38 protein-coding genes and 1 pseudogene (2 of these 39 running past the window's edge) are annotated in these 57,671 nt (G+C 63.6%); 23 read left to right on the plus strand and 16 right to left on the minus strand.

Annotated features, from left to right (window positions below; all coding sequences use genetic code 11):
- Nucleotides 1–361 carry the 3' portion of a hypothetical protein gene (locus ACFVWT_RS13960; protein WP_390248683.1) on the plus strand. It extends 266 nt beyond the left edge of the window, so 361 of the gene's 627 nt are visible here — the last part of the coding sequence; the start codon falls outside the window, past its left edge; it ends in the stop codon at nt 359–361.
- Between the two features lie 208 nt (nt 362–569).
- Nucleotides 570–836 (plus strand): hypothetical protein, encoded by a 267-nt coding sequence (locus tag ACFVWT_RS13965; protein ID WP_390248685.1) that lies wholly within the window; start codon nt 570–572, stop codon nt 834–836.
- Between the two features lie 3 nt (nt 837–839).
- On the opposite strand, the gene ACFVWT_RS13970 is transcribed toward ACFVWT_RS13965, so the two are convergent.
- The 7 genes from ACFVWT_RS13970 to ACFVWT_RS14000 all read right to left on the minus strand — a co-directional run bounded on the left by ACFVWT_RS13970 (nt 840) and on the right by ACFVWT_RS14000 (nt 12,743).
- Nucleotides 840–3,989, minus strand: a complete 3,150-nt coding sequence (locus ACFVWT_RS13970) for a UvrD-helicase domain-containing protein (protein ID WP_390248687.1) — start codon at nt 3,987–3,989, stop codon at nt 840–842.
- A complete protein-coding gene (locus ACFVWT_RS13975) occupies nt 3,986–6,664 on the minus strand; it encodes a RecB family exonuclease (RefSeq protein WP_390248689.1) in 2,679 nt (892 codons plus the stop codon). The genes ACFVWT_RS13970 and ACFVWT_RS13975 overlap by 4 nt, the downstream gene beginning before the upstream one ends.
- Before the next feature lie 246 nt (nt 6,665–6,910).
- Complete coding sequence (locus ACFVWT_RS13980) at nt 6,911–8,599, minus strand: NERD domain-containing protein (RefSeq protein ID WP_390248691.1); 1,689 nt, start codon at nt 8,597–8,599, stop codon at nt 6,911–6,913.
- A gap of 145 nt (nt 8,600–8,744) precedes the next feature.
- A complete protein-coding gene (locus ACFVWT_RS13985) occupies nt 8,745–9,047 on the minus strand; it encodes a hypothetical protein (RefSeq protein WP_390248693.1) in 303 nt (100 codons plus the stop codon).
- A 404-nt stretch (nt 9,048–9,451) separates the two neighbouring features.
- Nucleotides 9,452–10,147, minus strand: a complete 696-nt coding sequence (locus ACFVWT_RS13990; RefSeq protein WP_390248695.1) for a hypothetical protein — start codon at nt 10,145–10,147, stop codon at nt 9,452–9,454.
- A 152-nt stretch (nt 10,148–10,299) separates the two neighbouring features.
- On the minus strand, nt 10,300–11,781 hold the full coding sequence (locus ACFVWT_RS13995; RefSeq protein WP_390248697.1) for an ADP-ribosylglycohydrolase family protein: 1,482 nt from the start codon (nt 11,779–11,781) through the stop codon (nt 10,300–10,302).
- Entirely contained in the window at nt 11,778–12,743 is a 966-nt protein-coding gene (locus tag ACFVWT_RS14000; protein WP_390248699.1) for an ARPP-1 family domain-containing protein, read from the minus strand. The genes ACFVWT_RS13995 and ACFVWT_RS14000 overlap by 4 nt, the downstream gene beginning before the upstream one ends.
- A 93-nt stretch (nt 12,744–12,836) precedes the next feature.
- Between ACFVWT_RS14000 and ACFVWT_RS14005 the strand changes: the two genes are divergently transcribed.
- Both ACFVWT_RS14005 and ACFVWT_RS14010 read left to right on the plus strand, forming a co-directional pair.
- A complete protein-coding gene (locus ACFVWT_RS14005) occupies nt 12,837–13,511 on the plus strand; it encodes an NUDIX domain-containing protein (protein WP_390248701.1) in 675 nt (224 codons plus the stop codon).
- A gap of 109 nt (nt 13,512–13,620) precedes the next feature.
- Nucleotides 13,621–14,496, plus strand: a complete 876-nt coding sequence (locus ACFVWT_RS14010) for a DUF3883 domain-containing protein (RefSeq protein WP_390248703.1) — start codon at nt 13,621–13,623, stop codon at nt 14,494–14,496.
- A gap of 143 nt (nt 14,497–14,639) precedes the next feature.
- Here the strand turns inward: ACFVWT_RS14010 and drmC are convergent, their stop codons facing one another.
- The 6 genes from drmC to ACFVWT_RS14040 are packed head-to-tail and all read right to left on the minus strand — an operon-like array spanning nt 14,640 to nt 29,653.
- On the minus strand, nt 14,640–15,365 hold the full coding sequence (gene drmC, locus ACFVWT_RS14015; protein WP_390248705.1) for a DISARM system phospholipase D-like protein DrmC: 726 nt from the start codon (nt 15,363–15,365) through the stop codon (nt 14,640–14,642).
- A 5-nt stretch (nt 15,366–15,370) separates the two neighbouring features.
- Entirely contained in the window at nt 15,371–17,446 is a 2,076-nt protein-coding gene (gene drmB / locus ACFVWT_RS14020) for a DrmB family protein (protein ID WP_390248707.1), read from the minus strand.
- A complete protein-coding gene (drmA, locus tag ACFVWT_RS14025) occupies nt 17,443–21,180 on the minus strand; it encodes a DISARM system helicase DrmA (RefSeq protein WP_390248709.1) in 3,738 nt (1,245 codons plus the stop codon). Before drmA ends, drmB begins: the two co-directional genes overlap by 4 nt.
- Nucleotides 21,181–25,239, minus strand: a complete 4,059-nt coding sequence (locus ACFVWT_RS14030) for a DNA methyltransferase (protein ID WP_390248711.1) — start codon at nt 25,237–25,239, stop codon at nt 21,181–21,183.
- Nucleotides 25,229–28,435 carry a DISARM system SNF2-like helicase DrmD gene (gene drmD, locus ACFVWT_RS14035; RefSeq protein ID WP_390248713.1) on the minus strand — a complete coding sequence of 1,069 codons (3,207 nt, stop codon included), beginning with the start codon at nt 28,433–28,435 and terminating at the stop codon, nt 25,229–25,231. Before drmD ends, ACFVWT_RS14030 begins: the two co-directional genes overlap by 11 nt.
- A 57-nt stretch (nt 28,436–28,492) precedes the next feature.
- Nucleotides 28,493–29,653, minus strand: coding sequence for a DNA cytosine methyltransferase (locus ACFVWT_RS14040; RefSeq protein ID WP_390248715.1), 1,161 nt, complete (start codon nt 29,651–29,653; stop codon nt 28,493–28,495).
- 675 nt (nt 29,654–30,328) lie between these two features.
- On the opposite strand from ACFVWT_RS14040, the gene ACFVWT_RS14045 reads away from it, so the two are divergent.
- The 4 genes from ACFVWT_RS14045 (at nt 30,329) to ACFVWT_RS14060 (ending at nt 37,061) form a co-directional block, all read left to right on the plus strand.
- The gene (locus tag ACFVWT_RS14045) at nt 30,329–31,372 is read left to right on the plus strand and encodes a reverse transcriptase family protein (protein WP_390248799.1); all 1,044 of its coding nucleotides are present in this window, start codon (nt 30,329–30,331) and stop codon (nt 31,370–31,372) included.
- An 85-nt stretch (nt 31,373–31,457) separates the two neighbouring features.
- Nucleotides 31,458–31,934: a very short patch repair endonuclease gene (locus ACFVWT_RS14050; protein WP_390248717.1), complete on the plus strand. Its 477-nt coding sequence runs from the start codon at nt 31,458–31,460 to the stop codon at nt 31,932–31,934.
- Between the two features lie 901 nt (nt 31,935–32,835).
- Complete coding sequence (locus tag ACFVWT_RS14055; protein WP_390248719.1) at nt 32,836–35,823, plus strand: McrB family protein; 2,988 nt, start codon at nt 32,836–32,838, stop codon at nt 35,821–35,823.
- Nucleotides 35,823–37,061: an McrC family protein gene (locus ACFVWT_RS14060; RefSeq protein ID WP_390248721.1), complete on the plus strand. Its 1,239-nt coding sequence runs from the start codon at nt 35,823–35,825 to the stop codon at nt 37,059–37,061. Before ACFVWT_RS14055 ends, ACFVWT_RS14060 begins: the two co-directional genes overlap by 1 nt.
- A 1,385-nt stretch (nt 37,062–38,446) precedes the next feature.
- On the opposite strand, the pseudogene ACFVWT_RS14065 reads toward ACFVWT_RS14060, so the two are convergent.
- Nucleotides 38,447–39,001, minus strand: a pseudogene (locus tag ACFVWT_RS14065) (DeoR/GlpR family DNA-binding transcription regulator); the annotation flags it as partial.
- Between the two features lie 435 nt (nt 39,002–39,436).
- Between ACFVWT_RS14065 and ACFVWT_RS14070 the strand changes: the two are divergent.
- A complete protein-coding gene (locus ACFVWT_RS14070; RefSeq protein WP_390248723.1) occupies nt 39,437–40,729 on the plus strand; it encodes a DGQHR domain-containing protein in 1,293 nt (430 codons plus the stop codon).
- Between the two features lie 180 nt (nt 40,730–40,909).
- Here the strand turns inward: ACFVWT_RS14070 and ACFVWT_RS14075 are convergent, their stop codons facing one another.
- Entirely contained in the window at nt 40,910–41,689 is a 780-nt protein-coding gene (locus tag ACFVWT_RS14075) for a DeoR/GlpR family DNA-binding transcription regulator (protein ID WP_390248725.1), read from the minus strand.
- Nucleotides 41,690–41,753: 64 nt separating this feature from the next.
- Nucleotides 41,754–44,135, minus strand: a complete 2,382-nt coding sequence (pdxA, locus tag ACFVWT_RS14080; protein WP_390248801.1) for a 4-hydroxythreonine-4-phosphate dehydrogenase PdxA — start codon at nt 44,133–44,135, stop codon at nt 41,754–41,756.
- A gap of 185 nt (nt 44,136–44,320) precedes the next feature.
- Between pdxA and ACFVWT_RS14085 the strand changes: the two genes are divergently transcribed.
- From ACFVWT_RS14085 to ACFVWT_RS14150, 14 genes are all read left to right on the plus strand, one after another.
- On the plus strand, nt 44,321–45,895 hold the full coding sequence (locus tag ACFVWT_RS14085; RefSeq protein ID WP_390248727.1) for an ABC transporter substrate-binding protein: 1,575 nt from the start codon (nt 44,321–44,323) through the stop codon (nt 45,893–45,895).
- Nucleotides 45,896–45,898: 3 nt separating this feature from the next.
- Complete coding sequence (locus ACFVWT_RS14090; RefSeq protein WP_390248729.1) at nt 45,899–46,834, plus strand: ABC transporter permease; 936 nt, start codon at nt 45,899–45,901, stop codon at nt 46,832–46,834.
- A complete protein-coding gene (locus tag ACFVWT_RS14095) occupies nt 46,831–47,757 on the plus strand; it encodes an ABC transporter permease (RefSeq protein ID WP_390248731.1) in 927 nt (308 codons plus the stop codon). Before ACFVWT_RS14090 ends, ACFVWT_RS14095 begins: the two co-directional genes overlap by 4 nt.
- Before the next feature lies 1 nt (nt 47,758).
- The gene (locus ACFVWT_RS14100; RefSeq protein WP_390248732.1) at nt 47,759–48,691 is read left to right on the plus strand and encodes an ABC transporter ATP-binding protein; all 933 of its coding nucleotides are present in this window, start codon (nt 47,759–47,761) and stop codon (nt 48,689–48,691) included.
- Nucleotides 48,688–49,521 (plus strand): ATP-binding cassette domain-containing protein, encoded by an 834-nt coding sequence (locus tag ACFVWT_RS14105; RefSeq protein ID WP_390248733.1) that lies wholly within the window; start codon nt 48,688–48,690, stop codon nt 49,519–49,521. Before ACFVWT_RS14100 ends, ACFVWT_RS14105 begins: the two co-directional genes overlap by 4 nt.
- Nucleotides 49,522–49,565: 44 nt before the next feature.
- Nucleotides 49,566–50,555, plus strand: coding sequence for an aldo/keto reductase (locus tag ACFVWT_RS14110; protein ID WP_390248735.1), 990 nt, complete (start codon nt 49,566–49,568; stop codon nt 50,553–50,555).
- A 45-nt stretch (nt 50,556–50,600) separates the two neighbouring features.
- Nucleotides 50,601–51,392, plus strand: coding sequence for an HpcH/HpaI aldolase/citrate lyase family protein (locus ACFVWT_RS14115; protein ID WP_390248737.1), 792 nt, complete (start codon nt 50,601–50,603; stop codon nt 51,390–51,392).
- Nucleotides 51,393–51,397: 5 nt separating this feature from the next.
- Nucleotides 51,398–52,642, plus strand: a complete 1,245-nt coding sequence (locus ACFVWT_RS14120; RefSeq protein ID WP_390248738.1) for an exo-alpha-sialidase — start codon at nt 51,398–51,400, stop codon at nt 52,640–52,642.
- Complete coding sequence (locus ACFVWT_RS14125) at nt 52,639–53,313, plus strand: SDR family NAD(P)-dependent oxidoreductase (RefSeq protein WP_390248740.1); 675 nt, start codon at nt 52,639–52,641, stop codon at nt 53,311–53,313. The genes ACFVWT_RS14120 and ACFVWT_RS14125 overlap by 4 nt, the downstream gene beginning before the upstream one ends.
- Before the next feature lie 222 nt (nt 53,314–53,535).
- Nucleotides 53,536–53,868, plus strand: coding sequence for a hypothetical protein (locus tag ACFVWT_RS14130; protein ID WP_390248742.1), 333 nt, complete (start codon nt 53,536–53,538; stop codon nt 53,866–53,868).
- 132 nt (nt 53,869–54,000) lie between these two features.
- Complete coding sequence (locus ACFVWT_RS14135) at nt 54,001–54,702, plus strand: hypothetical protein (RefSeq protein ID WP_390248744.1); 702 nt, start codon at nt 54,001–54,003, stop codon at nt 54,700–54,702.
- 128 nt (nt 54,703–54,830) lie between these two features.
- Nucleotides 54,831–55,736: an alpha/beta fold hydrolase gene (locus tag ACFVWT_RS14140; protein WP_390248746.1), complete on the plus strand. Its 906-nt coding sequence runs from the start codon at nt 54,831–54,833 to the stop codon at nt 55,734–55,736.
- Between the two features lie 124 nt (nt 55,737–55,860).
- Nucleotides 55,861–57,102: a S8 family serine peptidase gene (locus tag ACFVWT_RS14145; protein WP_390248748.1), complete on the plus strand. Its 1,242-nt coding sequence runs from the start codon at nt 55,861–55,863 to the stop codon at nt 57,100–57,102.
- Between the two features lie 300 nt (nt 57,103–57,402).
- A protein-coding gene (locus ACFVWT_RS14150) for an esterase/lipase family protein (RefSeq protein ID WP_390248750.1) crosses the window boundary here: on the plus strand, nt 57,403–57,671 show its 5' end (the start). 580 nt of this gene lie beyond the right edge of the window; the window shows 269 of its 849 coding nt (coding positions 1–269); it begins with the start codon at nt 57,403–57,405; its stop codon lies beyond the right edge, outside the window.

The raw sequence follows: 57,671 nt of genomic DNA on the forward strand, positions 1-57,671 counted from the left end.
GACCGAGAAAACCACTCTGCTCCAGTACAAGTTTGACGCGAAATTAGGCGTCGACGGGTCACGGGTAAAGATCGAATCCACAGGTCCGAAGTCGTTTCGTGTGACCATGCCAAAGTTCACCGGCATAGGCTTTGACAATCCCCACTTCGAAGACCCCCTTGAGAGCGGCAACCCTCTCAGTTGGCTGTCTGAACCGGCCGCCCAAACGCGGATGGTCAACAAAATTCTCAGCGATGAGAACAAGCAAATGTACATCTCCCAAAATGAAGAAGCCTTGAAAGATCAAGCCAAGGTGTTCTACCGGGGAATAATTGCCGGCGTCGCTCCCGAAGTTACCCTCGACTTTGAGTTCGCAGGGTAGATGCCCGCAGCGTCGCCGCTTCGCCTCATGAAATGCTCGCGGAGGAGCTGACGGTAGCTCTAGACGACCCCATGACCCTCCCAACGAACGGTCAAAGCCACCCTTGAAGGGCACCCGAGGTAACTTACAAAAAATCCTTGGCCCTAAGAACTTTTTGTAATCCGCCCTAGATGCGCTCTTTGTCAGGACGCGGGCCTACAGTGCTCCCATGACTCCCGACGAAACGGCCCCAAGCCCGGAACCGAAGAAGAAGCGCGCCGTCTCGCGGAAGTGCCCGGTGTGTGGCAGCGAGGCCTGGCGGATTGCCTATGGAATGATCATGCCGTCGGCGCGCGAAGCAATGCCAGAGAACACCGAGTTCGCCGGATGTTGCATCGACATGGAAATCCGCGAGTACCCCGCCACCGGTAAGACGGAGATGGGCATACCCAAATGGGCCTGCCAGAACCCGGAGTGCCGTCACCGCTGGTGGTGAGCCCTAGCTGATCCGGAACACCTTCCCAAGTGCCGGCATGTGGATCAGGGTTTCGACAACGGGCCGCCCCGTGATGGACTCAATCGCTTCGGCATACCCCCGCATCTGGCCGATGTATTTGTCCTTGATGTGACCGACAGGATCCTTGCCGGGGTAGGACTTGTGGTCCACGAGGACATAGCCGGCTGTCGTCTCCAGCAGGAGGTCGATCCACCCCTCCATGAGCTGGTTGTCAGCATTCCGCCAGGCAACCGACTGCTCGGTTGTGAGCTTCGCGCCCGGGTAGTGCTGGTGCAGGAAGGCGAGCATCCGTTCACCGGCCTCCACCACGACACCCGGCTCGACGGCGGCGGACGCGCCCCAGCGGTCCAGGAGCCGCTGCGCGGCGCTGAGTCGTACGGAGGCATCCATGTCGCCGAGAGGCAGAGCAAAGTATCCGTGAATGGCGGAGCCCACGTGATCCCAGTTGGAGGCGCCGTGGGGGATCAGCTGCGGGCCAAGGGCGGCCGCCTCGGTGACGTCGGCTGCGAAGCCGAAGCTCGCCAGGGAACTGGCGGTTACCCTGGCAGGTTTATACGAAGCCCGCGCGTCGACGGCGAAGCCGTCCTCGTGCTCGACCTTGGCGTCGTCACCGGCATCGGCTGGTCCATCCGCGGGCTCGTAGCTGAACGCCTCCACGGTGAGAGTGTGCTCGCCGTAGCGCCCTTGGACGGTCAAGGTTCCTTGGTTCCCGGCTCCCTCAGTCCACTCCACAATCGGGCCGGTTCCGAGCGAGTTCAGCGAAGCCGGCGCGGCTTTGGCGGCCGCCAGGCAGGTCACGCTGACGGAGCGCGTGAGGCCCACGTACAGCACCCGCGCCGAGTCGGCCTGGCGCCGTGCCAGGACCCGCTGCGCGACAGCCGAGGAGTCGGCCACTCCGGACAGCGGCTTGAACCCCTTTTTACCGAAGGGCCACGGCCAGAATCGAATCCAACGTCCTGCGAGAGGGTTGCTGACGTCGATCTCATCGACTCCCTCGACAGCCACGTCCCACAGCTTCGCGGTGATATCGGTGTCGAGGCTCGCCAGCACGACGGCCGGCCACTCCAGCCCCTTGGCCTTGTGGTAGGTCAGTACGTTCACGACGTCGTCGCCGAAGTTCTCGCTGCCGGTGCTGTCGGCGTCTGCGAGGAAATTGAGCGAGCCGCTCAGCGTCACGGGCTTGCTGAGTGCGGCACACGATTCGTAGTACTGCTCCAGCAGCGAGCGCAGCGCGTCCAGATTCTTGAGCCGGGTTCCGGGGTTGCTCCACGTCTTGATGAGGCGGGCCAGCCCGAGGCGCGCTGTGACCTCTTCCATGATCTCGGTCGGCGTGCACAGCTTGGCCAAGTGGCGGAGCTCTACCAAGCCGGACACCAGCGGGTCGCTTGCCCAGCGCTGGAGCTCTGCTGTCGGCTCCTCGGCGTCGAACAGGGCCGGGACCCACCGGCCGAACTGGGGATGATCAGGATGCAGGTGTGCCAGCTCAGCCAGGGCCACGGTGTCGTCGTCGGACGCGACGAAGGCCATCCCGGCGCGGACCAGCTGGATTTCTCGTGCGGCGAACAACGAGGAGGTGTTGGTGGTTGCCTTAACACCTAGCGCCGCCAGTTCTCCGGCGATGGCAGCCACGTCTACATTCGTCCGCGCGAGGACCGCGACGTCGGACCCCTTGAATCCCCGGCGCTGGATGAGATCCACGACGCCGGCGGCGACGGCCCGCCGCTGCTCCAGTACGGTTTTCGCTGCTAGGGTCCACGCCTCCCGGGCGCCGCCCAGGGCGTTCTTGGGATGGGACTCATCGCGGCGGGCTTCGGGGACCGTCAGACGGACTTCGTCCTCGCCGAGCTCCGGGAACATGGCGAGGCTGATCGCGTTGGAGAGGTCGATGACGGCTTCCTTGGACCGCCAGGAATCATGAAGCTGGGTCTTGCTCTCAACCCGGGCGGCCACGGCTTTCATCAGCTCCGGATCAGTGCCCCGAAATTCGTAGATGGCCTGCTTCGAGTCGCCTACCCAGACCACCTTGTGCACCAGCTCGGCGAACTTGGTGAACAGCTGGAGCTGCAGCGGGCTCGTGTCCTGGAACTCATCCACCACCATGAACTTGATGCGTCCGGTGATGGAGTCGCGGAAACCTTGGTTGTTCTCCAGCAGGTCCAGCACCAGCGTTTCCTGGTCGACAAAGTCGATGAGTCCGTACTGCCGCTTGAAGTCCGCGAACCGGTCCAGGCAGGCAGCGGCGCAGGCAAACACCAATTCGGTGAACTCCCGCAGCTCGGTCTGGAAGGCCGGGTTGGGGGCCAGATCGACGTCGACCGCAGAAATGTAGCTCTCCAGGTGCCGTTTGGCCTGTGCGTTGGGGACGCCGGCCGCCTCGATCCAGAAACGCCAAGGAGCATCCTCTGGCGAGGCATGGGTCAGGACCGGCTCCAGCAGGGCGATCGAGGCCAGGAGGTTCTTTGGTGGAGTCTTGCCGGATTCGGCGATCTCCGCAGCCAGCCCGCGAAGGCTCATGAGCCCCTGGAGGAGCTGGTTGAACCAAATTGCGCGGTCGTCGAGACCGGCCGGACCCAAGACCTGATGTAGTCCCTGCCATGACGCCGCGGCGGAGTGCGTCAGCGCCGAGGGGGCAATCCTGTTGCTGCGGGCGGCATCCGTGATGTCCCGGACGACCTTGCGCCAGTCGGGGTCGGTGCCCCGGATGTCGGCTTCGCCGTCGTGTCCCAGCCGGCGGGCGAGAGGCTGGATCCGCGGAGTGAACTCTGCGAACACGGCGTCCGTGGCGAGCTGGAAGATCCGGAACTGTTCGTCTTCGGCGATAACCTGCAGGGCCGGCGACAGCCTGGCGTCGACCGCGTATTCCCGGAGCAGCCGGCCGCAGACGCTGTTGACGGTGCCCACCATGCTGACGGACATTTGGCGTGCGGCGTAGGGGCGTTCCTGGCCGAAGAGTTCGGCTTGGACCCGGTCGATCAGTTCGGCGGCGGCCTTCTTAGTGAAGGTGGTGGCCAGGATCTGGCTGGGCTTCGTCCCGTTGTTGATGGCCCGGGCAATCTCGCCCATCAGGCTGTGGGTCTTGCCGGTGCCGGCGCTGGCCGTGATCATGCTGACGTTGTTCAGGGCGTGGTTCATGACAGGTCCCCCTTGAGGCCGCAGAGTGCGGAGAAGTCGCAGAAGTTGCAGGGCGGCTTCTGGTAAAGCCGGTCGTCTGCCGTTGCCGTGTCCCGTTGCTCGGCGGACGAGCCCAGTTCCTGACGTCCGGCCGCCAGGACGCGGCCGCCGACCACTTCCGAGATGGAGAATTCGGCGGCGCGGACCGAACGCCGCCAGGTGCTCCGGCTGGATGCGGGGCTGGCCAGGGCCGGGCCGAAGAGGGTGCTGGTCGAGGCGAACTCGCCCTGCTTGAGCATGTAGTAGGACATCGCCGCGTCTTCGGCGACGGTGGACATGGGGTCGGGACCGTCGTCCAGGGCCCAGTGGTAGAGGGCAAGCTGCATGGCGTCCCCCTGGGTGATTTCTTCGCGGCGGTACTTCGAACGGTTGGTCCACTTGAGGTCGATCACGACGGGTTCGGCTTGCTGGTCCGCGGCCAGGACATCGATGTAGCCGGAGACCTTGACTTCGATCCGCGTCCCGTTGACGTTGAACAGGGCCGGCTTGCTGAACTCGTGCTCAGTGGCGCGGATGTAGACCCCTTGCGTCTGCAGGGTCTGGAAAAGCTTGATGACCGAGTTCTCGATGACGGGCCGGAGGCCGGCGAGTTTGCTGCCGTGGCCGGGCAGGAGTAGCTCCGAGGCGTAGTGCGGCACGAGTTGGTCCAGTTTGGCCTGGACTTCCGCCGGCTGGGGCACGGCGCGGTTCGCGGCGTAGAGGTCGCCGAAGAGTTCTTCGACGACTCGGTGGACCAGGGTGCCGATCATGGTGTTACCGGTGGGCACGGACTGCGCGTCGCCTACCTTCAGCCGGCCCTTCTTCTCCAGAACCCACTTCATCGAGCAGCCAATCAACGTGCTGAGCTGCGAGTAGGAGAGCTTGTCCGGCATGAACTCCGGCCGGGGACCCAGCTCATGGGATGCCGGCACCGGCCTAGTCTTGGCGGGCTGCACTGGTGTCAACGCGGCGGTTCGGCCCGCGAGGCGCCAGACACCGTCGCGCACCAGCTCGGCTGGGGTGGTGCTGAAGGCCGAAATGGCGTGTTCCACCGCCTTCTTGTTCTCCTCCGGGGTTCCCGGTAGAGGCGTCGGGAGGGTGCTGAAGGCCAGTGAGGACAGCACCGGGTGGGCCTTGGTGGGCTCCCCGCTGATCTCCGCGGCGCGCACCAGCAGCAGCCGCCGGCAGTGCCGTGCGGCGTTCACCGCCACTGAGAGTTCCAGCTCTGCCAGGGCAGCAGGATCAGGCAGGACGACGCCGGCGCCGAGCAGGGCCTGGCGTTCGGCGTCGTCCCAGTGACGGGACCGGGCCTGGCCGTCATCCTGGCACCCCCACCAGACGAGCGTGTCGACGTCGTCGCACAGTTCACCGAGGCTGCGTAAGGTGACCCACGGCGCCGCCTCGCCGCCGGCCAGGGGGCTGGCCCTGGCGGGAATGACGGATTCCAGGATCCGTGCGATGGTTTTGCGGGTTACCGGTTCCGGACCGTCGATCAGGGCCGTGAATTCATTGAGCTGGCTGAGGACGGATTCGAGTTGCGGGTAGAGCTGCACGCGGCGGCTGAGCTGGGTGCGCAGCCACTGTGCGCGTTCGACGACGGCGGCGCCGGTGACAGTTCCGTCGTCGGTCAACAGCCCGGTGCCAAGAAGCTGGTCCAGCTCTGCCGCTACGAGGGGGCCGAGGGTCTCGTCGTCGCTGATCTTTTGGATCGCCGCGAGCCATTCGTCACCGCCGGTCCCCGGCTGCTGGGACAGCGCGTGCAGCAGGTGCCTGGCCGCTGCCCGCCGGACGGGGCTGACGGGGAGGTTGAGGAACTCGCCCAGCAGTTGAACGTCCACTGGTCCCCAGATGACGGTGAAGAAGAGGGGAATGATCTGGTCCATGGCCCGCCACCGGGAACGGCTGCTGACACCGATCCGTGGCAGTCGGCGGCGCTGCAGCTCCTGGTCCAGCAGCGCGGTGCTCGTGGAGGCGACGACGGCGGAGCGATCCGTCGCGTGTTCGCCTTCGGTGGTACCGGCGGACGCGAGCCAACGGGCCGTGTGCTCCGCTGCTTCCCATTCGGTCCTGGCGACAAGAGCGGTCACTTCGCCCACGGGTTCCGTCGGGACGGACGGCTCCAGGACCGTCACGCCGCGGCGCTCCAGCGCGCCGATGAGGCGGTTCCAGATTGCGGGGAACGAGCCACGGGGGTGCTGGAGCTCAAACTGCGAGATTCCGAGCGGCCAGTGGGCTGTGGCTTCGCTCTCGAGCTCATGGATGAGCTCAAGCGGGAAGTCGGCGAACGCCCGGTCGAGGGGGAGTCTGCTCTGTTCCAAGGCAGAGAGGGCCTTCAGCGTGGGGGTGGACCCTTCAGGGGCGAGGCCCGACCATCCGTTGACGACAAGTTCGTCGCGCATGTTCAACAGGTCGATGGCCGTGGACCACGGATCGACAGAGAAGGAACCGTGGAACCAGGCCTCCGGGCTGTCCTGCTCCGCGAGCCGAGCCATGTACTGCCTGATCCTAGTGGAATGCCGCGCGTCGGGTCCGGTGAGTCCGAGGCGGGTCTGCAGGAGCTGCGCCAACCCCAGGGGACCGAGCCGGACCGTGCCGAGTGCGAAATCACGATAGGTCCATGGAGCGCGGTCCAAGTACAGGCCAAACAAAACGTTCACATCATCCCCCGGGACGTGTTGGAGCGACAGTTCCTAGATCATATGGGCAGGGTCTGACAAAGAACGGTGTGACGCGTTTGCTGCCACGGAGCAGCGACTGGTCAATGAACGTTGCAGAGTTCTCCATGGGCGTCGGGCCGTTGTTCCTGCTTGTTTGAACTGCTAGGACTGGCGTTAGCTGCCTCGCCGACAAATAGGGCCCGGCCTCTCTCCGGTCTGACGTTATCGCCCGGTCAGGACCGGCTTTCACCCTAAAACGAGGTTCGGTGGATTCCACGCCTGCGCACGTGACAACGCCACCTTCAGCTCCCGGCCGCCGGCCTCCTCAAGCAAGCCCGAGTCGCCGACGACCACCAGCAGGCTCCTTGCCCGGGACAGCCCGACGTAGAGCTGTTCGGCGGCCCGGTCCATGTCCTTGAAGCCGTTGACGCACAGCACCACCACGGACCGTTCCAGCCCCTTGAAGCCCAGAACGTGGCCGTAGAATTCGGCTTCACCGGCGTGGAATTCGCGCCAGTAGTCCTCGGTGGCGCCGCGCTCGAAGAAGTCCAGATGGACTGGGTGCCGCTCCTTGGTGGTGAGGAGGGCAATCTGGTTGTTGGCCCAGCCTTCGGCGATGAGGGCGTCCACGCAGTCTCCGGCGACGTCGAGGGCATCGTCGGTAGGGCAGTCCACGAAACGCACCGGCAAACCTGTGCTGCCGCGGGGAGTGAAGTGCTCGCCGGCAAAGGGTCTGAACGTTTCGGCGATCTTTCGGGTGTTGCGGAGGTTCTCATCAATGTGGATGGGCACCAAGGCGGCCATCGGGCCGGAGGTGCGATCCGCCGTCGCGCCGCCCCACCGGCGGTAGACGTCCTGGCGGTCGTCCATGAAGGCGTACACCTGGCCGCCGTCGGGGTCCTTTGTGCAGGCGAGCAGCGCGTCCCACCACAGCGGGGCGAAGTCCTGGGCTTCGTCGACGACGACGGCATCCAGCCGCTCGTGCGGCTCCATGGTTGCCGCCAGCTCCTTCAGCAAGCGGGGCATCTCCACATCGAAGTACTCCTGCCCTGATCCGTCCGGAACCCCCAGCCCGCGCACGTATTCGTGGAACTCGCCGGTGAACACGGGCTTGGCCTGGCGCCAAGTGGAAACACGGTCCTGCAGGTACTGCCCGAGCCCCTTGTTGTAGCAGAAGAGGCCGACGCGTTTGCCCTGCCTGCTGAGCAGGCGCGCCTTCTCCACGGCCAGCCAGGTCTTCCCGCTGCCGGCACCGCCGGTGAACCGGATCCGGGGGAGTGAACGGGTTGCTTGCAGCAGGACGGCCTGACGCTCCGTGAGGTGGTCCTGGGCGTCTTCATCCTCCTGGGGATTGCCGGAGGGCCCGACGGCGGCGTCCAGGTTTCCGCTCAGCTTGCGGACGATGCGCTCACGGAAGACCGAAGCCAGTGGGGAGGCCCCGCCACCTTCGTTTTCTATCGCCCGGCGGACAAGCTCGGCGGGGGACTGGCTGTCGGTCTGGTCCAGGATGAGCGAGCGGGGGCAACCGGCCATGGCCCAGTCACCCGGCACACTGGTGTAGGGCAGGCCGACCATGTAGGCGCAGCGGCTGCTGAGGCGCGAACCGAGCTGGTCCTCGAGCCAGTTCTTGAGAGCATGCAGCGAGCTTTGCGACTGCGCCACCGGGCTCAGTATCTTGCGCTTGTTGTTCCGGTCCGATTGGTACCACTGGCCGTCGGCGATGGTGACCTGGCCGCCTTTGACCTCGATGGCCGCCATGCCCACTCCGGGCCAGAGGACGAGGACGTCGATTTCGTATTCTTTCCGGCCGTCGCGTATTTGTACGGAATGGGCCAAGACAACGTCATCAGGAAGGCTTTTCTTCAGTGCGTCCCAGACGGCCTTTTCTGCCAACTGCCCCTCGCCGAATTCCGGTTCCTCCGGTATGCACCTCATTGTTGCCCCCACACTGTTGAACCGGCTGTCCGGTTTGCGCTGTTCCAACGTTAGCGGGAAGCGCTGCTGGCCTTGCCGTGGCGACACGAAAACGGGGTTGTTTCCTGTCTGTGGTTAGGCCTTCTGACGCCAGAACCTCGATGTTTCAGATGGCCGGATCAAAGAGTTCTCGGATGTCATGACTCATCTCGCTTTGACGAATACTTCCGATCAGACGGCGAGTTTGATCGGCGCCGGGGATATGGAGTTCGTCGCCTTTTCGGAAGGCCTCGGCGCAGTATTCAAGCATTGCCCGGTCCTGATTATTCACATTCGGCTCGGGCCTGACGTCGACGCAATTTCGTCGGAATATGTACTCCCAAGCGCTCTGAACATGCTCGTCCGTCTCGTACGGCAGAGCGAGAGCCGATTGACGCGTACTGATGGCATCGATGTTCAGGATCTTCATGCTTCGCGTGCTGACGACCCTGCGCCCTCGCTGCTCTCCCGGCACAGCAGGGACAGTGGCATCGACAAGAAGCAAGATCGCTGATGCCAAGGCGGGCCACTGCCTGAATAGGAGAGTCCTTGCGCTCGGTCCCCCTGGTTCGACCTCGTGGTCATCCCTCCATGCCTCCGCAAGTGGACGGATCAAAGCCGTTCGCGGGTCTGCGGGCGGTTTGGGAGGACATACGTGGTCCGCACGCCAACGGTCGAATAGCCAACTCGCAGAAGGCTTGGTTCCGACGGTCTGAGTGCTCGCGCCGCAGGAGCAGCGCTCCTCGATGACGGGGTAATTGAACACAGCTCAGCTTTCTATTTGATGAGGTGAGGGTGAGTATCAGTGGCGGTTTTCATTTAATCTTCAGCAGCCTAAGCGGTGTAGCCCAAGGTGAATCCGTACATGTCGATGATCTTGGCACGGGTGAGCGGTCGGTCGGTGAGCTGGCCTGTTGCGAAGTCCAGAGTCTTGTAGTGCAGGGCCAAATTGTCGATCTCCATTTTGTTTTGCCCGTAGAAATCCTCAAGCAATGAGAGTGAACGGCTTTCAATTTTGTTGAAAGCCGTCTTTTCCGTCCCCTCAGCAAGTGACCGGAAGCCTTTGATGAAGTAGGTGTCAAAAGACGGAACCGCCCCCCAAACGCCCATCATGATCTTGGTGACAAGGGTCAGGGAGGTTCCGCCTTTTGGCAGTATGGTCTTTCGCAGATCGGCATAAGCGGCAAGAATCAGCTTTTGGGCGAGAGGCTCGAACAACGGTTGGTCGTTCAGCTCGCGCATCTCCGGGTTGTACGCTTCAATGACCTCTACGGTCGCCTGATAATGGCGGGCGTTGGTTTCGCGAAATAGGTAAGACGAACCTCGCAGCATGCCCCAACTCGCGAGGTAGTAGCCAAGCTGGAGGCAGCTAAGCTCCATGCTTCGTGTGGGTGCGGAGTTGTCTTGGAAGTAGTTGAAACAAAAGTCCCAGCTCCGTTCGCGGCGATACTCCCCAGCTGACAGTCCATTGGATGTGCGCAGGAATGCCTCTACCGAGGATGTGATTTTTCCAGGTTCCATTGCACGCATACTGCGAGACTAACCGTCTGCCTCAAGCATTTAGGTGAGGCTCGATGACCCTGATGTGAAGACTTCCCATAACTCTTATGGGGCTCAAAGATATGGGAAGTTGACACCCGCAGAAGGCTAATCGTACGGCCGGACAACATCCGCCCGGGCCTTCAACTGTCCCCGAGCACCCCCAAAAACAGAGGATTTGGCCGCGCCTCGGGCAGCACCCGTCGCGCATCCTCCAGCGCCTCCATAGGAGACACTCCGGCAACCGAAGCCCCGTAAAGCGCAGCCACGGTGGGTGTCCGGGACTCCGCCCGCACGCAGTGCAGCAGCACCGTTTTCCCCTCCAAGCGGTAACGCTCGGCGGCGGCCGCCGCCTCCCGGAGCACGAAGCCGGCATGCGCGTTGTCACCTTCCACAGGAGAATCGACCGCCCAGAACGTGGCGTGGTTTTCCGCCGCTACGGCAGGAACATCCATCGTCCCCAGCCGGCACAATGACACCACCGCATCGATCCCCAGCTCACGCACCCGCGCAAGGGAGCCGACCCCGCCCAGCCACACGCCGTCATCGTGCGGGTGCCGGACCAGCGCATCGGTGCGGCTCCACATGCTGTAGTCGTGGCGCTCGGCGCGCGGCCAGGACCCGGGCCGGCGGCCCTCGCCGCGGCCCAGCTCCATGCCGAGGGTCATCAGGTCGCGGGCACGCAAACCCGGCCAGCCGTGCAGGCGCCGCCGCCATTCGCACGGTACCGCGGTGAAGCCGTAGGCGGCGCCCAGCAGTCCGCCGGCGATCGCGGCCACGGTGTCGGTGTCCCGGCCGCCGCGCACGGCCTCCTCCAAGGCTGCCCGCAGGTGGGCCGGACCGGACGCCGACAGGCCCGCGCAATGGATGGCGCTCCACGCCCCCTGGAACGCCTCCACCACCCAGCCGTTGCGGGTGAAGTCGCGGGGACGGGAACGCTCCGCAACATCGATCCGCTCCAGCCACACCGAAGCCCGCTCGGCGGGCAGCAGTGGGAGGCCCGCCCGGACATCGAGGTTGCCAGTCAAAATCGCGTCCCGGATTGCAACGCACCAGAGGCCGCAGGCTTCCTGCGCGTCGGGGTCGGCGTGGGTCAGGGCGCTCATCACGCCCGCGGCGGCCATCAGTTCGGACGGATCCCGGTCCAGGTATGCGAGGGCCAGCGGGGCCGTGCGCATCAGCGAGCCGTTGCCGGCGCTGCGGCCGGTGCGGGCGTGGAAGTCCGCGGCGGCGGCGCTGAAGTCGACCGCGTGAACCTTGCTCCGCCCCGCAGCGGAAGCCAGCCGGCGGGCCGCCGCAATGACTGAGATGGTCTGCGCGCCCACGTCCTTCGCCTCCGTCGCCCAGGAAGTCCAGGCCCGGACCACCATGGTCAGCGCCGCGGGGGAGGAAGTCCCGGCGCCGGAGGCGGACTCCAGCAGCGCCTGGGCGATCGGGATGGCCATGGACGTGTCGTCCGTCCACTCGGCCGGCGCGAACCCGAACGGGCCGCCGCCCTTCATGGTCACTTCGGCGCCGTCCGGCAGCGGCGCGCCGAACTCGTAGCCGGCTCCGAGGGCGTCGCCCGCGGCCAGGGCGACGAGGACGCCGGCCGCCCGGTCATTCTGCAGGGGGTTCAGTTTCATGCCATCTCCATCAGGGGGTGTTGGGTGTTCCAGCCGGTCAGGTGGGCCAGCTGGGGGCGGCGCTGGGGGAGCGCGACGGCGATGCCGGCGGCGGTGACGGCTCCGGCGGCACGTGAGACGTTGCGGCTGCGGAGTGCGCCGTGGTCGCGGACCTCCACGGCCGCGGTGCCGTCGTCGAACGTTCCGAATTCCATGGCCTGGACGTGGGCGGCGAAGTCGCGGGCGCGCTGGCCGGGCATCGGTCCGGAGGCCAGCGCCTTGGGCGGCAGGAGCTCGAGGTCCAGTAGGGCCGCCTCGATCAGCTGGCGGTAGTGGCGGAGGAAAAGCGTGCTGGTGCCGAAGACCTCCAGGAGCAGCGGCTGCTGGCCGAGCCCGATCACCACGCCGCGCTGGCCTTCCAGCGGTTTCGGTGCGTCCGCGGCGCTGAAGCGGTTCCGCTCCTCCTTGTCGTCCTTGAACCAGTCCATGTGCTGGAGGAGGGAGCTGGTGACGGAGGCGCCCCGGGCGTTGTCGAAGCGGCTGACCCGCTCCCAGATGCGGCCCTGGCGGTTGCCCCCGCGCTGCCCGCCGGGGCCGTTGGCCAGCTCGGACCAGACGTTGAGCGGGGCACGCCGGGCCTGCCGGCGGTGGCTGCTTTCACCTGCTTCCCAGCGGCCGGCTTCGACACAGAAGGTGTCGATGTCCCGCGTTTCGCCCGGTCCGAGGACGACGTCGCGGGCACAGGTCCGGTGCTGCTGTCCACCTTCCAGCAGCTCGCCTTCCAGCAGCAGCGCGGGGTGCGGGCCGTTGTTGGTGACGGTGAGGCGGGCCACCTGGGCGCCGCCGGCGAGTTCTGTCACGGCGACGTCGGCGTGGGTGCCGGTGCTGATGCCGAGGCTGCCGGAGCCCGAGGTCCAGACGGGGAAGACGCCGAGGGGGCCGAGCCTGCTGCCGGCGCCGACGTGGAGCTGTGGGACTTTCATGGTAACCTCCGGTTGATTTAATGCATTTCTGCGCTAATTGATCTCAGTATGCACCGCTTGCGTCTTTAGCGCAATACTGCGATAAATGATGGTGTGAAGGATTCCAAGAACAGCACTGCGCCGTCCCTGCTCGACTACCCGCGGCCGTCTGTGGCGGTGGATACGGCGGTGCTGACTGTTGCGGACGGGAGCGTGTGCGTGCTGCTGGTGCGCCGCGCGGAGGATCATCAGCACGGAAAGTGGGCCCTGCCGGGAACGTTCCTGCGCGAGCGTGAGACCCTGGCGGACGCGGTGCTGCGCTGCCTGCGCCAGAAGGCGGGTATTTCGGGGCGGGTGCCGCGGCAGCTGCAGGTGTTTGACGAGCCGGGGCGCGATGACCGCGGCTGGGTGTTGTCGGTGGCGCACGTGGACGTGGTGCCGCTGGCGGCATTGGAGGAGGCGTTAAGGTCCGACGGCGTCAGGCTGGCTTCCGTTACCGCGGAACCGGAGCTGATCGCCGGACTGCCGTACGGCCATGCGGACATCGTGGCGAAGGCGGTGGAGTGGCTGCGGGCCGCTTATGCGGAGGCACCGGATCCAGGCGCGCTGCTGGATGAGCCGTTCACGCTGAAGGACCTTCGGGAGTTGCATGAGGCGGTGGCTGGGCAACCGCTCATGCGGGACACGTTCAGGCGGTTTATGGAGCCGAAGTTGGTTGGGACAGGGCATATGTCCGACGGGGCGCGGGGGAGGCCTTCGAGGTTGTGGGTGCGGACACGTGCTGATTAGGCCGTATGCCCAACCGGCCCCTTGAGAATCCACTCAATTGCATGGGAAGCGCGAAGCATAATGTTGTCCATTCCGGTTGGTGAGAACGTGTCTGCTATATCCTGGCCACATGATGATGGGGGAGACTGGAAAACCGTGGACGGTGGATGAAGTTGATGCATCTGTCACGAAGTATTTCGACATGCTAGAGATGGACGTTCAGGGAAAGGCTTTCGTCAAGGCAGCAATTTATCGAGAGCTGTCGGCGCGCTTTACGTCGCGAAATGTAAATTCCATTGAACGCAAGATGAGCAATATCAGTGCCGTCTTGGTTGGACTGGGGTACCCACATCTGCGTGGTTTGTCTCCGCTGGCTAACTATCAGCGCAGCTTGGTGGAATCTGTGTTTGGCGAATTGACCCGCCGCAAGTCACTGGATGCAGTTCTTGAAGCTGCACTTTCGGACAGTGTTCCGCTGGGACCTGTAGACATCGTGCGGGAGGCCGGCGCGCCGCCTCAGATCATCACGGATCTCCTGCACGGCCAGAGTGTGGCGCGCCCCTTCAGGCGCAACTACCTTGCATTGGAAGCAGCCAACAGAGCGCTCGGCCTGGCGGGCGAGTTGGCTGTGGCAAGGCGCGAGCAGTCATATCTCCACAGTATTGGTCGGACAAAGTTAGCGGACCGAGTTGATCACGTCGCCCAGACGAAGGGGGATGGCCTTGGATACGACGTGCTTTCCTTCGACCCGGCGGGCCGAGAAAAGTGGATCGAGGTTAAGACCACCAAGTACGCAATTGATGTGCCCTTCTTTGTCACGCGAGGTGAGGTACGGGTCTCCAACTCATCTCCAGAGCTCTATCACCTCTACCGGCTTTACGGATTCGGATCGCCAAAAGGGACTGGGCTTTACCGACTCCAAGGAGACCTCGAAAAGTCCTGCAAGCTTGACGCTCTTACTTTTGAAGCGGCACCAATGACGCAGCTGAATGGCACGTTGCTCTGAGTGGAAGATCGAATCGGTCCCCGGGTGCCTTATTCGAACTTGGTAGCACTTCGATTGCCAGAAAGTTTGTATCCGCCGGCGGCATATCGCAAAATTTACGGCGACGACTTGCCTTCAGACATTGCTGCTCGCCGCGGCACCCGTCAAACTTTGGAAGGGCTTGACGAAAAATGAACCAGCGACCCTGAGTTAGCTAGCGAGGCGAAGCGCTGTCTGAGCTTCGAAGCAAAAAGGGGGTCACGGATGAGCACGCCAGTTTCAAGATTTCCGTGAGCGGCTGCACTGCTGAAGTTTGCGCTCGTCACTAGAGCAAGGGCAGAGTCTACGATCACGACTTTTGAGTGCTGAAGTCCGTATTGCCCACTTGGTGGTACATACTTCAGGAAGCGCGCGCCCTGGAGCTTGTCTTGGAGCTTGATGGCTGTTTCGGCCATCTTTGACCCCTCAAGAACAAGCGTTACGGACACGCCCCTGGCGATTGCCCGCCATAGGGCCTCGACGAACGGCGAGCCGATCGACGCTGAGTAAGTCGAGGCGAGAACGTCTTCCTTCGCTTCGTCGACCAGGTGCGCGACAGCTGCCGTCGTGTGGTCGCCGTCGCCGGCGAAGCTCGGACCACTCCACACTGCTTGAGGCGGGGCGGGCGCCCGATCCGCTGCCGCTGCGTATCCGCGAAGCACCGATGCCAACAATGTTGGTTCACCGAGCAACGAAAGCGCTCTTCCGAGCAGCTCGACCGCGGCATGCGAGGAGACCGGCAAGAATGATACTGCTCGGTCCAGCCGCCCGTCGATTTCCAATGATGCGGCGATGCTCGTCGCCTGTGAGGCAGTCAGGGCACGCGCCAACTGAAGCAATGCATCTGCCACGACGCCTAATCTCCGAAAGTCTCAAGCACCGGTTGGAGCAGACCTTCGACCGCGTGCTCAGGCCCAGCATTTAGTTTCAATGCGAAGCGACGGTCAAGGAAGCGATTGGCCTTCTCACAGGACGTCTCCGACACGAACAGGCAGAAGTGGCAGGCCGCACCGTGTAGGAAGTCTTCCTGACCGCTGGGCACGCGATGCGCACAAATCGGATCCGATGAGCACCGCTCCGCCCGGCGCAGCGCATCCCGGAATACCCCTTCCAGCCGCTCCGTTCTGGCCAGATCAACTAAGCCTCCGAGAGTTCCCTCGCTATCGGGGGAGGTCGTGGCGATCAGAATGCCTGCAGCAGCCTCCCGATCGTCCGTTTCCCGCCATGCGTAAAGACGCTCGGACAGTGATGCCGAGCCGTAGCCGCTGGACATTGCCATCTCACGGATGAGTAAATGCGACATCGTGTGCAGCGCCCAGTATCGCGGCGGCGGCATTCGGTCTGCCGGATCGATCGCCACCGCGGTGCGACTCTGGCGCCTTTTGACGTTGCGCTCGTGAGCGGCCACATGGGACTGCCACACCTTGGATTCGAGTACGCCGTCCTCCCAGGCGCGAATCACGTCCTCATCGAAGCGCAGAAATACTCCTTCGCCGCGGTCCTCCGTTGCGGGAACCCACTTCGGCTTCCCTGACTGGACGAGCGGAGCGATCCGGTTGGGAGCGTCGCCTACACGGTCCAAGGCATCGATGCGCGTAAAACCGATGAACGCGTTGGCCTTCTTGACCCTCTCCACCGCGACGACGTGGGACAGAACCGGCCGCAGGGCCGATGCCACCTCCACCGGCCGCACGCGGAAGCCAGCCTTTCGGTCTTCGCGCTCGAAATCCTCGGGGTGAACGAGGGTGTCCCACTCTGGTTCCAGCAGGCTGATCGGATCGAAACCCGAAGGTGAGGACTCGGGTTCAGCGACTGCCTGGCCTCGAGCGACCTGAATTCCGTTCCACAGAGCGCCATCTGCGATTCCGTCAAAGATCGTGCGGACATCCTTCGGGCCGTACTTCCGCCACCCGACTAAGTCATCGAGCGTGTGCACATCTGCGAAGGTGACGGCCGGCAGTCCCTTCACTGTCTCTGCCACGTCCGCGGTCGTAATGTTCTTGCGCGCAGGCAGTACAAGCACGCTCACCGACGCTGGGAACCACTGGTTCGCAGCGCCCAGCAGCATCAGCCTAACGTCCGCTTGACACGGATTGTCGGCCGGCGCGTAAGTGGGAAGGTGTGGGTGCCGTCCGCGGCAGTCGGGAAGCATCTCTTCCCCGCCGGCCCGCGTGAGCTCAGCGATATTTCGTGAGGCGTCGCAGGCCACGCAAGAGATCTTCACCTGCGGTCCGAGGTTAGAGCGCCATTCCATCATTCGCATCTCAGGCTTGGCGACCTTGCACTTCACGGGGTCGCCGTCGGCGCCGTGCACCCACTCGACATAAGGGAACTCGTCGAGGTGCCCGTCGGTACAGGCGATCAAGTAACGGGCAGGCACGGCCAGGCGCGGCCGCGCTTCCAAAGTGCCCTGCTTCTGGCCCTTCTTTGGGCGGCCCTTGCACGACTTGTGCACGAACTGCGCCTTGTCGGGCCGGTGCTTGCTCGTGTTCACGAACTCGAACTTGGTCGACTCCGAGATAGGCGCCAACAGGTCACAGCCGGTGCAGCGCAGCCACTGGGGGAATACGCGGGTCGGGATTCCGATCGGAGTGCCGCCTTCATGGGCCTTCTCCGGCACCCAGGGGGGTTGCCGCAGCTCTTCGACACGAGGCAACATCTTGCGGACCGCGGTGAGCAGACGCGGCACCAAGACCAGCTGCGGGCCGCCCTGCTTCGAGTAAGCGATCTCCCAGGCGTCAAGGCCTTGGGGCATCACCGCTATGTGAGGCATGTCCACCGTGGCCCCAATGCCCGAGGTGTACAGCAGGGCGCTGGGTCGCACTGAGCCTACGCGGCTGTGGTTCTTCGCGCCGACGGCTTCCAGCTCCCCAAACGGGTTGGCCACCACTCCGGCGACGCTGGATGCTTCGTCCTCTACGACTTGACTCATTTCGCATCCTTCTTCGAGAAGACCCATTTCGGCGCAGCTGCACTTAGCGGCTCCGCTAGTCTGCCAACGATCGGTGTCACAAGGAGATTGATCTCGGGCTGAACTTCGCGCATCGAGTTGGCCACTTGAAACAGACGGCTGTCTTCGTCGGGAACCACTGTCTCCGGGCTCACCAGCAGGGGTGACACGATCTGCCCACCGCCCAGGGAGTCCTTTTGATAAGTCAAGGCGCCTGACCACTTGTCCGACTCGTCCGTCCACTTGTCGAGGCGCAGGATGAGCTTGCTTTTGGCGGCGTCCGCTGCCGCGTCGTCCCCGCCGCTGGCAATTCTGATCCGTGTGACGAGCCGGTCGACAAGGGTGTCGACGAACGTTCGCCGCTGCACGATCGTCCCAGCCCCGATTTCGGGCGAGAGTGAGGGCTCATTCCGTTGGTCGGCGACGCGGGCCGCCGACACTAGCACGCCAGTCAGGCCTCGCTCCAAAGCGGCGTCGGAGAACGGGGTCACGGACAGTGCTTCGACGTGCGCATAAAACGTGTCATGGTAGTGCTCGAACTGTTCATAGTGCGCCATGTCCCGCGGCCGGGACCGGTTGGCGAGCGTCACCACGAGGCCGGGTTTGGAGGCTTCACGACCTACGCGCGAAGACGCCTGAATATACTCCGCAGTGTTCTTCGGTTGGCCAACCACCAGCATCAACCCAAGCCGCGGCACGTCTACACCTACCTGGAGCATGGAGGTAGCGAGGACCACGTCATACGGCATGTCCCGCGGCGGAAGCTTCCGGCCGGCCTTCTTGGCGGCTGCGGCCCGCACACCGTATTCCCGTTTAGCCTCAGTCGTATCCCGGTCCGGGTCAAACGGAACACCCAGGGTGGTGAGCGTCTTCGAAATATCCGCTGACGAGATGCGGGACGTCAACTCGCCGATCCGCAGCCCGCTGGACCCCCGCCGGGGGTAACCAGAGTCTTTGTCGGGGTTGCTGGTTCGGGTGACGATGTCGTCTTCGAGATAACGGCGCATGCCGGCCAGCTCCCGGGTGGCGGAGAAGTAATCAACCAGCGTCACGTAAGGCTCGGCCGCCGCACCATGGGCGTCGAACAACTTCTGACCGGCGAGGAGCAGAATTTCGCTGACCCGGATCTCCGCGAGGGTCAGGCGGGCCCCGTGGGCGCAAACCCCGACGTAACGCCGGCCGGGGTCCTTCTCACTGATCGTGACTTCCTTCGAGAAGAAGGTGTCTGTCACTGATAGGACCTGGGGTGGGAAGATCTGCACCTGGCGTGCATAGAGCTTCATCACCTGATCGCGGGCGTTCCTCACGGTCGCGGTGGAGGCGATAACCAGGGGCTTCACTAACGCGGGGCTGTCGGCAGTGCCGTACTCCCACGTCGAAAGCGTGTCTATTGCTCCTTCGAACAATCCCACTGCAGTGCCGAGCGCGCCGGTGATGAGGTGGAGTTCGTCCTGGATGATGAGGTCCGGCGGACGCAGCCGGTCCACATCCTTCACGATGGCCTTCGGATAGGTTCTCCCGCCCTCCGATTTTGCGGTGTGACCGCTAGCTCCGCATACAGAGGTCACGGTGTCCGGGTGCTTGTAGCCGTGCCGTTCGCACCGTTGAGACACGTAGCCAAACAGGCTCGCCGCCTCACCCTCGCGGGCCAGTCTCGCGAACTTGTCGACGGTCGCCAGTAGGAAGGTCGGTGGATTGCGGTAGATCTCGTCGTCCACGGTGAGCACAGGAAGACCGTCGATTGCACTGCCTCCGGCTGAGAACGGGCACCGTCCGAGCTTGTCTCCGCAGTACACGTGGACGCGCTGGGTCGCCTTCACGGCAACGACATCCGCCTTGGGATTGATTGGCGTCCCGCACCATGGGCAGCTGCTGAACTGAAGCACCGTGAGTCCGTAGGCGGAATTACCGTCGTCGTTGCGTACGTCGCGCACCTGTTGCTCCGCCTCAGCAAAGCGTTTCGGGCTGACGGTTGAGCCTACCCAAAGGCCGATGCGGAAAGGTTCCTGGCCCCACGTCGCTGGGTCTTCACGCCGCACTACTTCGGCGGCGCACATGAGCGTGGTGGCACGCAGGAACTGCTGAGAGGTGAGCAAACGGAGCGTGTACCGCATCAGCACGGCGACACCGTCGCGGCCGTCAATCAGTCCGCCGGGCGTCTCAATGACGCCTTGGAGGCGGCGGATGCCGAATGTGAATGCCGCGAGCCCCAGATAGGCTTCGGTCTTGCCACCACCGGTGGGGAAGAACAGGAGCTCCGCTCTGGGCAAGTCACCGGACCGCCGAGGCATTGTCGGGTCGACGATTGAAGGCAGTTGCATCAGGATGAATGCGAGCTGGAAGGCGCGCCATGAAGCAGCGCTGTCACCCTTCTCGTCGATTGCGGCAGTCGCCTCCTTGACAGTGATATCGCGGTCTGCGTTCCGGAGGCCGGCGATCTGGGAGCGGAGGCGCTGTTCCCGCATGGTGCGGTTCATGAAAGTAAAGGCTTTTCGAACCTGTTCGCTTGCATGGGCATTCGGATCAGTATTCGTCAGCAGATCGAGGCCAGCGCGCAGGCGCTTCAGTGCGTCTTCTCCGTCTTTGATCCCAGTCGCGGCGATCTCCTGGAGGTGCTCGGGCAGGCCCTCGGCGTCGAAGCGTCGATCGCTGAGCCAGGTCTCATAGCCGTCGATCAACGGCGTCAGGTATTGCTCAAGCTGGTCAGGAGACGCGTCCATCAGCAGCCGCATGCTCATCTCGGCCCCCTTGATGGTTGGTGCAAGGGTTTGCGGGATCTCGGCAGTGGGCAGCCAGGTCGTTCGCACCGCAGTGGCCGTGCGGGACTGTGGATCCGGCAGGGTCCAGGTGGCGGAGGCTGTGCGGCCGACGGCGAACTCAAGGCGATCACGATACAGGAGATCGAGCTGCAGCACTTCGGGGTCACCGAAGTCACGTGCCTGCTCAAGCGCGTCGCGGGTGGGACGGAACACTGCGCTCTCGTCCTCGGCGATGACTTCCAGCTGGGTCTGGAACAGCCAGACCTTGGGCGGGAGCTCTTTACCGGTGACCTTGGTGTTCTGGAGCGCAGCTTCGACAACCCGCAGCCCGTCGTGCTCGAACACCTCGACCGAGATCGCGACATGGCCCTCAACGATCACTTCGGTATGGGTCTGCCCGGCGCCGATAGCCGCAACGTCGATCGTCCGCCCTTCGACGTTGTCGGTGCGGTCATAATATGTCTGCGTGCGGCCGTCCTCGTCGGTCTCCCTGCGGGACGCGTATTGACCCCACCGTGCTGTAAAAACGAGGTTGCCAACGTCGCGGCCGACCTGGAAGCGGAGGCCCATCGACGACGGCGCGATGAGCTTGGATTCCGGGCCGCGGTCTTCGTCGGTGTCGACGCCGCCCGCATCCGTTATGATTTCGTCCGGCTGGTCCACAACGCCTTGGACGTCGCGGCTCGCGTCGGCATCCAGCACTCCCGCCACGTCAGAGTCCCGGAAGTCATCCGGGCTGTCTACCGCCGGCTGCGCCTTGGCCTGAGGCAGCGGGTCGTCGTCGCCAATCGCGACCGGCGCCAGCGCTCCGACAAGGTAGCGAGCACGCGGCGTGCCGTTGACCGTCTCGTCAGGCTCGCCCCACGGCCCGATCAGATCGCGCTGCAATAGGTCTATGAGCTCGTCGCGAACCTCGGCGGACGTCGCCGGTTGGGAGGGGACTGTGTGTGCGGTCATTTAGAACATCGCTCCTTCTGGGGCGGTCTCCGGATCAAGGTCGAGCTCCATGTGGGCGATCGCCTTGCCGCCGTTCCGCGCCTCCAGCGCCGCCCGGCGGTGGTTCTCTTCCAGCAACCGGTCGAGAATCTCTACGCGCGCGGCTGGACTCACCGTGAAGCGCTCCACCTGCCGGTATGTGTGGAAGCCGTGATCGAGTGGGACGTCGGTCCACCCATACGCCTCCACCACCGCTTCGTCGATCTCGACGTGAATCTCGCGGATAAGGGTGGCGTCGGCGTCATTCGTCACGGTCGGGTCATTTACGAGGTTGTAGAGGGCTGTGAGCCCGAGCTCTCGCTGGAGCATGATCTCGCGGCGCTCACGGTCCAAAGTTTCGCCGCCCTCCCGCATGCGGTCTGTCGTGCGCGGCCGGGGGAATGTCTCAAAGACGTCGGAAGGCGTATAGCGCACTCGCGTTTCGAGAGTCGAACCATAAGTAATCGCCCACGTCTGGTGCAGCGTTGATGACAATAGGGCAAAGGCCCCAAAGCCCTCCATCGCGAACACGGCGAGTGAATCGCTGAAGATTTGCCTCGCTTCAACCCGGACAGGCATAACAGTCTTGCTTACGCGAGCGATCGCAATCACGCGTTGGAGTGGTTCAATTGCCTTATAAAGTCCCGGGCGCTTCTCTCCGTACTGCCACCATCGTTCAGGTAGGGGCTTCCTCAAAGCGAACGTCCCGTCTGGCTTGAGCCGCTGGCGCTCGGGCTTCACGAGTCGTTCAACACGATCGAATGGCGCCCTGTAGCCCTGGGCTTTTGCTTCTGACCAATCCCAGAAACTAACGACGGCCCTGCTTGGATCAGCGCTCGGCCGGGAGTTTAGATCTTCGCCATTCAGATATCCGAAGATAACGTCGGAGTTCGTGCGTGACTCGTCGATCATTGCCGCCGCTTCTTCCTGCGACAGCACAAAGCCTGAGCCGAGCACAATCGAGCCCTGAAAGACCGTTCCACCATTCTCAGCGAGGCGAACAGGGTTGCCGGTCACCTGTCCTTGCGGCTCAAGTAGTGAAGAAATCGAGCGCACCGGTATCCCATCCGATACCGCATGCACCGACTCCGCCAACTGGCGCCGCGAACCCCACACAGCCGCGTACTCCAGATTGGCACTTCGAGCCGGCCAACTGGCGCTCTGTATGCTCCTCCGGATGACCATCCCATCTGCGAGGACTTGATCCAGGCCCACTTCGCGAGTGACCCCTTGTCCAATCGTGTTCGTGGCGATCAAGCCTAGCTGGCCACGATTGTGGGCGACGAGGCTGTTGGCTCGTAGGAAGAAGTAGGCAACGAGGTCGGCACTTCCCCGCACTGACCCGGCAATAACGTCGACGAGCCAGTCCCGTACGTTTGCACCCATCGCACCGGTCAGCTTTTGCCCGCCCAGGAATGGGGGGTTGCCGATAATCGCGTCGAAACCACCGTGGTCGACGAATACGTCGGGAGCCTCGATTACCCAGTGTAGGGGTTTCCATCGAGCTTCTCCCGTGTCCACCGTGGGAGCTAGTCCGCCGTCGAGGATCACGTCGAGTCGCCTACGGTCACCTACGGCATCGTTCCGCGGGTATGACATGTAGAGCGCATCTGCGAGATCTTCGTAGCTGGCCTCCAGCGCCTTGCCAGGCTTTCCGCCTTCGCGGAGTCCTGCCGCGATGATTCCATCGGCGACGTCACGGAGCCGGGCGGTCACCCCACGCGACTCGTCCAGGAGCCTGCGCTTCGCCCGCGTGGAGCGCATCCGATCACCATCGTCGACCTGACCGCTGGAAAGCTCGCGACGGAGTTGGGCGGAACGGGCGAGGTCGCTGTCGACGTCGAGTTGCAGGAGCTTTCTCTGGAGTAGTCGACTGTGGCTGGGATCGATGTGCTGTGCGCGGAGCTGCCGTTCGGAGGTAACGCCGAGCAGTGAGTTCCCGTGGAAGACCCTGTCGTCAACGAAGGAAAATGGTTTGCCTGGGTCCATAGAGACGAGCCATAGAGAGAGCTTGCACATTTCGACGGCCATGCCGTTGATGTCGGCGCCGTAGAGGCAGCGAGCAACAACTTCACGGATCGCCCACCTCTTGGCGTCTTCGTTGGCGGCAGCGCTTAGCCCCTCCTTTGAGCGGGCTTCGATGAGGCGTTTAGCGAGGTATCGGGCGGCGGCAACGAGGAACGCGCCGGAGCCGGCGGCAATGTCTGCGACTTTGAGGTTGAGGATCTCGGTGGAGCTCTTTAGGACCCAGTCGTCCCGGTTCTCGGTGTCGAGGGGGCCCGGCGAGAAGACTAGGGGTTCGAGCGCGTGGAGTACCACGTCTTCAGCGAGCGACCGAGGGGTGTAGTGCGTGCCAGTGTTGGCTCGCTGAGGCGACTCGGTCATCACGAGCCCTCCCGCGGGAACGACATATGGGAATTCGCGAAGATCATTCCTGATCAGGGCGTGCAGCGGCGCGACCTGGTTGACCAACTCGGTGTGGCCGAGCAGCACGAAGCCGAGGCGGGTGCGGGCGTCGGCGGCCCTCGTTTCATCGTCCGCATCGAAAGCTTTCGCGAGTTGTCGGGGCGACGCGGGTTTCGAATTCGGCTGTGTTTCCTTCAGATGGGCGATGAGCCTTTTGGCGAAGTCTGCTCCGCTCGTAGCAGCGTCGGCGATCGTACACAGCTCGTTCAAAGCGATCTCAGGCTCATATCCGCTCTTGCCTTCGAGTCCGACGACCACGTCTTGGGTGTATTCGGCCGAATAGCCAAGCAGGCCCTCGTAGACGTAGCCGATCTGTTCGACGTCGAGGTCGCGGAACGACAGCTGGCGACGTTCGCCGCCCACATATGCGGTCTGCACGGCCTTGAGTACTTGGAGCATGACGCGGTCGGAGACCCGGACGGAGAGCTTCCCCTGTGCGTTGGTCGCATATAGCCACGGGAAGCGAGCCGGGTCGAACAGCGAACCACCGTACGCCGGCATGCGGGTGTCTTCGAAGGTGGCGCCTGAGTAGATGGCGGTGCTGGCGGCGAGCAGGCGATGCCAGGTCTCCCAGGTGTGGTCAAGGGCTTCTTCGGTGCTGTTCTGCGCAGAATGCTCCAAGTCGTTGCGGACCCCGGAAATGGCGTAGGAGTCGCGGTACATCTGGTGCTGCGGCAGCAGTGCGCGTTCCTCGGCGAAGAGAAGGAAGACAACGCGCATCAGCACGGATACGGCAGCTTCGTACACCTGCTTGCTGTCCTCAGGGAGAGGGGATACTTCCCCGCTCGCGAGAGCCCGCAAGTGCGACTCGGACATGGCCTGGAGGACGAGCTCGACCGCTCGACGCACCTGGTCACCTAGGGCCTCGGTGATTGCCTCGGCGCTGGCGACGCTGAGCTCGAACAACTTCGGCAGACGCTTGTCGGCGGATCCTCCAGCGAGCGAGACCAGCCCGGCGAGGGCTAGGAATGCGTCCCTGCTGTCACGTTCCTCACGCCAGATGAGCGAATCGAATACGCCACTCGCTGTAGTGACGTCCCGGACGGCGGAGACGATGCCCCACCAGCGGCCGTCGGTGACGAGCCCGATACTGACTTTCGCTTCCCGCAGGAGGGCAGCCGTGCGGTCGATGGCGTCGGCGGCCCAACCATCGGCGCCGGTTCGTCGGAGATCGTCGGTCGGGTCGACGACTACGACCAGGGCGGCCGGGCCGTCACCGGCGTCCAACGCCGCCCAGGGTCGTACGGTCACGTCTCCATCAGGCGAACTGGCGACGATCGTCGAGTCGGGATGCCCGTCGAGGTAGTCATCCCACTGCAGAAGATCGCGCAGGACGGCGGTGACCCAGCGGTCGCGCCAGGCGAGGTCTTTAGCGGCACCTGTCTGGCGTTGACGCTCCGTCCACGCCTTTGACCACACCGTGTGCTCGTATACGAAGGTGCTGTTGACGTCGTCGATGGCGTTGTACGGCCGGTCGAGTCCGGTGGGAAACACAGATTTGAGGGCAGCGCGCGAAAGGAATGGCCCATCAACGTCGACGAGAGACAGCCACTCCCAAGGGTCCTTAATTGCCATCGTTCTTCCCCAGTCTCTCTGCATCGGCCGGGCTCAGTGCGAACACGACCGCGGCGACGAATGTGTGCGGTTGCAGATTGGCGTAGCGCCTGGACACGGCGTCCCGCTCATCGCGCTGCTCCTCGGCGAGGGCGTCGAGGCGCCGCCTGATGTTTGCCAGGTCCTTCTCGCGTTGGCGCTGCTCCTCGTGGAACAGCATGTCCTCAAGCTCGCGTTTGCGCTCTTCGGCGTTGTCGAGCGTGCCCGCCAACGTCTGGTGGAACCGGGCGAAAACCTCGTTCACACGTTCGAGGTCGGCGGTCTTGCGCTTGTCCAGGTCCTGCTCGATCCCGCTGCGCAGCCTCTGGGCCCGGGAGGCGACGGCGTCGGCGACGCGCTGGCGAATGCCGCCGTCGTCGGCGCCATCTGCATTCCAAAGATCGGCCAGTCCGGCGAGCACACCGGGGGCGGGTGACGTCAACTTCTCGGCGTCCAGAGCTGTGACCAGAAGATCCTCCGAGCGTTCCACGCCGAGTTCCTGGCGTCGAGTGAGCCGGGTGCCGGCAAGGAACACTTCCTCGTGGAGGCGAGTGCCGCCGTCGCCGACAACAACCAGGCGTGCGACGCCGGCGACGAACGACTGCTCCAGCCCGTCAACAACCACGGCGCTCACGCCGTGGATGTGATTTGAGCGGGTCCAGATCTGGCCGCGCAATTCCCGAGCGGCGCGCTGGATGAGCGGGTGTCCCAAGTGGGCGAAGACAATGTCGGTGCGACCCTTCGCCTCTTCACCGTCGAACGTGATGGGGCGTGGTACATCCGGGCGCAGACGAGTACGCAGGCCCTCCAACCCCGGCGTCCAGGTCCGGTCGAGTCCGGACGGCAGCGCATAAAGGTCGGCCAGTTCGTAGTCGTCGACCACACCAATGAGGCCGGGTTGACCGGACACCTGCAGCCCGGTCTCCAGGACGCGGCGTAGATTGCGGTCGTGGAGGTGAAGGCGGTCACGGGAACTCTCGAGCCTGTCGGCAAGGGCGGTTAGTTCACGGCGGAGATTGTGTTCGCCTTGCATGGCCGTCTGAATGATCTGCTCGCCGGAGCCCTTGACTAGCTTCGGTCGGGCGGGCAAGTCTCCGTAGCCAAGCGTTCGCTGGATATCCGGATCAATGATGTCGCCTGCGGACCCGAGGTCTTCCTGTACTTGTGAGATCTTGCGGGCGACGCGGGAAAGATAATCGGTGTCCCTGGCGTAGTTCGAGGAAGTGGCCGACTTGTCTTCCGGATCCGGGTGATAAATCTGAGGGCGTTCGGTTTGTCCATAACGGTCGATGCGGCCGATGCGCTGCTCAAGGCGGTTGGGGTTGAAGGGGATGTCGAAGCTGACCAGGCGGTGGCAGTGTGTCTGCAAGTCGATGCCCTCGCCGGCAGCGTCAGTCGCGATGAGGATGCGCACGGGGTCCTTGGCAGGGTTCTCGGTGAAGCGCACGCGGATCAGTTCGCGCTCTTCGGCATCGGTTGAGCCCTCGATCACCGCAAGACGGTCGCCTCCGAGGTCAAACGCATTGAGGATGTCGCGAATCCAGTTGAGCGTGGAGACGTACTCGGTGAAGATGACGAGGCGTTCGTTCAACCACGTTCCGTCGGGAATGAGCAGTTGACTCCGGATCAGGTTGATGAGCGACTGGAGCTTCGTGTCAGGCAAGGAGGCGTAGCGCCAGCCCCAGGCGATGAGCCACTCAAGGTCCGCGACGTCTTCATCGGTCAGCGGAACCTGTGCGCGCTGTGCCATGCGGAGTGCTTCTAGCTCAGGCTGCTCCAGGCGGCCTTCTTCTTCATCGGAGGCTTCATCGCCGAGCACTTCGTCGTAGTCAGGCAGGTCAATGTCGTCGTCTCCACGCAAACGGGCGGCGAGATAGGTTTCGGCGGTCGAGGCGAATGCTGTGGGCGAAGAGAAGAACCGCTTCTTCAGGATCAGAGTCGCGAGGTCTGCGGCGCGCTTGCCCTTCTCGGCTTTTACGGCTGCGTTACGCCGTCTGGTGAACGCGATCAGCCGGTCGTAAGCCTCAGACTCGTCGTCGGAGGGCTGGAACAGCAGGGCGTGCACTTCGCGCAGCTGGAAGCCCTCATCAGGTAAATCCTTCTTAAGCCGGCGAACGGCCACTTCGCGCAGCGCCTTGGGATCGAGATCTGCGCCGCGGGCGAAGCGCTGCGGGTCGACCATCTCCATGAGGGCCGTAAAGGATTCGGTGTAACCGTTGTGCGGGGTGGCGCTGAGGAAGAGCCGGTGCTCGCAGCGTCGCGCGAGTTCGCGGACGGACACCGTGCGCTGGCTGTCGACGGCGTAGCGGCTCTTGTCGTTGCCGCCTCGCGAGGGCGTGGCCGGAGCGACGTGGTGGGCTTCGTCGACGATGACGACGTCGAAGGCGTACCGGTCGGCAACACGCTTGTCGTCTGCACGGGCGTATACGTCCCGGAGGAGGCGCTCGGCTCGCGGCGACGGCAGCCAGGACATGGAGACGATCACCCGGGGGAACAGGATGAATGGGTTCGCGTGTACTCCGAAGCGTCGCCGGAAGTCGCGCATGGTGTTGGAGTTGACGATTTCGAAGCCCAGACCGAACTTGTCGCGCATCTCCTCCTGCCACTTGATGACGAGGCCGGCCGGGCACACGATGATGACGGATCGGGCTCGATGGCGGAGCAGGAGCTCCTGCACCACCAGTCCTGCTTCGACGGTCTTGCCGAGACCGACGTCGTCGGCCAGGAGAAGGTTCGCTCGAGGTGCTTCCAGCGCACGGCGGAGAGGCTCAAGCTGGTAGGCCTCGATGGTTGCACTGCTGCGGAACGGGGCTTGCAGCGTCCGGGCGTCCGCCGAGGTCAGAGCACCCCAGCGGAGGGCATCGACGTAGGCAGCGAAGGTGGTCGGGTCGTCGAACTGATCTGGGGCGACCGTCGTGGGGAGGCCTTGGTCGAGAATGACGCCGCGTCCCGGCTCCAGTTGCCAGATGGCGGTCATCTCGCGGCCGTAGTGCTCTTCCTCGATGGACTGGAGCGAAACCGCGTGCTGGAGCTCGGCTTTGCCATCATCTGCGCTGGAGCGTTCCAGTGCCTGGGCTGCGACGTCGGTGACGATCCATTTTGAACCTCGAACCGTGACCAATTGACCGACTTCAGGCAGTTCGTCGTGAACTGCCGACGCCGCAGGCGCGACTGTCATTAATGCTCCCCCATTAGAGATTTTGTTGATGCTCCCACCATTTATACATGACTGGCCTCACAAAGATGCGTAGGCGTTGAGGTCCCTCATGAATGAATCGTCGTACCGGAGATTACTTCTCAACAGCCGCGAGGCAAACCCTCTCGTGGCCTTGGCGGACAGCGGGTTCGAACCGCGATCGTCAAGGACCCGTTGCAAAGTGAAGGCGCGGCGCAGAGGCCCGGTGACCGGACCCTCCGAGACTTTTAGACAACGCACATGTCCATCAACCGATAGTCCTGCCGTGCCCCATCCGTGCTTGACGTCCAGCTCTCTTGACAGCTCGACGCTCACCAACTGGTCATATGCCTTGAGGCCTTCGGCGATCCACCGCACGGCCGGGACCGCTACGGCGTTGCCTACTAATTTCCAGCGGTCCCTAACCGGCGCGGCAACGGTCCAGCCTGGGCGGAATCCTTGCAAAGTCTCCAGGGCTTCAATGGAAGGGGTCCTAAACTTTGATTCAATGTCAGCGTCTGGCAACCAGATTGCAGGAGCGGACGGGATCCCTCTAGTCGTCGATCCCTTAATAGTCGGTACGACCCCGTCTCCCCATCCGACACCCCGATTTCCTTCAGTCCAATAGAAGCCGTGAGCTTTGTGGACACGGCCAGTTGCGGTCGGTTTGGTACCAGTAAGCGTTGCCTTGTCTCGAAACAGTACTCGCTCCGGATCGTGGTGCCGGCTCGCCAAAAGGAAAACGCGTTTACGTCGTTGGGCGACGCCAAAATGCTGGGCGTCGAGTGTTCGGTAGCACCAACGGTATCCAGCGTCGCTTAGCATCCCCCCGATTATGGCCATGGCCTCGCCGCCCTTGAGCCGCAACATGTTGGGGACGTTTTCCAGCAGTACCCATTCAGGACTCTGGCGCTGGACTGCGCGGAGAACTCCAACTATTAGGCCCGATGCATCGCCTGAGATTCCGGCAAGTCTCCCGGCCGGAGAGAGGTCAGTGCAAGGGAACCCTGCGGTGACTATCTCAGCGTCATGAAGTTTGGGGGGGAGATCCTTGACGTCCCCGAACAATTGAGCAGAAGGAAAGCGTGTGCTTAGTACCGCACGGGCTGACGGCCAATTTTCGTATGCCACCATGGTTCCGGTGAAGCCGGCCTTGTGAAACGCCTGCTCGAACCCTCCGACGCCGGCGAAAAGGCTAAGGATTGTTGCGTTGTGATCCATACCGTTCAATTCTCGGGTTTGCTGCGGGGCCGACTGCCACCCAATGTCAGAGTGTCCATGGAACCCATTGGCCCTGAGTGACCGTCAGCTAATTGGCTGCGCTGCCGTTGGGTCCGACGTCATTCTGGCTCGCTGGCCTCGTCCAGCATCGGCGACTTGCTGGATCAAGGATATATGGACTGGAAGCTCGCAGAGCTGACACTGCGTTCCTAATGGTTTGGGACTCTGGAATCCACGCAACCGTCACGGTGAGGGCGCAACGTGCTGGGCTCTTTTTAAAGGCCCGGGCCGCGCCCGGGAAGGCGCAGCGCGCGATCCAGCGCTAAGCGGGCGGGAAACTGTCACCCCTTCCCACCAGGAAGACGGCAGCCACGGATCGGACCATTTTGCTTCCGGTCATTTGACAGGGATTGAAGTTTGCAGATAGTTTCCGCTGAGAGTAAGGCCGCAGATGCCTAGGGTGGGCCAACCGGTCAGTTCGAAATGACCGGAGAAGCCCTATTAGCGTTTTCGCGACACGCTGGGTCACTCAATTGAAGTGGCTTTGGACTAGGTGGATTTTCATCGTAATTCTGAATCAAGTAGGTATTGGCGGCCTTACTCCCCGGGCAGCCCGGACGAGACTCAACTTGCGATAGGTGCGAATTGGCAGCAAAGAATTCTCTGTTCCTTGACTTGAATCAGGTTGCGCGTTCAGGCGGAGTTAGTCGTCACCTCCTGGAGGATGTCATTGCGCGACGAATCGACCCCTATCATGAATTCTCCCTTCCGAAAGCCCGGAAAGGGTCCAAGCGAGTCATTGCTGCCCCGATCCATGACCTGGCCCAGGTGCAGCGAGCGATCTTGTCTAGGCTGACGTCAGCAACGAAATTCGACGGTACTAGTTTCGCATACAGCAAGGGCGTATCCATCAGCGACTGTGCTGTCAAACACTTAGGCGCTCGCTGGCTCGTAAAGCTTGACTTGGCGGACTTCTTTCACTCCGTCGACGAAGATCAGGTTGCGAGGGTATTTAGCGCCAGGGGCTGTGATTCGTCTCTGTCTAGACAGCTTGCGAGACTATGCACCCGGACACCAATGGGTAGGCCGGACGTCAACGGGAGGCACGCCCCCAGTGGCTTCGGAGATTCTCGGCCCGGGACAACGGAAAATCGACTGGGTCATTTGCCTCAGGGTGCTCCGACGAGCGGAATGCTCGCCAATCTTGTGGCCTATAGACTGGATCTCTCGTTATCTCGCTTAGCTCTAAAAAGTGGACTTAAGTACACGAGATATTCGGACGACCTCACGTTTTCCTCTCAAGGAGAATTCTCGCGCCAAGATGCACTACATTTTGTCCGGTGTGCGCGGACGCAGATAGCATCCCATCATTTCACGATGCACGAGGGGAAAATTCGGATATGCCCGCCGGGGTCGCGGCTTCAAGTCTTGGGGCTACTTGTGGACACCGACCGTTTGCATCTCAGGTCTGACTTCAAGAAAACCTTGAAATGGCATGTGTACGGTTCTTCCCGCTTTGGCGTAGGAACATACTCGGCGTCCAGAGGGTTCCCCTCGCCGCAAGCCTATCTTTCTCATGTACACGGACTGATGTCCCATGCTGTTGACATTGAGCCGGAGTGGGCTCGCCCCCTGCAGACGTCATGGCTGGCTCTGTCCGAGGTTCAGTCCTGCCGAGAAGGGTCCGAGGTTTCCGTGAGGGTCGCACCGGAAGCCTGAGCCCGCCTAGGGCGACATAGGTCCTCCTTGGCGGTGCCGGTGTCGGTGTGGGTCCACCGTCTTTGGCCGGGTTTAGGGTGGATAGATGAAGGACCACAGTTGGGCGTCCAGCCCGGCGGCCCGGAAAATAATGCAAGGCAACCGTTCCAAGGACACTGCGCCCGAACTGGCTATCCGCCGGGCTGTTCACGCGCTCGGTCTTCGATACCGAGTAGCCGTACGCCCGCTCCACGGCATTCGGCGAAGCGCTGACTTGGTATTTCCGCGTGCCAAAGTGGCAGTGTTCGTCGACGGGTGTTTCTGGCATGGTTGCCCAGAACACTATCGGGAGCCGGCATCGAATATCGAATTCTGGCGCCTCAAGGTCGCTACTAACCGCGCCCGGGATATTGAGACAACGGAGCTATTCAGACTTTCAGGATGGGTGGTGCTGCGTTTCTGGGCACACGATGACCCGATGATTGCGGCCGAGAAGATTCGCCAGGTTGTCGGGCAGAGGCGGAGCCACGTCGCAAATCCGCACGATCGTCCAGACCAAGGCATCGACGGAGCCGTTCGCTGAATGGGCATTTACACCAAAGTTCCGTACGTCCAATTGTGTTGAAGGATTGAAGGATTGAAGGATTGAAGGATTGAAGGATTGAAGGATTGAAGGATTGAAGGAGCATTTATTGCGACACATTGCCTCTAGGATGGGTCGCTACGTCCACCGATTCCAATGAAGTGGCATTACGAGTCGAGGTGTGTGTCTCTTCAAACCTATCCATATTCCCCAGGTGACCCCGAGGCCCAGAATCGGATGATTCTTGACTCCGTGTTCGCCTGAGTGGCCGCCGCGAGTACCGGATCACTTCAGGCGTCTTCGAGAACTTCCAAGCGGCCGAACAAATTGGTCGCCTTTGGGCTGTGGAGAAGTAAATTCTGGAGTTCCGTCGACAAATATGCCCTGCCCTGGGCGCGTTGCACGGGCTCACGATTCGGAGAGCACCGTCGACGCACTACTTTGAGCTGAGTTGGTGGTCGGCCATCGCCAGAGGGGGAACCTAAGGGGGCTTTCCCCAGACAAGCCGTCGAAGGCGTCATCATCGCCCAGGAAGACGACCGACGGATTCGCCGGGCACGTCCATCGCGCCGAGCCTGCGGTTCATGGAGTACCGTGTCGAATTCCATCTGGAGCCAGTGACTGGCCAGTGAAGGCGAGGAGCCAGCCCCGCTGGGGCGCCCACGGGTCAAGATGCAGTCGATGCTGTGTCCTTACCGGTGACTGTCTGTGGACATGCTGTACTACTTGGGTTGGGAGCTTCGATGGGCAACTAGATCGGGCGGTCACGCCATGTGGGTGAGCCGTAAAGTCCCGTCTGTATGACAAAGATTGGGGTCAAAATGGTAGCGGTTGAGATTCGGCGATGGCCGGCGTCGGCAGCGGGGGCATGAGGATGAGTCCACAGGAGTGGGACGTTTTCATGAAATTTGCGGCGCCGTTCGCCAATACAGTCGATTTGGATGCGGAGGAGTACGAATACAAGCTTGCTCTGTCGAAGCGTCTGCAGGTGACGCGTGCGGCCTACCTGGACGGCAATTCTGAATGGTTCGAGATGCTGCGCAGGGACATCTCCTCCTCGAATCTCATGAATCAGTACTTCATGATGCGTCTAGTGGATCTGGGCCGGACTCGTCCGGAAGAGTTGCGGCGGGTCGTAGACATTCTCTGGCGCGGCGATCCCGACCCAAAAGGCATCGACGAGTTCACGGCGCAGCTGAGGCCGTACAGCCCCGAACAATTCTCGGTAGGCGGGCTAGTTGGATTCGCGTCGATTCTTCTTCTCGGCAGGGACCCCCTCGTTTATCCGCCGTACCGCGCCCGCGCCGTCAAGAAGTTTCTCAAGCTCGTGGGCTGGGAGGACCGAGGCGCCAACGGAACACCGTCCGAGCGCTACCAGCTCTTGCTCGATGCGCTCGACGAAATGCTCCGGTTGGCTCCCGAACACGGCATCAGGCTTCGGGACCGGCTCGATGCCCAAGGTCTGCTTTGGACCGTAATGAACGTGGATCCAACCGCTGACTGGACGCCGGAGCAGGCCGCGAGCCTCCAGCAATGGCGCGGAGACAAGGCTCCGGCAGCTGCGTTTGACCTGAGCATCGCAGCCGTTACCGTAGCGCCGCGGACTGAGGCCGCGGCGCGGATGATCATCGAAACCGGATTCCGCGGTGAGCCGTCACTTATAGACGGCGTTACTTCCACCTGGACAGTTGAGAACGCGCGCGACCTTGCAGGTCGAGGTGAGGCGGATGTCGGCACTGGAACATTTATGGCCAAGTTCGAACGCCAGCTGAAGGGTGCAAGACCAGCCACCATCCTGTTGGCAGCTGAACTGGCGTATTTGCAGGTTCTGCCACTGAGCAATGTCGGCGTAACCACCAAGGTGGCGCGCATAAACAAGATCCTCTCGTGGATCGAGGGGGCCTCTGTAGTCCTTCCGGCCCCGCTTCGTGAGGGGCTGGAAGCGGAAGGCGCGTTCAACGGCGGCATGGGGTTTAATATCCAGGTGGCTGACCATATGAAATGGCTGTCCAGGCTCGTCGAGCATGTCGCCGCTCAACCTGTGAGCCTTATTACCGCAGGGCTGGAAGATCCCTGGACGTTCCGTGATATTACCCAGTCGGTGCCGGACGACAGACCAATGATCCGGTACAGCATCGACTACCTTGCATGGCCGGGCCACCTTCCGCCTGTGGTCACGCGCGACCACCGCATCGCGATCTGGCAGGCCTTCGCAGGCATCATCGGTGGGACGAAAGGCCGGAACATTAGTGACGAAGGTGCTATCGCCAAAGACCTGCACGCCATTCGCCTTGTTCAACAGGGCAACGCCAACCAATTCGTCGAGTGGTACGAGGAACCGTACTTGAGTCAATGGCGGACCGGCTCCGAAGATTCGGGACAACGCGCCTGGCTCGTGCGGCAAAGCCAAGCTGGATCCGCGATGCTTCAGCCCTGGTTGGAGGACGGATTCGTATCCACTCCTGCACAGCACCTGGGGTCTCCCGTACCAGGCTCGTCGCTGAGCCAGATCCAAACAGCCGTCAACAAGGGCTACCAGCACCTCGAATACTCAGAGCGGAAGCTCCGAGCCACGGAGTACCACCGGTTCCTCAGCGTCATGAAGGTTGACGACTTCGTGGTCACTGCCTTCGAAGACTGGCTTTACCTCGGTATCGTGACCGGAGAGGCTCACTACGCCGACGATGCTTCGTCGCGCCTGCGTCGATCCGTGGCATGGCAGAAAACCCCCGTTAACAATGACGATGTTCCCGCACCGTTGCCCCGCCTCTTGGCCGAGCAAGGGGCAGTAGTTGATCTCACGGAAGCCTTTTCCATCATTACGTCGTGGTTGGGCGTGGAATCTGAGATCGACGAAGAAACTCAAGAAACGGCGCCCACGCCGCAGATCGCCGTCGTGCCTCAGCTGCGTGCGGTGACGCCAGAACTTGCCCGGAAATTGAACGTGCAAGAGGGGCACCTGCAAGAGGTGATCCGACTACTTCAGACGCGGCAGCAGGTTGTCTTCTACGGGCCGCCCGGTACCGGCAAGACCTATTTGGGAACGGCAATTGCCAAATTCCTTGCGGGCGAGGAGCACTCGGACCATGTCAAGACCGTCCAGTTCCACCCCTCCTATGCCTATGAAGATTTCTTCGAAGGGTACCGGCCAGTCAAGAGTCAGGACGGGAGTGTGGGCTTTAGCCTGGAGGCGGGGCCGCTGCGGCGAATCGCTGACGAGGCGGCGTCCGAGGGGAACCGAGACAAACCGTATTTTCTGATCATCGATGAGATGAACCGCGGTAACCTTGCCAAGATCTTTGGTGAGCTGTATTACCTGCTGGAGTACCGGAATGAGGGTATCAACCTTCAGTACAACCCGGACAAGGTCTTCGCGCTCCCGCCGAATCTCTTCATCATCGGCACAATGAACACTTCGGACAGGTCCATTGCCATGGTGGATGCCGCCATCCGTCGCCGATTCGCATTCATCGAATTGCATCCGCAAGACGGCATAATCTCGGGACTCCTCGAACGGTTTCTCAAGGCGAATGGGAAGCCTTTGTTGCGGGCAGAGCTGCTGAATGCCTTGAACAGCGAGATTGAGGAGACGAACCGAGATCTCATGATCGGTCCGTCGTACTTTATGAAACCGCACGCCGAAACTGATGAGGGCCTCGAGGATATTTGGAAGTTCGAGCTGCTTCCATTGTTGGAAGAGCAGTACTTCGGACGATTGAAGCGGGAACAAGTCAGGGAGAAGTTCGGACTGTCGGCTATGCGACGCAAGGCTGGCGTGTTGACGGGGCCTGTGGATCTTTCCATTGCACCGGATTCGTCCGAGCTTAACGGCGAGGGGACCGAGGAGCTCGAGAGGTTGTTGACGGATGCGGAAGACACGTCGCGCTGATGCTTAATTCGATTGTCTTGGACGAGCTGCAGAGCTCTGCCGAGTCTGTGGACCTGGACCCGGAGGTTGCCGCGACGCTCCGGGACACCGGGTTGGTGACGGTGCTTCCCGCTCACGGCGGCATGTGGACCATACTCCCTGCAGGGAATGTCGGGGCCGTGCAGGTCGGCCAGCTCTTGGTCGAGGTGAAACCCAAGCAGAAGGTGGGGCTGAGCCGGCTGCTGTTCCTCCTGGGGTACGCCGCCAACCCGGGGTTCCGGCCGGACGACGTCGCCGGGGTTGAAGACACGGATTTGTTCGCTGCCCTGGGAGAGTCTTTGGCCCGACATGGTCTTCGGGCTTTGGACCGCGGTGCGCTGAGCGGTTATGTCCATGTGGAAGAGTCGTTGCGGACTGTGCGAGGGCGCATACGGGTTGGGGATCAGATGACCCGCCGGCCGGGGATGCTCCTGCCGCTCGAAGTCGCTTACGACGACTTCACTGTGGATATCCCAGAAAATCGGATCCTGCGTGCTGCCGTGCGGCTCATGATGCAGGTGCCAAGGCTCTCCGGAGACGTGCGTTGGAGGTTAGCCCATCTGGATTCCAAGCTTGATGGGGTTTCGGAGCTACGCTATGGCGTCCCATTGCCTGTCTGGACCGAATCCCGGCTCAACGAGCGGTACTCTCCTGCGCTGCGGTTAGCGGAGACCATCCTCCGGAACATGTCTGCGGAAGCCGGGCTGGGGCGCCATTCCGTGGCCTCGTTCGTGGTGAATATGGCGACGGTGTTTGAAGATTTTCTGACGACGGCGCTGAAGGAGGCGCTAAACGTGTATCCGGGGGAGACCGTCGGCCAATACCCCGCGTTCCTTGACGAAGTAGAGCTTCATGGCCGCACCGGCGATCGAGTCCGGATGCTGGTCGATATCGTCCATACCATCGGGCGCCAGCCGGCCATGGTGTTCGATGCCAAGTACAAGGCCGCTTCGCCTTCCGGCGCGTATCCAAATGCTGATCACTATCAAATGTTGGCCTACTGCACGGCGCTGGAAGTTTCGAGAGCCTGGCTCGTTTATGCAGGACCAGGGAAACCGCGCCTGCGGCGCATCCGCAACACAGAAGTTTCCGTCGTGGAGTTTCCGATCGATCTTTCGCAAACGTCCAATGACTTGTTGATCACGGTGAAGAGCTTGGCGGAGTCGGCATTCAACGAATTTTGGGTCACCCGAGGACCGGGCATTCGTAGCGCGTCCTAGGCTTTGAGCTGCCGCCCGTTGCATAAATTGCGAGATGACCGGCGTGAGACTTCCATGGACATGCATAGAGCGTTCGAGCCACAAGTCTTGCAAAGAGTAATTCCGAGTGGACGGGCTGAAATTTCAAGTAGCGATACTTGCAGACTGGGACGACGCTCCTCGATAAATTACAGGCAGTTCGTAAAATTACCGATTGTGCTTCAAATAATCCATCGTTTCGGAGCCTAGATGTCCAGTCCTCAATCGATTGAACAGCGATATTCACACATATTAGCAACAGTAGAAGCTCGGGACAGGTCACAAGAGGCGTGGTCGCTGAGTGATATTAGGAGAGTACTGAGCGAAATCGATGACTTGCATGCTCGACTTCTCGGCGACCCCAACGTGTCATCAAAGGTACGGGTGGGAGTCTATGAGCTAATGCATCGATTTCGCATAGCGGAAGAAGAGATTTGGGAAGATGGCAGGCGAGTTTTTGCGGACTATTCGCGGACTCATGCGCCCAACCCGTTGGACGTCGCCCGGCAACCCCACTGGGCAGTGCCATTCCTGGAGCGGATTGCTGCCCTTGAGGTCGGCTCGACGGACTACCTTGAACGCTATCGCAGTGCACAAGCGCTCCGCGAAGAGCTGGCAGGGATCCGTCCACTTGTCCGGGAAAGGGGTTGGGGCCGAGATCTGGACATGCTGGACAGCATCAGTCGGAGGGCCAGAATTCTCCAGGAGCGAATAAGGGCAGGTTCTCAGTCCCGACTTTCCGGTAGAATCTCTCGACCGTGGTTTCGCGTTTATCTCGGTGGGGCTCCTGGAATGGGGAAGAGGTGATCTGCTTTGCAGGGCAGTGCCGGCCACAGTGCTGACGTCACCGGGGCTGGGTCAACAGCGCCAACTGAAGGTAAAGTCACTGACCATCATGGAAAGTGACTTTACCTTGGATGTTGGGGCGCAGATACGGAGCCGTAGCTTTACAGGCCCAACATCGACCATGTCCGGTCCTGTGTGTACAGCCGCTATCGTGGCTTGGTCACCGGGATCGCAGATGCCATCGAGACACCGCAGCCGGCGGAGCTCTTCAAGCGCGCGGAAGACATAGCAACCGCTGCAGAGGAGTCAGTGCTATGGGATCGGGCTGGGGAAAATACCAGGGCATTGCCAACCGGCCTATTCGGTTCGCTCGGGTTCCAAGTCACCTATCAGTAGGACACACTTCGTTAGATCGTGCTGATCAGTCGGATTGATCCAGACGTCGTTGCGACGAGTATCCTTGGGCTTGATTGAGCAGGACGCCCTGGTTGGCTTCATGATGCCGTGCCGACGAGGGGGCACTGCGGGAGGGCCCGGAGGATGAGGAACTCGCGCCTTTTCTGCAAGTGTTGCAGCAAAAGTTAGCTCGGCGAAACCTCAGCCACCTCAACCTCAACCCCCGCGTCCCTAAACTTCGCCACCTGCCCCGCATCGGCGCCGTCGTCCGTCACCAAAGTCCACGGCAGCGCAAGCCGCGCCCACGCATGGAACGGCCGAAGCCCAAGCTTGGACGAATCTGCCAAGACGTATACCTCACGGCCGCGCCGGGCCATGAGCTCCTTGAGGCGGGTCTGGGCGTGGTCGGCCTCGCAGATGCCGTCCTCGGCGGTGACGGGGTCAGCGCCGAGAAACACGCGGTCGAAGCTCATCCGCTCCAGCGCCGCCTCGGCCAGCGGTCCAACAAAACTTTACGAAAGGCTTCGCAGCCGGCCGCCCAGGCAGTCCACCTCGATGCCCTCGGAATCGGCCAGCTCCTGCATGGTGTTGATGCCCGGGGTCGTAACGGACAGCTTTTCGAAACCCCGCAGCTCGTGGGCCAGGGCACCCACGGTGGAGCCGGCGTCGAGCAGGATGTTCTCACCGGGCCGGATCACGGACGCCGCCCAGCGGGCAATCGCATGCTTCTGCTTAAACGCCCCTTGTACATCGATCCTCCTTGCGTGTCTTCTTCCTTGTCCCAGGGAAACCTTCACCACAGGCTGCGCAAGAAGGCGTGGAGCGTTGTACGCGAGATCCAGGAAGGGGCCTGCCCCAGCGTCTCGGCAACACGGCCGGAAGCACGCAGAGCGAGCCGTGTCAGGCATGGAATTGTCACAGGTCGAGCTTGGACGAGTCCGCCAGGACATAGACGTGGTTGCCCCGCCAAACCATCACTTCCTTGAGCCCGCGTCTGGGCGTAGTCGACCGGCGTCGCATACGCTGCAGCCTGATCGGGGGAAAAATCGGCACCACAACAAAAGTTTCAAAGGATGTTTACAACATGCTGTTGTGGTTCCACTGTGAACAACTACCAAGAAAATGTTGACATAGCTGCTTCAGGCGTGTAGCTTGTTACTTGTAAGGAACCAAGCATGGTTCCGAATCTTGAAGCCTGGACTTGTCGCAAACATTACTCTTGGTTCTGGGATTCCGATAAGAACAATCGGATTGGAAAAATCAAAATGACTACTGAAGTGATTGATAAAAGCACCCCGGATTTCGTAGCTGAAAAGGCGGAGAGTTCCCGGATGAGCATCAAGACTGTTCTGGAGCCGGGAAAGTCCGCACTGGCTTCCCTCACTCCTGATTTGTTGAAGAAGCTGGCATTCATCTCGACTTACAATGACGTCGATCCGCAGTCGCCGTCCCCAAAAAATCACGGCTACCAGCGGAATCCAATGACCGAACGATTCTCGGGCATTGGCAAGTACTACATGAAGGGCCGGAATCGGGAACTGATTCCGGCGATCATCGCTTCCGTTCGTGTCTATGACGATGCTCAGATCAAAAAATTCCATGAGCTTTTTGAGGCCGGCGATATCGACGGCATCCACGCCGCATTTGATAAGTCCGTATTTTCCATCGTTGACGGTCAGCACCGACTGAATGGGTTGTACTGGGCCTGGGAAAAAGATGAAGAGTTCAACGCTGACGTCCCCGTCATGCTCTTCTACGGCCTGAGGTATGCCGAAGAGGCCGCCCTCTTTGACGACATCAACACGAACCAGCGAAAGCTTCCAAAGGCTCTCATCGAGGTAACGAAGGTGTACACCGAAGAAGGTGATGGCAGCCACGCGCAAGCGGTCCGCGAAATCTCCTTCGCAGTGGCCACTGACGGCGATTCGGTTTGGGATGACCGCATCAACATGACAGGTGCCCGGGATGCGAACCGTTCCGTCACGTATGAAGGCCTGCGTCGGGCAACAAGCCAGATGTTTCCGGAGCGCACTCTTGACCGGTTGCGGGCTCGCAAGCTGGCGCCAAAAGAAGTGGCCAAGAAGTTTTGGAAGATGGTTGCAAGCGCTTGCGAAAATGCCTGGCTGGAAAAGACACGCATGGTACGGAACCCGGAGAACGGCCAGCTTGAAGAAACGGAAGTCAGCTACAGGTTGAAAGACCTGGTTGGTGTCGCCTCGCTGGCGAAGCTTGGCCAGGACGTAATCACCAGCTGCCTCGAAAAGTCCAAAGATGACGAAGAGTTTTACGAAGTCATGGCCGACCTTGTCGGCCGCCTCAGTGAAGTCGATTGGGAGAAAGGGAAGCACAATCCGTGGATGGCGTCACAGGCTGGGTTTGCTGGCCAGAAGGATCTTTATGAGGTTCTCTACAAGCTGGTTTACCTCGGAGAGTCTCCCGGAGAAGCTTCTCATCCGGGCGAGCAGTAGATGACGAAAAGGGACGGTGATCCAAGATCACCGTCCCTTTTCGCTGCCAGAAAAAACCTGGACTTGTCGCTCTACAAGTCTAGCAACTGCGTCCTGGACTAACGAATAGGGGCGCCTGTTATGAGCAGGCGTCATTTCACTGGGTTTCGACATCCTCACCTACGAGGTGGATGGACAGGCTCAACCACCGGCCGATACTTCAGCCACCTCAACCCCAACCCCCGCATTCCGGAACTTCTGCACCTGCCCCGCATCGGCGCCGTCGTCCGTCACCAGGGTCCACGGCAAGGCCAAACGAGCCCACGCGTGGAACGGCCGCAGGCCGAGCTTGGACGAGTCTGCCAGCACGTATACTTCACGGCCTCGCCGGGCCATCAGCTCCTTGAGCCGGGTCTGGGCATGGTCGGCCTCGCAGATGCCGTCCTCGGCGGTGACGGCGTCGGCGCCCAGAAACACCCGGTCGAAGCTCATTCGCTCCAGCGCCGCCTCGGCCAGCGGGCCCACAAAACTTTGCGAAAGGCTCCGCAGCCGGCCGCCCAGGCAGTCCACCTCGATGCCCTCGGAATCGGCCAGCTCCTGCATGGTGTTGATGCCGGGTGTGGTCACGGACAGCTTGTCGAAGCCCCGCAGTTCGTGGGCCAGGGCACCCACGGTGGAGCCGGCGTCGAGCAGGATGTTCTCCCCGGGCCGGATCACGGACGCCGCCCAGCGGGCGATCGCGTGCTTCTGCTCAAACGCCTCACCCGTCCGCTGCCGCAGCGACGCCTCCGGGTGCGCGCCCAATGCCATCGCGCCGCCGTAGGTGCGGGCCAGCCGGCCCTGCCCGTTCAGCAACGCCAGGTCGCGACGGATGGTGGAGGCCGTCACCTCGAACCGGGCCGACAGCTCCTCCACGGACGCCAGGCCGGTGGTCACAGCAAGGTGGTAGATCTCCTCGCGCCTGGCATTTGCGCTCAGCATTCCCGGTCTCCTTCGCGTGGGCGTGATAACCATGCTAGTTCCGGCCCCCAAGAAAACAGCGCTGCTACACGGCCACGGAAGGCCGGGTGGCCATCTCCGCTGCCTGGTGCAGCGCCTCCACCATGCTCCGCGGATCAGCGATCGCCTTGCCGGCAATGTCAAAGGCGGTGCCGTGGTCCACCGACGTGCGGATCACCGGCAGGCCCACCGTGATGTTCACGCCGGCCTCGATGCCCAGCACCTTCACCGGGCCGTGCCCCTGGTCGTGGTACATGGCCACAACCAGGTCGTAATCGCCCCGGCCGGCCAGGAAGAACAGCGTGTCCGCGGGCAGCGGGCCGGTCACGTCGATCCCGGCAGCCTGCGCGGCCTTCACGCCCGGTTCGATCTTCTCCGCTTCCTCGCCCTGGCCGAACAGCCCGTTCTCGCCGGCATGCGGGTTGATGGCGCAGACGCCGATCTTCGGGTTCGGGATGCCCGCCCGGACCAGCGCCTCATGCCCGCGGCGGATGGTGCGCTCCACCAGGTCCGGGTTGATCTTGCGGATGGCGTCCATCAGCCCGATGTGCGTGGTCACGTGGATCACCCGGATCTTGGGCGTGGAGAGCATCATGGACACTTCCTCCGTGCCCGTCAGCTGCGCCAGCAGCTCGGTGTGCCCGGGGAAGATGTGCCCGGCGGCGTGCAGCGCCTCCTTGTTCAGCGGCGCCGTGCAGATGGCCTGCACCCTCCCGGCCATGGCCAGTTCGCTGGCCACCCGGATGTACTCGTACGCGGCGTGGCCGGCCACGGGGGAGAGCTTCCCCCACGGCAGGTCCTCCGGCAGCAGCGCCAGGTCGATCACGTTCACCCGGCCCGGCGTGAACACCGCGTCCTCCACGTTCTCGATCACTTGGATGTCCGCCTCGATGCCCAGGACATCCGCGGCCTGGCGCAGGCGCAGCGCGTCGCCGATCACCACCGGCCGGCACTCGGCGTTGCTCTGCGGATCCAGCACGGCGGCCACCACCACCTCCGGCCCCACCCCGGCGCCGTCGCCCATGGTGACGGCCACGATGGGGAGGGCGTTCTGCTCGGTCTTGCTCGTTGCGGTTGTCATGTCTGCTCCAGATCGTTCGGAAGTCTTGCTGGGAAGGGTGTTGGCGGGAGCCGGCGCGGACTGGCCGCGGCGCTCCCGGATTTGGTCGTAAAGCTGCAGGAGGGCCAGGTCATTGCCGAAGCTGCCGGGCTTGGTGCCCACCAGCGTTCCGTCCTCGGCGCGGCTGAGCACCGCCCCGTGCTGCACGGCCGCGAGCGGCACCAGCCGGTGGAGGCCGACGGCGTCCAGGACTTCCCGGGCCGTCTCGCCGCCGGTGAGGATCAGGTCCGCGTCCGATCCCTTGGCCGCCTCGGCGGCGAACGTGGAAAGGGCGCGGACGATGCCGGCGGCTTTTGCCGGGTCCACCCGTCCGGCCACCGGGGTGACGGCCACGTTGCTGCCCGCTGCCAGGACCTGCCGGACTTCGGCCAGGTCCGATTGGTACGCGCCGGTGGCGCCGGCATACAGCGGGTGCAGCCTTATCACTGTGAAACCGCGCGCTTCCAGCTGCGCCAGCTGGGCCTGCGCTGTTCGGGAGGCGGAGCCGACGACGGCGAGCACCGGCCTGGCGGATCCCTGCGGTTCAGTGGGCGTTGCCTCAGCCTGTGCCCCGGATTGCGTGTTTCGCGCAGGTTGTGCAGCGAGCCGCTGCGCGAGCACGTCCGCGGTTCCGCCGGTACCCACCAGCACGATCCGGCGGCCGCCGGCGCTGAAGCCGAGTGCCAGCAGGGCGCCCACCACGAGTTCCAGGTCCTGCACGGTCTCGCCGTCCGCCACCACCACCTCTGGCTGCCCGGATTCCAGCAGCCCGGCGAGCTTCGCGGAAACTGAGCCGAACCGGACCCCGGCCAGATCCAGTCGCCGCACCGAGCCCGGATCCTCCGGGCGGAGGAGCGAAGGAATGTCGGCGGGCGGCGCGGACAGTTCGGCCTGCCACAGCTCCGTCTGGGCCAGGGGAGTCCCGGCAACGAACGGCCGTCCGTCAAGGACCGAGCGCTGCAGCTGGGGGAGTGCCCCGGCAATAACGGCGTGGTAGCCCAGCCCAGTCAATGCGGCGAGTTCGGCACGGATGTTCCCGCGCCACAGCGAGTCGATCTTCTTGAACGCCACCTGCGCGGCGGCAGCTAAAGAACTCGAGAAGGCCTCAGCCACCAGCGCCCCGGCAGTGGCTTCGGGAAGTCCGCGCGAATGCGTATCGGTGACCACCACGTCGGTGACGTGCCCCTGCGAGGAGGTGCCGCCGTCGTGCGTTGCCTCAGGGTTGCCCGTTCCGAGCAGGACCTGCGCGGACAGCCCATGCTCCACAAAGCAGTAGCCAACCTCGGCGGCGCCGGAGAAATCGTCGGCCTGCACATACACGGAAGCCACATTGCTCCTCTCGCGCTGGTAGTCGGTTGACCCCCGCCAGGTGCGGGGATGCATTCATTCTGACACGGTTGCGCGAATCGCGCTAGAGGGGTTGCGCAAATTGCGCAGGAGTGGCAAAGTGATGGAGACAACATTCGGCGCAGCCAAACCGGCAGGCCGTCCCCGTTCAAACCGAGAGGTCAACGATGACCGTTCTTCCTCAAGGAAGTGAGATTTCCCGCCGCAGGCTGCTGCAGTTCGGCGCCGCGGCAGGGTTTCTGCTGGGCACAGGAAGCCTCGCCGGCTGCGCCGGCCCCACCGGCCTGCCGGGACCCAGCACCCTGACCCTGGCCCTCAACCGGTCCCTGGTCAGCCTGGACAACAAGCTCAACCAGTTCGACGCCGCCGTCACCGTGCAGCGCTCGGTCCGCCAGGGCCTCACCGCCATCGGCCCCGAAACCAAGCCCATCCTGGTCCTCGCGGACCGCTTCGAGATGACCGGCCCCACCGAGTGGACCGTCCGGCTCCGCGAAGGCGTCCGCTACTCGGACAACAGTCCCGTGAAGATCGAGGACGTGGCCACCGCCCTCAAAATGTACAAGCAGGTGCAGGGCTCCTTCGTGGCCGGCTTCTTCCCCGAATTCCCCGAGGTGGTTCCGGTGGACGAGCGCACCTTCAAGATGGTCACCAAGAAGCCCGTCCCCATCCTGGACTCGCTCATGAGCATGATCCTGATTACCCCGGCCGCGCAGAACAAGCCGGAGGAACTGCAGGAAGGCCTGGGCACCGGCCCCTATGTGGTCACCAAGTACAACCGCGGCGCCGGCACCTACAGCCTGGAACGCAACAAGAACTACTGGGGCCCGGCACCGCAGGTGGACAACGTGGAAGTCCGGTTCCTTCCGGAGGAATCCAGCCGCGTCATCGCCCTGCGCAGCGGCGAGGTGGACATCATCGACTCCATCACGCCCGACTCCCGCGAACAGCTCGCCGGACTTCCCGGCGTCACGCTGCAGGAAGCTTCCAGCCTCCGCCTGAACCAAATCTTCTTCAACTTCCGCAAGCCGGCCGGCCACCCGCTGGCCAACCCCAAGGTGCGCCAGGCCCTGAGCATGGCCATCGACGGCGAAGCGCTGGTGAAGAACGTCCTGGTGGACTCCGTCACCCAGGCTGCCGGCGTCACGCCGTCCAGCCTTACCGGCTACTACAAGACCGGTGAATACGTCTACGATCCCGAGAAGGCCAAGGCAGCCCTCGCCGAGCTCGGAGTCAAGGACCTCACCCTCAAGATCATCTGGGAAACCGGCGAGTTCGCCTCCGATACTTCCGTGATGGAGGCCCTGGTGGAAATGTTCGGCAAGATCGGCGTGAAGGCCGAGCTGCAGCAGTTCGAACCCGGCGGCAACATCCTGGCCTGGCGCCAAGGCAAGCAAGGGGACTGGGACCTGCTGGGCAACGGCTACCCCAGCCCCACCGGCCTGGCCATCACCATGCTCCAAGGCATGTACTCCGGCACACCGGAAAAGGAAAAGACCCGCGACACCTACCAGGGCTACGTGATCCCCGAGGTCACCGCCAAGATCCAGGCCGCCTCCGCCGAAGCGGACCCGGCCCGCCGGACCGAACTGCTGAACGACGCCCAGCAGGCAGTCTGGGACACCTGGCCGTGCGCCTGGGCGTTCGTGCCCAAATCCGTCCTCGCCCACCGGAAGCGGGTGTCCGGAATCAACCTGGCGCCCACCAATTCCTACCCGCTCGTTGATGTCCGGCTGGAGGCTTAAGCCATGACGAACTACATCCTGAAGCGCCTGGGACAGGGCCTGCTGACCGTGTTCCTCACCGTGTCCACCGTCTTTGTCCTCATCCGCCTGGCACCGGGCGACCCCGCCGTGTCCTACGCCGGGCCGCTGGCCACCACCGAGCAGCTCGCCAAGGTGCGCGAACAGTTCGGCCTGGACAAGCCGGTGCTGGAGCAGTACTGGATCTTCCTGCAGCAGCTGTTCAGCGGCAACCTGGGCCAGTCCTACTCCTTCCAGGCCCCCGCCATGCAGGTGGTGGCCGAGCGGATGCCCTACACGCTGACCCTGGCGACCGCGTCCATCCTGCTCACCGCCGTCGTCGCCATCCCGCTGGGTGTGTGGATGTCCCGCCGGCCGGACACCGGCAAGGAACTCGGCGTGAACGTGCTGACCATCGCCGGGCAGTCCATGCCCGACTTCTGGACCGGCATCATGCTCCTCACCGGCTTCGCCGTGCTGATTCCGATCTTCCCGGCCTCCGGCTTTGCCACCTGGGGCGGGCTGGTGCTCCCCACCATCACCATCGCCATCCTGCAGATCGCCCTGATCTCCCGGATGGTCCGCCGCGAAATGACCGCCAACTTCGCCGCCCCGTACCTCACCGTGGCCCGCTCCCGCGGCGTCAAGAACTCGGTGCTCACGTGGCGCTACGCCATGGCCAACTCCGCCATCCCGGTGTTCACCGCCCTGGGCACCCGCTTCGCCGCCATGCTCAACGGCGTGGTGGTGGTGGAAGTGGTGTTCGCCTGGCCCGGCGTCGGCTCCCTGATTGTGCGGGCCCTCGAAACCCGCGACTACCCCCTCATCCAGGCAACGGTCCTCCTCACCGCGCTGCTGGCGGTGGGTGTCCAGCTGGTCATCGACCTCGCCTATCCGCTCCTTGATCCCCGCGTTCGTCTTGGAAAGGCGGCAACAGCATGAGCCTCGACACCGCAACCCCCACAGCGGCCGGTCAACCGGCCCGGCAGCCCAGCCCCAGCGCCGTCACCAAGGCGGACATCGCCAAGGCAGGCGCCACCCGCCGTCGTAATGCCGCCAAATGGAAGCTGATCGTGGGCACCGTCTGCACCCTGCTGGTGATCATCCCGATCATCCTGGCCCAGGTGCTGCCGCTGCCGGACGCCAACTTCCAGGACCTCGCCGCCCGCCGCCTGCCGCCGTTCACGGACGGGCACCTGTTCGGCACCGACCAGCTGGGCCGCGACCTGCTCTCCCGGGTGCTGCACGGCGGCCAGGTCTCGCTGACCATCGGCGTGCTGGCCGTGCTGGTCTCCGGCGCCATCGGCATCATCCTCGGCGCGGCCGCCGGCTACTTCGGCGGCTGGGTGGACACCATCGTCTCCCGCCTCCTCGAAGCCCAGATGTCCCTGCCGCTGCTCATGATGCTGCTGCTGGTGGTGGCCCTGTTCGGCCCCTCCATCCCGGTGATCACCTTCGTGATCGCCATCGCCCAATGGCCCGAAGTGGCCCGCCTCACCCGCTCCATGGTGCTGGTGGAACGCGAAAAGCCCTACGTCTCCGCCGCCCGCATCCTGGGCCTGCACCGGATCCAGATCCTGGTCCAGCACATCATCCCCAACGTGATCAAGCAGGCCACCCTGGTGGTCCTGCTCCTGCTGGCCCAGGCCGTGCTGCTCGAATCCGCGCTGAGCTTCCTGGGTGCCGGCCCGCAGCGCCCCTTCGCCACCTGGGGCCGCATCATCTCCGACGGCCAGGACTACATCACCACCTCCTGGTGGATGGTCACCCTGCCCGGCCTGGTGATCGTGCTCATGGTGGTGGGCGTGAACCTGCTGGGCGACGGCCTCCGCGACCGTCCCCGCCGCAAGAAGAAGGGTGCCTGACATGACCGCACAAACTCCCGCTTCCGCCGCCTCTGCCGGCGGCCGCCGGGCTGCCGGCCAGGCTGCCGAGCAGCCCAAATTCACCGAGCAGCCGCTCCTGGAGGTCCGCGACTTCCAGGTGGAACTGATCACTGACGCCGGCATCATCCGCGCCGTGGACTCCGTCAGCTTCAGCATCCACCGGGGCGAGACGGTCACCATCATCGGTGAGTCCGGTTCCGGTAAATCGACGACGGCGATGGGCATCCTCCGCCTGCTGCCCGAGGACCTGGCGGTGCTGTCCGGCACCGTGCTGATCGACGGCGTCGACGTCACCGCGGACCCCAAGGCCATCGACAAGGTGCGCGGCAAGACCCTGGCGCTGATCCCGCAGGACCCCATGACGGCGCTCAGCCCGGTCCACTCGATCGGCAGCCAGCTCTTCGAGGCCATCCGGATCGCCGGCGCCGCCTCGGCCAAGGACAAGGGCGCCCTGCAGGCCCGGGCCGTCCGGCTCCTGGAGCAGGTGCACATCCCCACCCCGGAAAAGCAGCTGAAGAAGTACCCGCACCAGCTCTCCGGCGGCATGCTGCAGCGCGTGCTGATCGCCATCGCCCTGGCGAGCGAGCCGCAGCTGCTGGTGGCGGACGAGCCGACGTCGGCCCTGGACGTCACCGTGCAGGGCGGCATCCTGGACCTGCTCCTGGAACTGCAGGAGCAGCGCGGCATCGGCATCCTGATGATCACGCATGACCTCGGCGTGGCCCGGCTCATCTCGGACCGCATCCACGTGATGAAGGACGGCCGGTTCGTGGAATCCGGGGACGTCCAGCAGATCGTGGACCACCCCGCCACCGAGTACACCCGGGCGCTGCTGGCCGCCGTGCCCGTCCTGGGACCCTGGGACGAAACCCCCGCAGCCACACCCCTGACCACAACTGGAGCAAAGCCATGACGAAGCCGTTCCTCGCCGTCGAAAACCTCGTGGTGGACTACCACGTACCGGGCGGCACCTTCCGGGCCGTCGACGACGTGTCCTTCTCCGTGGACAAAGGCAAGACGATCGCCGTCGTGGGTGAATCCGGCTGCGGAAAGTCCACCATCGCCAAGGCCCTGATGCGGCTGGTGACCCCCACCAGCGGGTACATCGAGCTGGACGGCACGGACATCGCCTCCATGAGCGAGGCGAAGCTGCGGCCGCTGCGTTCCAAGTTCCAGATGGTGTTCCAGGACCCGTACGGTTCCTTGGACCCGCACATGACGGCGCAGGAAATCGTGGCCGAGCCGCTGAAGCTGCAGGGCGTCCGGTCCAAGGCGGAGCGGCACAAGGCGGCCGCCACGCTGATCGACCAGGTGGGCCTGCCCGTCAAGTCTCTGGACAAGCACCCGTCCGAGTTCTCCGGCGGCCAGCGCCAGCGGATCGGGATCGCCCGGGCGCTCGCGTCCAAGCCCGAACTGCTGGTCTGCGACGAAGCCACCAGCGCGCTGGACGTGTCCGTGCAGGCGCAGGTGCTGCGGCTGCTCAAATCCATCCAGGACGAAACGGGAATCACCTACGTATTCATCTCGCACAACCTGGGCGTGGTGCAGGAAATCAGCGATAGCGTCATGGTGATGCAGCGCGGCAAGCTGGTTGAATACGGCTCCACCGCGTCCGTCCTGACCGCCCCCAAGGAGGACTACACCCGCAAGCTCCGCCGCGCCGCGCTGGACCCCTCCACCATGACGGGCCTCAAGCCGCGGCACCTGGTCCGCTCCCTGGCGCTCGCCAACCAGACGAGCTAGCCCTTCTGTACTTTCTGACAAACGCAACCGCAAGGAATCAACGCATGAGCAAGCAGCCCGAAGGCGCCCAGGTGGACGGCCTGAAACTTCCCATCTCCCGGCTGGTCCTGGGGACCATGACGTTCGGCGACACTGTCGATGAGGCCACCGCGGGGCGGATGGTGGAGGAAGCGCTCGACGCCGGCATCACCACCATCGACACCGCCAACGCTTACGTCGGGGGAACCACCGAGGAGATGCTCTCCCGCCTCCTCAAGGGGCGGCGCGGCGACGTCATCCTCGCCTCCAAGGCCGGTATGCCGCACCCGGACCACGGCGAGCACTCGCCGCTGTCCCCGGCCGGGCTGCGCAACAGCGTGGAAGGCAGCCTCCGCCGGCTCGGAGTGGACAGCATCGACCTGTTCTACCTGCACCAGCCGGACCGCCTCACACCCCTGCAGGACACGCTGGCCACGGTGGCCGAGCTGTTTGGCGAGGGCAAGATCGGCGCGCTGGGTGTCTCCAACTTCGCCGCCTGGCAGATCGCCGACGTCATCCACACCGCGCGTGAAGTGGGCGCGCCGCGGCCCGTCGTCGCGCAGCAGCTGTACAACCTGGTGGCGCGCCGGGTGGAGGAGGAATACCTCGAATTCGCCGCCACCCACAACGTCCACACCATGGTCTACAACCCGCTGGGCGGCGGGCTGCTCACCGGCAAGCACAGCTTCGACGCCAAGCCCACCGAGGGCCGCTACGGCGACTCCAAGCTGGCTGCCATGTACACCCAGCGCTACTGGGACCGGCAGCTGTTCGACGCCATCGAGGAACTCGCGCGCATCGCCGACGGTGCCGGCATCACGCTGGCTGAGCTGTCCTTGCGCTGGCTCGCCTACCGGGACGGCGTGGGCTCCATGCTGCTGGGCGGCTCCAAGGTGGAACAGCTCCACGCCAACATCGCCGCCGTGGCCAACGGGCCGCTGCCGGCCGACGTCGTGGACGCCTGCGACGCCGTGGGCACCGGACTCCGCGGCCCGATGCCCGCCTACAACCGCTGACGCTTACTTGCTTCCTGAACCGATCACCGAAACTGAAGGACTCTGATGACATCCGAACTGGCCCTCGAATTCGCCCGCAAGATCCGCGCCCGGGAACAGGCCGTGGGCTACTGGGCGGTGCTGGACGCGCCCGTGGCCACCGAACGCATCGGCCGGCTGGGCTATGACTACGTTGCCCTGGACGCGCAGCACGGGCTGCTCGGCTACTCAGGCGTGCTGAACGGGCTGATGGCCATCGACGCCGGGCACACCGCCGCCGGCATGGTCCGGGTGGAGGACAACAACCTGACCGCCATCGGCAAGGCGCTGGACGCCGGCGCCGTCGGCGTCATCGTTCCGCTGGTCAACACGGCCGCGGACGCCGCCGCCGCGGTGGCCGCCGCCAAGTACCCGCCCATGGGCGGCCGCTCCTACGGGCCGATGCGCTCGGCACTGCGGATCGGGCCGAAGCCGGCGGACTCCAACGCCGCCACCCTGGTGTTCGCCATGATCGAGACGCCGGACGGCCTGGCCAACGTCAAGGAAATCTGTGCCACCCCCGGCCTGGACGGCATCTACGTGGGACCGTCGGACCTGGCCATCGCCGTGGGCGGAGCCTTCCCGGGGGATCCGGCCATCGAGACCGAATTCAACGTCGCGCTGGAGACCATCGCCGAGGCCGCAGCCTCCGCGGGCATCGCCGCCGGCATCCACACGGCTGCCGGGGAGGTGGCGGCACTCCGGCTGCGCCAGGGCTACACCTTTACCACCGTCGCCTCGGACCTCACGCACCTGGAACAGATCGCCAAGGCCCACCTCGACGCCGCCCGCTCCGATGCCGGAACCAAGGAAAGCTGATCCCGATGCAGAACACCACCACCGACGACTACAGCACCATCACCCCGGACGGGACCGTAAAGCGGGCGGACGGCGCGGACTTCGCCTACCTCCCGGCGCCCACCGTGCAGAGCCACGCGGCCAACCTGCTCACCCTGCCGGACGGCCGGCTGGGCTGTGTCTGGTTCGGCGGCACCCAGGAAGGCGTGCCGGACATCTCCATCTGGTTCTCCACGCTGGAGCCCGGCAGCAGCCAGTGGTCCGCACCGCAGCAACTCTCCGACGATTCCACCCGCTCCGAGCAGAACCCCATCCTCTTTATAGCGCCAAATGGCGCGCTGTGGCTCCTGTACACCGCGCAGAAGGCGGGCAACCAGGACACCGCCGAGGTCCGCCGTCGTACGTCAACGGACAGCGGCCGCACCTGGGGCGAGGTGGAAACGCTGTTCCCCGCGAACGAAACCGGCGGCGTGTTTGTCCGCCAGCTCCCGGTGGTGCTGCCGTCCGGCCGCCTCATCGTCCCGATCTTCCGGTGCATCACCACGCCGGGGGAGAAATGGGTGGGGAACAGCGACGACAGCGCCGTGATGATCTCCGACGACGCCGGCGCCACCTGGGCCGAGCACGTGCTGCCGGGGAGCCTGGGCTGCGTCCACATGAACATCCAGCCGGTGGCCGACGGAACCCTGCTGGCCCTGTTCCGCAGCCGCTGGGCGGACTCGATCTACGAATCCCGCTCCACCGACGACGGCTCCACCTGGAGCGAGCCGGTTCCCACCGAGTTGCCCAACAACAACTCCTCCATCCAGTTCACGGCGCTCGCCGACGGCCGCCTGGCCCTGGTGTACAACCACAGCCGGGCGGAGGAAAACACCGAGCGCCGGCTGTCCCTCTACGACGAGATCGACGACGACGGCCTGGCCGAGGAGCAGGGCCAGCTGGCCGAGCCGGATGCTGCAGCTTTCTCCGGGGACGACGGCGTCAAGCGCGCCTTCTGGGGGACCCCGCGCTCGCCGATGACCCTGGCCATCTCCGAGGATTCCGGCCGTTCGTGGCCGATCCGCCGGAACCTGGACGTGGGGGACGGGTACTGCCTGTCCAACAACTCCCGCGACGGGCTCAACCGTGAATACTCCTACCCGACCATCCACCAGGGCCCGGACGGTTCCCTGAACATCGCGTACACGTACTTCCGGCAGGCCATCAAGTTCGTCCGGGTGGACCCGCAGTGGGCGTACGAAGGCACCACCACTCCTGGCGGGGACGAATGACGAAGCACGCAGTCGTCACCGGCACCAGCTCGGGAATCGGCAAGGCGATCGCCTCGCGGCTGCTGGCCGACGGGTGGAAGGTGACCGGGCTGAGCCGCAGCGAGTCTTCCCTGGGGGAGGGCTTCGAGTGGCTGCAGGCCGACCTCTCGGAACCGGAATCCCTGCCCGGTGCGCTGGCCGGGCTGCCCCCGGCTGATGCCCTGGTGCATGCCGCCGGATTCCAGCGGACCGCTCCCTTGGGGGAGCTGGACCCGTCGGCCCTTTCGGGCATGTTCACCGTTCACGTGGCCGCCGCCAGTGTCCTGGCCAACGCTTTGGTGCCGTCCATGCCCGACGGCGGCCGCATCGTTTTGCTGGGCAGCCGCACCTCCACCGGGATGCCGGGCAAGAGTCATTACGCTGCGACCAAAGCTGCGCTGATGGGGCTGGGCCGGACGTGGGCGCAGGAACTCGCGCCGCGGGGGATTACCGTGAACGTGCTCTCCCCGGGCCCGACCGACACCCCGATGCTGAACGACCCCGGCCGGGCCGCCACCCCGGTGAAGCTGCCGGCGCTGGGTGCCCTGGTGGACCCGGACGACGTCGCCGCGCTTGCCGCCTTCCTGCTGGGACCGCACGGGAAGTCCATCACCGGCCAGAACTACGTGATCTGTGGAGGGGCGTCGCTGTAACCCTCTCCAACGCTCTCTCAGTTCTTTCCCCTTTTCGACGGACGCTCTCTCACTTTTGGCACCCTTTCCCCCGGACGCTCTCTCACTTCCGGGGCCGAAACGGGAAACCCTCTCTCGCGCGGTGCCGCGGAATCAGCGGGCATCGGGGACCATCGGCTCTACGTTCATAAAGTCCGAGCGAGGAGACTCATGGCAGGAAGAGTGGCGGGGAGGTGATCGGCGGTGGCGCAATGGGACCTGGGAATTGCAGGTTTGGCACTGCTTGCGGTCATGGCGCTGGCCTTCGGCGTTGTGGCGCACCTGATCGTCGGGCGAGGCATTACGCGCTGGCTGTGGCTCTACTCGGCCGCTGCCTATTTCCTTGCGGGGATACTGGTCAGCGAGGTCTGGTTCGGCTGGGCGACGGAAGAGGAACTGCAGCCGAACATTGACGGGCTGTCCTTTGACGAAGTGCAACTGGTGACTCTCGCCGGCCTTCTTGCAGCCCTCACCGCGAGGTACGTACTCCGGAGGAAGGGGCGGCCCGGGGGACCATCGCGGACACGGGCAAGCTGAACCGATAGTGCCGCTTCCGGCCGGCCCGGAGTTTGCCTCGACGCCGGACTTAAGTCCCTGTTCCGGAGGAACCTTCAGGCGTACGTTGAAGCAGGGCTCCGAAAATGCTGGGCCCGCACTCAAGGGGGCATCATGACCAGGCCCAGGCTTACGGCAGTCAGCGTTCTCGGGGTCTGTGCCCTGTTCGGGCTCTCGGGCTGCTTCGGCCCGCCGGCTCCGGCGCCCACGAGCACGTCCGCCGCCGCGACTACGACGCCGCCGACGACGTCGTCGCCCACGAGTAGCTCCGCCGCGCCGACCACGACCGCAAGCCCGTCCGCGACCACCCCGTCGGTCACCCCGACCCCTACAGCGACTACCCCGCCGTCGTCCGCTCCTGCGAGCCCGACGGCGACGGCGGAACCTACCTCCACCGGGCTCCCGGAGCAGGTGGCCCCGCTGACCATCTACTACGTCGCCGTCGGCGACGCCGGTGTCTCCGGGCCGTTGATCGGCTGCGGTGACAGCCTCGTCGCTACCACGACGGCCCCGGTCCGCTTCACGGACCAGGTGGGCCCCAGCGTCGGGACGCTACTCGCGAACAAGAGCCGCGACGTCGGACTGTCGGGGCTCGTGAACGTCCTGTACCAGTCGAACCTCAGCTACGTCGGCGGGGAGTTGGACGGCAGCACGATCACGATCTACCTCACCGGGCAGTTCATGCTGGGTGGTGTGTGCGACATCCCGCGCGCCAAAGCGCAGCTGGAGTACACAGCCATGACTGCGGCCGGGGCCACGAGCGCCCGGGTGTTCGTCAACGGCCGCCCGATCGACGAGGTGCTCAGCCTCAAGTAGTGCCCGGAACGGCGCCCGGCCATCGAGCAGCGGACGCTGCACATCGTCGTCGTACGTGCCCTCAAGAAACAGCACCAGTTCGACGTGGAGCCCTTGGGTGCCCGGTACAGACGGAGTATTTTGAGTGCATGGAAAGGCCAGGCGGCGTCGTTGCCGGAATTGCCATGCCGCACCTTGCGGGCGTGACCCACCGATGGATAGATGTGCGTGGGTTACGGATGCACGTAGCGGAGGCGGGGCGGGGGCAGCCGCTTCTCCTGCTCCATGGATTCCCGCAGAACTGGTGGGAGTGGCATGGCGTCATCCCGCATCTGGCCGAGCACTACCGGGTAATCGCCGTGGACCAACGGGGCTTCGGCTGGACCGACGCCCCCACAAAAGGCTACGACGCCCGCACCCTTGTCGATGACATCGTCCAGCTCATGGCCACACTGGATATCACGCGGGCGCGGTTCCTGACCCACGACTGGGGCGCCATCATTGGCCAGCAACTGGCCATGAACCGGCCCGACCTGGTGGAGGCTCTCGTTGTCACGGGCGCCCCTGATGTGCACATCAGGCCAAACGCCCGGCTGCTGGGACTCTTCCCCAAGTTGTGGCACGCCTTCGCGATCGCGGCTCCGGGGATCGGTCCGCGCGTGCAGCAAAACGAGAAAGTTGTGCGGCACCTCTTCACGGCATTCGAGCCTGCTGGCGGAGTCAAGGAGGAGGACATCCAGCTCTACTACGCGGCAATGGCCCAGCGCGAGAGGGCCTTGGCGGGCTCGGCCCTATATCGTGCCACGATCCTCCCGGCGTTCATGGCTATTATCTTCGGCACCTACGCCAGACGCGATTTTGCCGTGCGGACCCTCGTCCTTACCGGAGCCATGGAACCATCCGGGACCCTGCAGGGGATGGGCCATCGCCCCGGACGCGGCGGTAATGTGACCACGGAGATTTTGCCCGGTGAGGGGCATTTCCTTGCTGACCACCGGCCTGAACTCGTGGCCGACAGGGCCCTGCGGTTCTTCGCTCAGGAGCCGGACCATTGAACCACCGGGTCTCGGCAGGCTCAACCACCGGCTCAGGTGCGGAGCCGTCGTCGAACGGAAGACCCATGTGTTGTCTCGCCCTCTGCCTCTATCTAGCTGCTGAAGTTTGCCGCAAGATAACTGAATGAAAAAGATCTTTGTAGCCGGTTTAGCAGCGGTAGCCATGGGCCTCGGCGGAATTGCCGCAGCAGTTCCAAGTAGCGCGGCGGCCCAGTCGTCACCCGTCACGGGACAGATCATGGTCAAATTCCGCGACCCCGGTGCGGCGGCCGGCGTGCTGCGCGGGCACGGCCTCAGCGAAGGCCCGGGCATCGGCAGCACCGGCGCCCAGCTCATCAACGTACCGGCCGGCAAAGAGCTTCAACTCATTGACGCCCTGAGCCGGAACCCGGCAGTGGAGTACGCCGAGCCGGACGAGTTGGTCACCGCCGCAACGTCGGACGAGTATTTCCCCCGCCAGTACGCCCTGCAAAACAACGGTCAGTCATTCACCAACACCGCCGGCACCCTGTCCGTCGCCGGAGGGAAAGCGGACGCCGACGTCGACGCCGTGGAAGCCTGGAACGTCACCACCGGTAGCGGCATAAGAGTTGCCGTTCTCGATTCAGGCGTCGCAAGCGACAACCCGGACATCAACCCGAAGGTTGTTGCACGCGCCAACTACAGCGGTGCGGCCACCAACGAAGACAATTACGGCCACGGAACCCACGTCGCCGGCATCGTTGCCGCCACCGCCAACAACACGATGGGTGTAGCCGGGGTGTGCCCGGGTTGCACGATCCTGGCCGGCAAAGTGCTCAACGACAGCGGCGTCGGATCCAGCTCAGGCCTCGCGAACGGCATCAACTGGGCCGTCAGCAACGGTGCGAAGGTCATTAACATGAGCATCGGAGTGCGGGCGTCGCGCACACTCGAAACTGCCGTCAATAACGCCTGGAATCAGGGCGTGGTGCTGGTTGCGGCAGCAGGCAACGGCGGTAATCAGACCAAGATCTACCCGGGCGCATACCCCAATGTCATTGCCGTCGCCGCAACCGACAACACCGACGCCAAGGCATCCTTCTCCACCTACGGGGCCAGCTGGGTGGACGTCGCAGCGCCCGGAGTCAATGTGTATTCGACGTTCCCGAACCACAGCTTCGTCCTCGGGACGCAGAACAACCGCTCATTCGGTTACGACGTCGGCAACGGCACCTCAATGTCCTCACCCATCGTCGCTGCCACAGCCGCGCTTGCCTGGAGTTCACATCCCGGCGCCACGCAACAATCCGTCCGCGCAAATGTGGAATCCACCGCCGACAAGATTTCCGGCACCGGCACGTACTGGGCTTATGGCCGCGTGAACGCGGACAGGGCCGTCCGGTAGGCCTGCCGACCGGCCGGTCGCTCCGGTCATGAACGTTTGTGCACATGCTTCGGACTCACCTCTCTGGAAGCTAACGCCCGGGCAAATAGCTACTGGCTAGTAATAACGCGGCGACTGAGGACATTTCGCCTCGACGCAGGGGATGCCGGCGGGCAGCCATTCCTACTGCACATCCGTGCAGTCAAGGCTGAACGGATGTGTCGGCTGCCTACATTTGAGTACCGGCCAAGGTTTGGTTGTCACGAAAAAACACCACCCGCGGCCGGTCCAACCCCCTGACACACAAACAACGAGGTTTCTATGTCACCGCTCTCCAAAACTCTGTCCATCGCCGCAGCCGCCGTCCTGGCCGGGTCCCTGGCCGTTGCCCCCGCCCAGGCGGGCACCCTCGACATCGCGCCGCCGGGCGCCAACGACTGGTCCTGCAAACCAACCGCCGAGCATCCGTATCCGGTCATTCTGGTGCCCGGGACCTTCGAGAGCATGGCGAAGAACTGGTCCACGCTGTCGCCCTACCTCAAGAGCGCCGGGTACTGCGTCTTCGCCCTGAATTACGGCGAGACGAACGG

It is taken from the genome of Arthrobacter sp. NPDC058288, from assembly GCF_042880995.1.
GTDB lineage: Bacteria > Actinomycetota > Actinomycetes > Actinomycetales > Micrococcaceae > Arthrobacter.

What these genes read in the sequence shown, in the direction of transcription:
- ACFVWT_RS14085 (WP_390248727.1), top strand. Translation starts at nt 44,321, where the DNA reads ATGACCGTTCTTCCTCAAGGAAGTGAGATTTCCCGCCGCAGGCTGCTG.
- ACFVWT_RS14010 (WP_390248703.1), top strand. Translation starts at nt 13,621, where the DNA reads ATGATGATGGGGGAGACTGGAAAACCGTGGACGGTGGATGAAGTTGAT.
- drmA (WP_390248709.1), bottom strand. Translation starts at nt 21,180, where the DNA reads ATGACCGCACACACAGTCCCCTCCCAACCGGCGACGTCCGCCGAGGTT.
- ACFVWT_RS14030 (WP_390248711.1), bottom strand. Translation starts at nt 25,239, where the DNA reads ATGGCAATTAAGGACCCTTGGGAGTGGCTGTCTCTCGTCGACGTTGAT.
- ACFVWT_RS14095 (WP_390248731.1), top strand. Translation starts at nt 46,831, where the DNA reads ATGAGCCTCGACACCGCAACCCCCACAGCGGCCGGTCAACCGGCCCGG.
- ACFVWT_RS14135 (WP_390248744.1), top strand. Translation starts at nt 54,001, where the DNA reads ATGACCAGGCCCAGGCTTACGGCAGTCAGCGTTCTCGGGGTCTGTGCC.
- ACFVWT_RS14110 (WP_390248735.1), top strand. Translation starts at nt 49,566, where the DNA reads ATGAGCAAGCAGCCCGAAGGCGCCCAGGTGGACGGCCTGAAACTTCCC.
- drmB (WP_390248707.1), bottom strand. Translation starts at nt 17,446, where the DNA reads ATGAGTCAAGTCGTAGAGGACGAAGCATCCAGCGTCGCCGGAGTGGTG.
- ACFVWT_RS13985 (WP_390248693.1), bottom strand. Translation starts at nt 9,047, where the DNA reads ATGAAGATCCTGAACATCGATGCCATCAGTACGCGTCAATCGGCTCTC.
- ACFVWT_RS14120 (WP_390248738.1), top strand. Translation starts at nt 51,398, where the DNA reads ATGCAGAACACCACCACCGACGACTACAGCACCATCACCCCGGACGGG.
- ACFVWT_RS14055 (WP_390248719.1), top strand. Translation starts at nt 32,836, where the DNA reads ATGAAATTTGCGGCGCCGTTCGCCAATACAGTCGATTTGGATGCGGAG.
- ACFVWT_RS14070 (WP_390248723.1), top strand. Translation starts at nt 39,437, where the DNA reads ATGGTTCCGAATCTTGAAGCCTGGACTTGTCGCAAACATTACTCTTGG.
- ACFVWT_RS14050 (WP_390248717.1), top strand. Translation starts at nt 31,458, where the DNA reads ATGAAGGACCACAGTTGGGCGTCCAGCCCGGCGGCCCGGAAAATAATG.
- ACFVWT_RS14105 (WP_390248733.1), top strand. Translation starts at nt 48,688, where the DNA reads ATGACGAAGCCGTTCCTCGCCGTCGAAAACCTCGTGGTGGACTACCAC.
- ACFVWT_RS14075 (WP_390248725.1), bottom strand. Translation starts at nt 41,689, where the DNA reads ATGCTGAGCGCAAATGCCAGGCGCGAGGAGATCTACCACCTTGCTGTG.
- ACFVWT_RS13980 (WP_390248691.1), bottom strand. Translation starts at nt 8,599, where the DNA reads ATGAGGTGCATACCGGAGGAACCGGAATTCGGCGAGGGGCAGTTGGCA.
- ACFVWT_RS13965 (WP_390248685.1), top strand. Translation starts at nt 570, where the DNA reads ATGACTCCCGACGAAACGGCCCCAAGCCCGGAACCGAAGAAGAAGCGC.
- ACFVWT_RS13990 (WP_390248695.1), bottom strand. Translation starts at nt 10,147, where the DNA reads ATGCGTGCAATGGAACCTGGAAAAATCACATCCTCGGTAGAGGCATTC.
- ACFVWT_RS14000 (WP_390248699.1), bottom strand. Translation starts at nt 12,743, where the DNA reads ATGAAAGTCCCACAGCTCCACGTCGGCGCCGGCAGCAGGCTCGGCCCC.
- drmD (WP_390248713.1), bottom strand. Translation starts at nt 28,435, where the DNA reads ATGACAGTCGCGCCTGCGGCGTCGGCAGTTCACGACGAACTGCCTGAA.
- ACFVWT_RS14040 (WP_390248715.1), bottom strand. Translation starts at nt 29,653, where the DNA reads ATGGATCACAACGCAACAATCCTTAGCCTTTTCGCCGGCGTCGGAGGG.
- ACFVWT_RS14140 (WP_390248746.1), top strand. Translation starts at nt 54,831, where the DNA reads ATGGAAAGGCCAGGCGGCGTCGTTGCCGGAATTGCCATGCCGCACCTT.
- ACFVWT_RS14145 (WP_390248748.1), top strand. Translation starts at nt 55,861, where the DNA reads ATGAAAAAGATCTTTGTAGCCGGTTTAGCAGCGGTAGCCATGGGCCTC.
- ACFVWT_RS13970 (WP_390248687.1), bottom strand. Translation starts at nt 3,989, where the DNA reads ATGAACCACGCCCTGAACAACGTCAGCATGATCACGGCCAGCGCCGGC.
- ACFVWT_RS14100 (WP_390248732.1), top strand. Translation starts at nt 47,759, where the DNA reads ATGACCGCACAAACTCCCGCTTCCGCCGCCTCTGCCGGCGGCCGCCGG.
- ACFVWT_RS13995 (WP_390248697.1), bottom strand. Translation starts at nt 11,781, where the DNA reads ATGAAACTGAACCCCCTGCAGAATGACCGGGCGGCCGGCGTCCTCGTC.
- ACFVWT_RS14115 (WP_390248737.1), top strand. Translation starts at nt 50,601, where the DNA reads ATGACATCCGAACTGGCCCTCGAATTCGCCCGCAAGATCCGCGCCCGG.
- ACFVWT_RS14060 (WP_390248721.1), top strand. Translation starts at nt 35,823, where the DNA reads ATGCTTAATTCGATTGTCTTGGACGAGCTGCAGAGCTCTGCCGAGTCT.
- ACFVWT_RS14090 (WP_390248729.1), top strand. Translation starts at nt 45,899, where the DNA reads ATGACGAACTACATCCTGAAGCGCCTGGGACAGGGCCTGCTGACCGTG.
- ACFVWT_RS14125 (WP_390248740.1), top strand. Translation starts at nt 52,639, where the DNA reads ATGACGAAGCACGCAGTCGTCACCGGCACCAGCTCGGGAATCGGCAAG.